Annotated in this window: 45 protein-coding genes and 1 pseudogene (1 of these 46 running past the window's edge); 14 read left to right on the top strand and 32 right to left on the bottom strand. The window is 50.5% G+C overall.

All coding sequences use genetic code 11. The annotated features are described in order from the left end of the window. Positions 1 to 368: the end of an NAD-dependent epimerase gene (locus ACI2JR_RS17275; RefSeq protein WP_152292764.1), read on the top strand. 637 nt of this gene lie to the left of the window's left edge; only the last 368 of its 1,005 coding nucleotides appear in the window; its start codon lies off the left edge, out of view; the stop codon is at positions 366 to 368. A 409-nt stretch (positions 369 to 777) separates the two neighbouring features. Here ACI2JR_RS17275 and ugd read toward each other — a convergent pair whose 3' ends face one another. From ugd to galF, 18 genes are all read right to left on the bottom strand, one after another. After that, positions 778 to 1,944 carry a UDP-glucose 6-dehydrogenase gene (gene ugd, locus ACI2JR_RS17270; RefSeq protein ID WP_032695381.1) on the bottom strand — a complete coding sequence of 389 codons (1,167 nt, stop codon included), beginning with the start codon at positions 1,942 to 1,944 and terminating at the stop codon, positions 778 to 780. A 246-nt stretch (positions 1,945 to 2,190) separates the two neighbouring features. Further along, on the bottom strand, positions 2,191 to 3,597 hold the full coding sequence (gene gndA / locus ACI2JR_RS17265) for an NADP-dependent phosphogluconate dehydrogenase (RefSeq protein ID WP_462479072.1): 1,407 nt from the start codon (positions 3,595 to 3,597) through the stop codon (positions 2,191 to 2,193). A 212-nt stretch (positions 3,598 to 3,809) separates the two neighbouring features. Next, a complete protein-coding gene (gene wcaJ / locus ACI2JR_RS17260; RefSeq protein WP_462479071.1) occupies positions 3,810 to 5,204 on the bottom strand; it encodes an undecaprenyl-phosphate glucose phosphotransferase in 1,395 nt (464 codons plus the stop codon). A gap of 58 nt (positions 5,205 to 5,262) precedes the next feature. Next, a complete protein-coding gene (locus tag ACI2JR_RS17255) occupies positions 5,263 to 6,531 on the bottom strand; it encodes an oligosaccharide flippase family protein (protein WP_462479070.1) in 1,269 nt (422 codons plus the stop codon). 5 nt (positions 6,532 to 6,536) lie between these two features. After that, the gene (locus ACI2JR_RS17250; protein ID WP_462479069.1) at positions 6,537 to 7,439 is read right to left on the bottom strand and encodes a glycosyltransferase family 2 protein; all 903 of its coding nucleotides are present in this window, start codon (positions 7,437 to 7,439) and stop codon (positions 6,537 to 6,539) included. Positions 7,440 to 7,452: 13 nt separating this feature from the next. Further along, positions 7,453 to 8,241 (bottom strand): family 16 glycosylhydrolase, encoded by a 789-nt coding sequence (locus ACI2JR_RS17245; RefSeq protein WP_462479068.1) that lies wholly within the window; start codon positions 8,239 to 8,241, stop codon positions 7,453 to 7,455. A 3-nt stretch (positions 8,242 to 8,244) separates the two neighbouring features. Then, positions 8,245 to 8,940, bottom strand: coding sequence for a WecB/TagA/CpsF family glycosyltransferase (locus tag ACI2JR_RS17240; RefSeq protein ID WP_462479067.1), 696 nt, complete (start codon positions 8,938 to 8,940; stop codon positions 8,245 to 8,247). Then, entirely contained in the window at positions 8,897 to 10,093 is a 1,197-nt protein-coding gene (locus ACI2JR_RS17235; RefSeq protein ID WP_462479066.1) for a glycosyltransferase, read from the bottom strand. Before ACI2JR_RS17235 ends, ACI2JR_RS17240 begins: the two co-directional genes overlap by 44 nt. 4 nt (positions 10,094 to 10,097) lie before the next feature. Then, on the bottom strand, positions 10,098 to 11,102 hold the full coding sequence (locus ACI2JR_RS17230; protein ID WP_462479065.1) for a polysaccharide pyruvyl transferase family protein: 1,005 nt from the start codon (positions 11,100 to 11,102) through the stop codon (positions 10,098 to 10,100). A gap of 7 nt (positions 11,103 to 11,109) precedes the next feature. Continuing rightward, positions 11,110 to 12,147 carry a glycosyltransferase family 2 protein gene (locus ACI2JR_RS17225; protein ID WP_462479064.1) on the bottom strand — a complete coding sequence of 346 codons (1,038 nt, stop codon included), beginning with the start codon at positions 12,145 to 12,147 and terminating at the stop codon, positions 11,110 to 11,112. A gap of 29 nt (positions 12,148 to 12,176) precedes the next feature. Next, complete coding sequence (locus ACI2JR_RS17220) at positions 12,177 to 12,686, bottom strand: serine acetyltransferase (RefSeq protein ID WP_462479063.1); 510 nt, start codon at positions 12,684 to 12,686, stop codon at positions 12,177 to 12,179. A gap of 35 nt (positions 12,687 to 12,721) precedes the next feature. Continuing rightward, a complete protein-coding gene (locus tag ACI2JR_RS17215) occupies positions 12,722 to 13,774 on the bottom strand; it encodes an EpsG family protein (protein WP_462479062.1) in 1,053 nt (350 codons plus the stop codon). Between the two features lie 72 nt (positions 13,775 to 13,846). Then, on the bottom strand, positions 13,847 to 16,015 hold the full coding sequence (locus tag ACI2JR_RS17210; protein WP_462479061.1) for a polysaccharide biosynthesis tyrosine autokinase: 2,169 nt from the start codon (positions 16,013 to 16,015) through the stop codon (positions 13,847 to 13,849). Between the two features lie 18 nt (positions 16,016 to 16,033). Beyond that, on the bottom strand, positions 16,034 to 16,468 hold the full coding sequence (locus ACI2JR_RS17205) for a protein tyrosine phosphatase (RefSeq protein ID WP_462479060.1): 435 nt from the start codon (positions 16,466 to 16,468) through the stop codon (positions 16,034 to 16,036). 2 nt (positions 16,469 to 16,470) lie between these two features. Further along, on the bottom strand, positions 16,471 to 17,607 hold the full coding sequence (locus ACI2JR_RS17200; RefSeq protein WP_462479059.1) for a polysaccharide export protein: 1,137 nt from the start codon (positions 17,605 to 17,607) through the stop codon (positions 16,471 to 16,473). Between the two features lie 153 nt (positions 17,608 to 17,760). Beyond that, positions 17,761 to 19,194 (bottom strand): capsule assembly Wzi family protein, encoded by a 1,434-nt coding sequence (locus ACI2JR_RS17195; RefSeq protein ID WP_462479058.1) that lies wholly within the window; start codon positions 19,192 to 19,194, stop codon positions 17,761 to 17,763. A 964-nt stretch (positions 19,195 to 20,158) separates the two neighbouring features. Next, positions 20,159 to 20,788, bottom strand: a complete 630-nt coding sequence (locus ACI2JR_RS17190; RefSeq protein ID WP_050849636.1) for a phosphatase PAP2 family protein — start codon at positions 20,786 to 20,788, stop codon at positions 20,159 to 20,161. A 470-nt stretch (positions 20,789 to 21,258) separates the two neighbouring features. Next, positions 21,259 to 22,149: a GalU regulator GalF gene (galF, locus tag ACI2JR_RS17185; protein WP_462479057.1), complete on the bottom strand. Its 891-nt coding sequence runs from the start codon at positions 22,147 to 22,149 to the stop codon at positions 21,259 to 21,261. 1,077 nt (positions 22,150 to 23,226) lie between these two features. On the opposite strand from galF, the gene ACI2JR_RS17180 reads away from it, so the two are divergent. Further along, positions 23,227 to 24,813 carry a TerC family protein gene (locus tag ACI2JR_RS17180; protein ID WP_462479079.1) on the top strand — a complete coding sequence of 529 codons (1,587 nt, stop codon included), beginning with the start codon at positions 23,227 to 23,229 and terminating at the stop codon, positions 24,811 to 24,813. Between the two features lie 540 nt (positions 24,814 to 25,353). Beyond that, positions 25,354 to 25,842, top strand: coding sequence for an REP-associated tyrosine transposase (locus ACI2JR_RS17175; protein ID WP_087849480.1), 489 nt, complete (start codon positions 25,354 to 25,356; stop codon positions 25,840 to 25,842). A gap of 378 nt (positions 25,843 to 26,220) precedes the next feature. On the opposite strand, the gene asmA is transcribed toward ACI2JR_RS17175, so the two are convergent. From asmA to alkA, 4 genes are all read right to left on the bottom strand, one after another. Then, the gene (gene asmA, locus ACI2JR_RS17170) at positions 26,221 to 28,068 is read right to left on the bottom strand and encodes an outer membrane assembly protein AsmA (protein ID WP_462479056.1); all 1,848 of its coding nucleotides are present in this window, start codon (positions 28,066 to 28,068) and stop codon (positions 26,221 to 26,223) included. Positions 28,069 to 28,095: 27 nt separating this feature from the next. Further along, positions 28,096 to 28,677: a dCTP deaminase gene (gene dcd, locus ACI2JR_RS17165; RefSeq protein ID WP_045855745.1), complete on the bottom strand. Its 582-nt coding sequence runs from the start codon at positions 28,675 to 28,677 to the stop codon at positions 28,096 to 28,098. A 90-nt stretch (positions 28,678 to 28,767) separates the two neighbouring features. Then, positions 28,768 to 29,409 (bottom strand): uridine kinase, encoded by a 642-nt coding sequence (gene udk / locus ACI2JR_RS17160; RefSeq protein ID WP_004864593.1) that lies wholly within the window; start codon positions 29,407 to 29,409, stop codon positions 28,768 to 28,770. A gap of 115 nt (positions 29,410 to 29,524) precedes the next feature. Continuing rightward, entirely contained in the window at positions 29,525 to 30,373 is an 849-nt protein-coding gene (alkA, locus tag ACI2JR_RS17155; RefSeq protein WP_132725286.1) for a DNA-3-methyladenine glycosylase 2, read from the bottom strand. A 135-nt stretch (positions 30,374 to 30,508) separates the two neighbouring features. Between alkA and yegD the strand changes: the two genes are divergently transcribed. Next, a complete protein-coding gene (gene yegD / locus ACI2JR_RS17150) occupies positions 30,509 to 31,861 on the top strand; it encodes a molecular chaperone (RefSeq protein WP_462479055.1) in 1,353 nt (450 codons plus the stop codon). Positions 31,862 to 31,948: 87 nt separating this feature from the next. Here the strand turns inward: yegD and ACI2JR_RS17145 are convergent, their stop codons facing one another. Both ACI2JR_RS17145 and ACI2JR_RS17140 read right to left on the bottom strand, forming a co-directional pair. Then, positions 31,949 to 33,184, bottom strand: coding sequence for a dicarboxylate/amino acid:cation symporter (locus ACI2JR_RS17145; RefSeq protein ID WP_462479078.1), 1,236 nt, complete (start codon positions 33,182 to 33,184; stop codon positions 31,949 to 31,951). A 457-nt stretch (positions 33,185 to 33,641) separates the two neighbouring features. After that, entirely contained in the window at positions 33,642 to 34,760 is a 1,119-nt protein-coding gene (locus ACI2JR_RS17140; protein ID WP_132725300.1) for a succinylglutamate desuccinylase/aspartoacylase family protein, read from the bottom strand. A 14-nt stretch (positions 34,761 to 34,774) separates the two neighbouring features. Here ACI2JR_RS17140 and ACI2JR_RS17135 point away from each other — a divergent pair, with 14 nt between their 5' ends. Further along, positions 34,775 to 35,230 (top strand): Lrp/AsnC family transcriptional regulator, encoded by a 456-nt coding sequence (locus ACI2JR_RS17135; protein WP_132725303.1) that lies wholly within the window; start codon positions 34,775 to 34,777, stop codon positions 35,228 to 35,230. Here the strand turns inward: ACI2JR_RS17135 and ACI2JR_RS17130 are convergent, their stop codons facing one another. The 4 genes from ACI2JR_RS17130 to ACI2JR_RS17115 all read right to left on the bottom strand — a co-directional run bounded on the left by ACI2JR_RS17130 (position 35,231) and on the right by ACI2JR_RS17115 (position 38,274). Further along, entirely contained in the window at positions 35,231 to 35,956 is a 726-nt protein-coding gene (locus tag ACI2JR_RS17130; protein WP_462479054.1) for an ABC transporter permease, read from the bottom strand. Beyond that, a complete protein-coding gene (locus ACI2JR_RS17125) occupies positions 35,953 to 36,645 on the bottom strand; it encodes an ABC transporter permease (RefSeq protein ID WP_462479053.1) in 693 nt (230 codons plus the stop codon). The genes ACI2JR_RS17130 and ACI2JR_RS17125 overlap by 4 nt, the downstream gene beginning before the upstream one ends. 64 nt (positions 36,646 to 36,709) lie before the next feature. Further along, positions 36,710 to 37,483 (bottom strand): ABC transporter substrate-binding protein, encoded by a 774-nt coding sequence (locus tag ACI2JR_RS17120; protein WP_462479052.1) that lies wholly within the window; start codon positions 37,481 to 37,483, stop codon positions 36,710 to 36,712. 29 nt (positions 37,484 to 37,512) lie between these two features. Then, a complete protein-coding gene (locus ACI2JR_RS17115) occupies positions 37,513 to 38,274 on the bottom strand; it encodes a dimethylarginine dimethylaminohydrolase family protein (protein WP_132725314.1) in 762 nt (253 codons plus the stop codon). A gap of 408 nt (positions 38,275 to 38,682) precedes the next feature. Here ACI2JR_RS17115 and ACI2JR_RS17110 point away from each other — a divergent pair, with 408 nt between their 5' ends. From ACI2JR_RS17110 to ACI2JR_RS17075, 8 genes are all read left to right on the top strand, one after another. Next, complete coding sequence (locus ACI2JR_RS17110) at positions 38,683 to 39,933, top strand: MdtA/MuxA family multidrug efflux RND transporter periplasmic adaptor subunit (RefSeq protein WP_438436013.1); 1,251 nt, start codon at positions 38,683 to 38,685, stop codon at positions 39,931 to 39,933. Beyond that, a complete protein-coding gene (locus tag ACI2JR_RS17105) occupies positions 39,933 to 43,055 on the top strand; it encodes an MdtB/MuxB family multidrug efflux RND transporter permease subunit (RefSeq protein WP_132725320.1) in 3,123 nt (1,040 codons plus the stop codon). Before ACI2JR_RS17110 ends, ACI2JR_RS17105 begins: the two co-directional genes overlap by 1 nt. Continuing rightward, positions 43,056 to 46,133: a multidrug efflux RND transporter permease subunit MdtC gene (mdtC, locus tag ACI2JR_RS17100; RefSeq protein WP_462479051.1), complete on the top strand. Its 3,078-nt coding sequence runs from the start codon at positions 43,056 to 43,058 to the stop codon at positions 46,131 to 46,133. It begins immediately after the preceding gene. Position 46,134: 1 nt separating this feature from the next. Then, positions 46,135 to 47,550 carry an MFS transporter gene (locus ACI2JR_RS17095; RefSeq protein WP_132725326.1) on the top strand — a complete coding sequence of 472 codons (1,416 nt, stop codon included), beginning with the start codon at positions 46,135 to 46,137 and terminating at the stop codon, positions 47,548 to 47,550. Beyond that, positions 47,547 to 49,034 carry a two-component system sensor histidine kinase BaeS gene (gene baeS, locus ACI2JR_RS17090; RefSeq protein ID WP_462479050.1) on the top strand — a complete coding sequence of 496 codons (1,488 nt, stop codon included), beginning with the start codon at positions 47,547 to 47,549 and terminating at the stop codon, positions 49,032 to 49,034. The genes ACI2JR_RS17095 and baeS overlap by 4 nt, the downstream gene beginning before the upstream one ends. Further along, on the top strand, positions 49,031 to 49,753 hold the full coding sequence (baeR, locus tag ACI2JR_RS17085; protein ID WP_132725332.1) for an envelope stress response regulator BaeR: 723 nt from the start codon (positions 49,031 to 49,033) through the stop codon (positions 49,751 to 49,753). Before baeS ends, baeR begins: the two co-directional genes overlap by 4 nt. Before the next feature lie 156 nt (positions 49,754 to 49,909). Continuing rightward, positions 49,910 to 51,271: a tRNA 5-hydroxyuridine modification protein YegQ gene (gene yegQ / locus ACI2JR_RS17080; RefSeq protein ID WP_462479049.1), complete on the top strand. Its 1,362-nt coding sequence runs from the start codon at positions 49,910 to 49,912 to the stop codon at positions 51,269 to 51,271. 553 nt (positions 51,272 to 51,824) lie between these two features. Further along, complete coding sequence (locus tag ACI2JR_RS17075) at positions 51,825 to 54,071, top strand: TonB-dependent receptor domain-containing protein (RefSeq protein ID WP_462479048.1); 2,247 nt, start codon at positions 51,825 to 51,827, stop codon at positions 54,069 to 54,071. 118 nt (positions 54,072 to 54,189) lie between these two features. Here the strand turns inward: ACI2JR_RS17075 and ACI2JR_RS17070 are convergent, their stop codons facing one another. Both ACI2JR_RS17070 and ACI2JR_RS17065 read right to left on the bottom strand, forming a co-directional pair. Then, positions 54,190 to 54,948 carry a carbonic anhydrase gene (locus ACI2JR_RS17070; protein ID WP_462479047.1) on the bottom strand — a complete coding sequence of 253 codons (759 nt, stop codon included), beginning with the start codon at positions 54,946 to 54,948 and terminating at the stop codon, positions 54,190 to 54,192. 235 nt (positions 54,949 to 55,183) lie between these two features. Beyond that, positions 55,184 to 55,579 carry a protease inhibitor I42 family protein gene (locus ACI2JR_RS17065; protein WP_462479046.1) on the bottom strand — a complete coding sequence of 132 codons (396 nt, stop codon included), beginning with the start codon at positions 55,577 to 55,579 and terminating at the stop codon, positions 55,184 to 55,186. Between the two features lie 232 nt (positions 55,580 to 55,811). Here ACI2JR_RS17065 and yegS point away from each other — a divergent pair, with 232 nt between their 5' ends. Beyond that, entirely contained in the window at positions 55,812 to 56,705 is an 894-nt protein-coding gene (gene yegS / locus ACI2JR_RS17060) for a lipid kinase YegS (RefSeq protein ID WP_132725346.1), read from the top strand. A gap of 87 nt (positions 56,706 to 56,792) precedes the next feature. Here the strand turns inward: yegS and hxpB are convergent, their stop codons facing one another. Together hxpB and ACI2JR_RS17050 are read right to left on the bottom strand one after the other, a co-directional pair. After that, positions 56,793 to 57,455, bottom strand: coding sequence for a hexitol phosphatase HxpB (gene hxpB / locus ACI2JR_RS17055; protein ID WP_462479077.1), 663 nt, complete (start codon positions 57,453 to 57,455; stop codon positions 56,793 to 56,795). A gap of 60 nt (positions 57,456 to 57,515) precedes the next feature. Then, positions 57,516 to 57,671, bottom strand: a pseudogene (locus ACI2JR_RS17050) (cytochrome C biogenesis protein CcdA); the annotation flags it as partial.

The raw sequence follows: 57,671 nt of genomic DNA, 5'->3' as shown, positions 1-57,671 counted from the left end.
TGAAGCGCGACTTCACCTACATCGATGACATCGTGGAAGCGATTATTCGCGTGCAGGATGTCATTCCGCAGCCGGACCCGGAGTGGAGCGTAGAGAATGGCTCGCCGGCCACCAGCTCGGCGCCCTACCGCGTTTATAATATCGGCAACAGTTCGCCGGTCGAGCTGATGGATTACATCACCGCTCTCGAAGAGGCTCTGGGAATGATCGCTGAGAAAAACATGATGCCGATCCAGCCGGGAGATGTGCTGGAAACCAGCGCAGACACGAAACCGCTGTATGATCTGGTTGGCTTTAAACCGCAGACGTCGGTCAAGGATGGCGTGAAGAACTTCGTGGATTGGTACAAGGCGTATTACAACGCCTGAGTGGTTACCTGATTCCTCCTGAACCGCAATCGCAGGGTTGCGGTTTTATCGCTCCCCCGCTTTACAGAAGATTTGATGGAGCAACCGCTTTGATCGGAACTCCTGCTTGTCCAGCGCCCCTATGAGAACAAAAACAAAAAAAGCCCGCATAGCAGGCTTTTTCCCTTCCGGCGCTTATCTCCGGCATCTACATCGCAGTGACGGTAGCTCTTCACAAGGTGTGATTTAACATATCCGACCACCTTCAGCCAGGCAATGAGTTTAACGTAAAATTACAAACTGCATCACACTACCGAGGTCGTTGTTAAGGAAAGCGAGCAAAACTCAATTAACGGGGAGCTTATAATCGCGGGGACAAGGATAGCATGAGACCAGCGGCAGTACCGCTGGCGCTCAGCATCAGAAATGACTAATCGTTACCAAACAGATCGCGGGTATAAACCTTATCCGCAACATCAGCCAGCTCTTCCGCCATACGGTTAGAAATGATGACATCTGCTTCTTGCTTAAAGGCATCCAGATCGCGAACGACGCGGGAATTAAAGAACTCATCCTCTTGCATCACCGGTTCGTAAATAATAACCGGGATACCTTTGGCTTTAATGCGCTTCATAATCCCTTGAATCGAAGAGGCGCGGAAGTTATCTGAGCCGCTCTTCATAATCAGGCGATAAACCCCAACCACTTTCGGTTTACGCGCAAGGATAGAGTCAGCAATAAAGTCTTTGCGGGTACGGTTAGCATCCACAATAGCGCCAATGATATTGTTTGGCACCGATTCGTAGTTCGCCAGCAACTGTTTAGTATCTTTCGGCAAGCAGTATCCACCGTAACCGAATGACGGGTTGTTATAGTGATTGCCGATCCGCGGATCCAGGCACACACCTTCAATAATCTGCTTGCTGTTGAGACCCTGGCTCTCTGCATAGCTATCCAGCTCATTAAAATAAGCGACACGCAGAGCAAGGTAGGTATTAGCAAACAGCTTGATTGCCTCCGCTTCGGTCGAATCGGTAAACAGCGTCGGGATATCCTGCTTGATAGCACCTTCTTTCAGCAGATTGGCAAAACGCTCTGCCCGCTCCGAACGTTCACCGATGACGATACGAGAAGGATGCAGGTTGTCATACAGCGCACGGCCTTCGCGCAGAAACTCCGGAGAGAAGATGACATTGTCGATACCCAGACGCTCTTTGATATCACGGGTGAAGCCGACCGGAATGGTCGATTTGATAATCATGACGGCGTTGGGGTTAATCTCAGTGACATCACGAATAACGGCTTCAACCGTTGAGGTATTGAAGTAGTTGGTTTTCGGATCGTAGTCAGTCGGTGTGGCGATAATGACATAGTCAGCATTGCGATATGCATCTTGCTTGTCAGTTGTCGCACGAAAATTCAACGGTTTTTCGGCCAGGTATTCCTGAATCTCTTTATCGACAATCGGCGACATCTTTTGGTTCAGCATATCAACTTTAGATTGTACGATATCCAGCGCGACCACTTCGTGGTTCTGCGCAATCAGGATGCCATTCGATAAACCAACATAACCGGTACCGGAAATAGTAATTTTCATTCGATCACACTTTAATCAGTTAACTGGACGGCGGCATAGTAGCCACCCTGTAATCAACACTTCTGGCGGTTTTACTCTCTGTCCTGGTACATGTCAAGAAACAGACATGGGGTGGTAGAGAACAAGCAGCAGAGCTCTAATATGCGGGCAAACATTCTTAACAGAATGTATTCGAATTGAGAGAGATTTATAGAAAAATCCCGGTTATCTAATAACCGGGATTTAATTGCCTTTGACCAGAAAAGGTTATTCCATCCACTCAGTATGGAATACGCCTTCTTTATCAGTACGCTTATAGGTATGAGCACCGAAATAGTCACGTTGAGCCTGGATCAGATTAGCCGGCAGGACTGCGGAGCGATAGCTGTCGTAGTAGGCAATAGCAGCAGAGAATGTCGGAACCGGGATGCCGTTCTGAACAGCATAAGCCACTACATCACGCAGCTCCTGCTGATATTCATCAGCAATCTGCTTAAAGTACGGCGCCAGCAACAGGTTAGCGATGCCAGCATTCTGCTCGTAAGCGTCTGTGATCTTCTGCAGGAACTGAGCACGAATAATGCAACCGGCACGGAAGATTTTGGCAATCTCACCGTAGTTCAGATCCCAGTTGTATTCATCCGATGCGGCACGTAGCTGAGAAAAACCCTGAGCATAAGAAACGATTTTGCCCAGATACAGAGCGCGACGAACTTTCTCTACAAACTCCGCTTTGTCACCAGCCGGTTGAGCTATGGGCCCCGTCAGGACTTTAGAAGCTGCAACACGCTGGTCCTTCAGTGAAGAAATGTAACGCGCAAAGACAGATTCAGTAATCAGGGATAGCGGCTCGCCCAGGTCGAGTGAGCTCTGGCTGGTCCATTTACCTGTACCTTTGTTGGCAGCCTCATCAAGAATCACATCAACAAGGTATTTTCCTTCCTCGTCTTTTTTAGTGAAGATGTCTTTGGTGATATCAATCAGGTAGCTGCTGAGTTCGCCTTCGTTCCACTCGGTAAAGGTTGTAGCCAGTTCTTCATTAGACAGAGCAAGGCCACCTTTCAGCAAAGCGTATGCTTCCGCAATAAGCTGCATGTCGCCGTACTCAATGCCGTTATGAACCATCTTCACATAGTGACCAGCACCGTCAGCACCAATATAGGCGACACAAGGTTCGCCATCTTCTGCGCGAGCAGCGATCTGCTCAAGGATCGGTGCTACCAGTTCATAAGCCTCCTTCTGTCCGCCAGGCATAATAGATGGGCCCTTCAGCGCGCCCTCTTCCCCACCCGAAACACCGGTACCGATGAAGTTAAACCCTTCAGCGGACAATTCGCGGTTACGACGGATAGTATCCTGGAAGAAAGTGTTACCACCATCAATGATAATATCGCCTTTATCCAGATATGGTTTAAGAGAATCGATCGCGCTATCAGTACCAGCGCCCGCTTTCACCATTAACAGGATGCGGCGTGGAGTTTCGAGGGATTCAACAAACTCTTTGACGGTATAATGTGGGACCAGTTTCTTGCCCGGATTCTCGGCAATCACTTCTTCAGTCTTTTCACGGGAGCGATTGAAAACAGAGACGGTATAACCACGGCTTTCGATGTTGAGCGCAAGGTTGCGCCCCATCACTGCCATACCGACAACCCCGATCTGTTGCTTGGACATTACATACTCCTGTCTGGTGTGGTCACTGCGACACGTTCGCAGTTTAAATGTGATGATTATTTTAGCTTAAATTAAACAAAGGACATAGTGATAAAAAACTTTTTTATCACTATGTTGGGAATGCCAGAAAATATAAGATTGCATAATTATTCTAAGCGACACACAAATTAAACTATAGACACTACATTTTTCATTAGATTATGAACATATATTTAATACGCTGTTTTACTGACAAACCCTTTAAACACCGTCAATGTTATAATATATAAATCAAACCAAATACTCCATTCTCTAATATAATCAAGGTCATACTCTACTCTCTTTTGCATTTTTTCCAGAGTATCAGTTTCCCCCCGCCAACCATTTATCTGGGCCCAACCAGTGATCCCAGGTTTTACTTTATGGCGCAGCATATATCCTTCAATGAGATCTCTATATTGTTCGTTATGAGCAACAGCATGTGGCCTCGGGCCTACAATAGACATTTCACCCGAAAGCACATTAAAAAACTGGGGTAACTCGTCCAAAGAGGTACGTCTCAAAAACCGCCCAACTCTTGTGACACGGATATCATTTTGTTTAGCTTGGGTAACGACACCACCATTTTCCATGACCTTCATTGAACGAAATTTCCAAACCTTAATAGGTTTGCCATCCATACCATATCTAGTTTGCCTAAAGATAACAGGCCCTGAAGAGGTTAGTTTCACAGCAAACGAAATAATGATGAGAACTGGTGATATTAAGATTAATATAAGAATTGACAAAATGATATCTTCTAATCTTTTAAAAACCATATTAATACCGTTTAAAGGTGTATCAAATAAGGGGACGACAGGAACCCCATTGACTTCCTCAGTACGAGACTGAAGAATATTAAACGTAAATATATCTGGAATCAACATAACAGAGCAAGTAGTATTAGTTAATTGCCTAACCAATAACTTTATTTTCTTTTCATCACTCATATTCATTGCTATGTAAATACGGTCGAGTTTACCGTTTTTTGCATCAGCAATTAGTTGTTCAAAATCCCCTACATATCTTATACCCGCAGTGTGAATAACATTGTCATTATAAATCCCTTCAACTTTAAAACCAAGCCAGGGCTCATCATTGAAGCTTTTCAACAGTTCGATACCTGCTTCCATAGAACCAGCTATTGCGACACGGCGGGTATTATATCCAAAACGTCTCAGTTTTCCGAAGCAGTACCTGATTAAAATTCGACAAAGCACAACCCCAAATGAGACAACAACATACCAACACATATAAATATCAAAATTAATTTGAAGGTGTGTTGAAAGAGAAATAAAACCAACAGCAATAATTAAGCTCAAACTCCAGTTCTGCAAAACAAGCTTAAGTTCAGAAATTAATCTTACGCCACGCCAGGACCTATAAAAATCCGTAACCCCGCCAATCATCTGGAATACAAAAAGAACAATCAATGCGTTCAAAAATAGATTACTTGATATATCAATGCCAGCAACATAATATACAAAACATAAACCAAAAACGATTACTGATACATCAAAAAAACGTTGTACGATGGAGATCAAAGATGCATTGGTTTTTGAGTGAGTTCTTCGTTTGAGTATTTTCATAGTAATCTTTAACTTTTAGTTGAAATATAATTCATTGCAAGCATTATTAGGACATTATTTAACTAACCTTCAATGATGTCCTAAACAGGATATTTTTATGCACTTTAAACACAATTCCATGCTTAAAGAAATAATTTAGAACTGTGAGAGAGAACAGCTCAGTAGCTAACGTAGCCCAAGCAGCTCCCTGCATCCCATAATACTTAACAGAATAATAATTAAAACATGCACTTAAAAATAAAACAACGATAGTTTTTTTAGCTAAATATGAATAACCAGAATATTTGGCAATAAAACGAGAAGAAATAACACCTAAAGATGAAACCATTGTTGAGATAGACAGAATTATTAAGGGCTCAAAAGAAGTAGAGTATTTTTCTCCATACAAAAGTTGAAGCAAATACCCACCGATTAAATAAATAAAAATTATTATAAAAATGGATATAACTAAAATCACTCGCCCCAAGTTACCTGTTTTTCTTATTGCTTCTAAATCTTTATTTTCCGAAAAAATCTGGGGAAAACTAGAAGTAATAATCGCGAGTAAAACAAACGACCATGAACTAGCTAATGAGACTGCTATGGAAAAAATACCTACATAAGATTTCCCATAAAAATAGTCAAGAAACCAGATAGATAGACGTGTATATATAGCAACAGATACAGCTGAGATGACAAATGTCATCCCTGTTAACAAGAGGTATCGAGAATATTTAAAGACTTTTCTTCTGTTGATATTGACACCATCGTTTTCCATACGATTAAACATTATGCTACGTAAAATAAAAGGTATCAGAGTAGTCAATACAATAGGAATTGATAATGTTTCAGCAGGTAATTTAAAATAGGCAATAACCCATCGAATTATTAGACTTATAACTAACCCGACAACATTTATCATTGCATTTTTTTTTGACTCCAAACGAACATTATAGTAAATACTATAAACATCTAGGGATGAAAACAAACAAGCAAAGAATGAGGCTATAATGAAATAATTAATAGTATGGCTATTGATATCAAAATTTAAGACGACAATAGGGATAGAAACAAGACTATAAATAAAAATTCTAATAGGAACTGTAGTCTTTAGTAGCTGTACGCCAGATTTCTTATTTTTGCTTAAGCGCTTAAAAATAATAACATCACTGCCGAGTTGGGCTATCACTAAAGTAATTTGAAACAATGATGATACGTAAGCTATTTCCCCATAAATATATGGCCCAACATACTTAGCAACAAATGATGTAACAAAAAAAAGGCCAAAAATTGAGACGATTTTTTCAGACACCATCCATATGGAGTTAAATAATATTTTCTTATTCAACTAAATCACCTCAATTTTATTTTATTTAAAACCTTGAATTTTATTGCACGAAAACCGGTGAAAGGAAGGTTAAGCATGGCATATAATACAGCTTTAAAATTATTATTGTCCATTCGACATCTAGACGGAAGAATATATGCTCTATAAGCGCATCGTTCCCTGAAACGCATAATACTCTTCATTTCCTTTAACCAAAACAATGAATATGCTTCAGACTCTTTTTTCCCATTTAGAGCACGAGCGCTCATATTATTAAATTTATTATAGATAGTTAAGACTTCATCTATAAAGTGGAATTTAATCCCTAAGTAATCACAATGGATACAAAAATCATAATCTTGGTGTCTAATAAACTTCTCATTAAACATAACCTTATCAAGTATTGCTCTATGGGCCACGATTGTGCTTGTCTGTATAAACCCATTTAAGGAGAAAAGATATTCCGCAATACTGATATTCGGCTCATGATCAACTCCATAACTAGGTCGAACAGCCATAATATTCCCTGTTTCAATATCTCTTATTTTCAATTTGCTATAAAAAACTTTTTTCTCGTTTTCTATATCAACTTTTTTAATCACTTGATGATAAGATGATAGTTTAATAGGAAGCCATTCATCATCCGCATCTAAAAATGCTATATATTCGCCATTTGCAAGTGTGATACCTAAATTACGAGCAGCAGCTCCATTTTTATTTTCAATATGCCTAACAATAGTAAATGGAACTTTTCCAGATAGGGAATCAATTATTATTTTCTCTGTGTTAGAAAAATCATCCGAGGCATCATCTACAAATATAACTTCAAATGAAGTGAAAGTTTGTTTTTTTAACGAATCTAATGTCAAATTTATTGTTTTACTATTGTTATGCATAGGGACAATAACTGAAAAAAAAGGATTTTCCATTTAAACAGCCTTATTAAAAAGTGGGGGCGACAATAACATTAGATACGGTCATGTTTTTATCAATTCTGAACTTTGAATCATATCCAGAATATCTACTAACTGCAGTAGAAAGTTTAAGAGTGCCAGCATATATATTGTCACCAAACCCGGACACCCTTAAAATAGGCTCATTATCAAAATAAAAAATCATATTATCAGTTTGCCATTTCACTCCATACAAATGAAATTCATTACTTAAGTTAGATTTTGTTTTGAATATAAACCCATAAGAAAGAGGTTTTCCATCAATCCATTTATGAATAGTAATATTTATAATATTTGGTGAATGGATTTCAGCAATATCAATTTCATATCCATTATTCGACTTGAACCAAAAAGCATTATTTATCCCTTTAGATGCTGATTTAATCCTCGCTTGGTAATATCCATAATGAATATCTTTATAATAATCCAAATATGCGGTTGAATATTTTGATTTGTTAGGGCAGTTATTCTTCGAAGTAACAAAAACAACATTGCCATTTTGAGAGGAAATATTATCCTTTAGCCTACAGGATAAAATATTACTATGGAAATCTTCCTTTGCGATCCAAGTTTTAGACAAATTTGCATCCATCTTATCATTACTATTTTGTAACTGTTTTTTTCCAACCCCCCCCTCTAAATTATGAGGAAAAATAGAATAATCCCAATCATCGAAATAATTTGAATTAGAAATTTTTTTTATAAGTTGAATATTTTCTGTACAAAAAGCATTGTAACTGAATAAGGATATAAAGAAAAATAACACTTTATATTTCATATACTATCCCCTAATCAAATCATAAATAAAGAAAATAGGGAAGCATATACCAGCCTTAATATATCTTAGTCTAGTATGTTTTTCTTTAACCATTCGATATACAAATCTCAAATTAAATCGATTTATCCATGTAGGATAATATGCATTGCCTGACATTGACAATTGATGAAAAAAACCTCCACATGTAAAAGCCAACTTACCAAAACCTTGGGATTTCAGCTCTAGTAAGAATTTCTCCTGTAACCCACATCCCATTCCAGCAATAACAATATCGACATTTTGTTTCATAATACCATTAGCAACACCAATTAACTCCTCTTCATTCTTAAAATACCCATGTCTATGTCCAATAATAAATATACCAGGATAAGAACCTTCAATTACCTTTTTAGCTTTATCTATAGATAATTCATCAGAGCCAATAATATAAATACTCTTATGATTCTTTACGGCATATTGGAATACCACAGGAGCTAAGGATGTCATATCAAAACTAAATCTTTCCAGTTTTTCACGATAGAAGAAGTTTATAAATTTAACTAAAACTCCACCATCACAAAACACACCAGTGAAGCCATCAAGTAAATTGGTTTTTCTAAGTTGTAAATACGAAACTGGATTTAAAAAAGTAAAAATCCCTCCCTCTTTGAAAATATCAATCCTGGAGGTCTTTATTATTTTCTTTATGTATATTTTCATTTATAGATATCTCACAATATTGCTTAAACTGGTATTCCTTATCATTATGTGAATTCCATTCGCTAGTAGCAGCTAGCAACTCTTCTGAAAATGTGCCTGTCGAAAAAACACTATTCATAATTAATTTGAATTTAGCAACTCCATCTATCTCATATAGATCGGGGAAAGTGCACATATCGTAAGCAGAGTTGCTGGTGAACATTTCTTCGGGAATGGAATAATGTGTCCCACAAAAAGGAATCCCCAAGCTCCTGGTTTCCGCAATAACAATAGGAAAACCTTCAAACTTACTACTTAGCACTAGAAGCTTGCATTGAGCCAGAAACTTATATGGATTTACCTGGAAATCAATTATACTTACTTTTTCCTCTAATTTTAGTTCTTTAATTTTTTGTCTTAAATATCCTTCGTTCTCACCTTCCCCCATTATCAACAAATGGACTTTATTTTCTACCGGATTATCTTTCAAATATTGAGAATATGCATACAATAAAGAACCTTGGTTTTTTTGATCACTTAACCTACCAATATTAATAGCATAGCTTACATCATCGTAAAAATTAAATTCCGTAACCTCTTCTCTGCTTTTCATATGGATAGCATGCGAATCAACAAAATTATTCACAACAAAAATACTTTTCCCATCTACATCGAAATTATTAATTAAATCTGTTTTCACTTGCTCTGATACAGCTATTATAGTTGTTTTATCAGAGTTATAGATGGACGATATTGCCTTTGCCCACAATTTTTTTATAGTCGGGTTTGCAATTTTTAAATATTGAATAGATAAAACATTGTGAACTGTACAGACGTGTTTAACACCCTTAAAATTAGATAAATAAGATAAAATATTACTTTTTTCTAAAAATGTGAATATTACATCATATTTGCCACAGTTTATTTTTGTAATCAGTCGTGTATAGATCTTAATATGTGTAAAGAGTTTAGAGGCCATACTGGCCCCTACCTCCTTATTACTACCATAAGTTACACGTAGATTATCCAACCAGGGACTGCTCGTAGCCTCACGGTAAAGCACATAAATATCAACTTTATGACCACATTTAATTAAATAATTATAGTAGTCAATTAATATCCGTTCCGCACCACCAGTTCTAACTCTATCAATCACTAGTAAGTAATACTTCATAATATTAAATTTCTCTCAGAATATTCCTAAGATTATTAATTTGTTCATCTTGATATGTAGATAAATTAGTAATACCTACAACCTCATTTTTTACATTACTTAAATTCACATTATCAAAAAGAGCGACTCTTTTGCTATGCGAGTAAATTCTGCATTTCCCACCAAATGAAAGAGTTGGAATACATGAATGAACCCTATCAGAATATACTTCCTTAGCATTAGCTAATAAGATCAGATAATCTAAAGGAGTATCTGAAACAAAAATATCTTGTGCTAATAAACTTTTTACATAAGACAAAGGGTAAGGTTTATTATTAGTCACAACAACTTTATTAAACTTACCAGACAGTTCTTGAATCATATGATCATTTTTTGGGTGATCAAAATTCAATACAACGTAATCTTCGCTTGCAATATTTTTGGGTACTGTAACTTTATTAACAAAGAATGCATTATCAATACCATTATGTGATACTTCAACAATATCTTTGTAGTGCTCATATGCTACATGGTCACGGAAAATAATTCCCTTTGGCTCTAGTTTCTTAATATATTCTTTAACAAATGATACTTCATAATCTGTATAATAATTACCGCTAGCACCCAAAAATATTAACTCGGTACCTTTATTTTTTAATGTTTCTAATTCAGCACCAAAAATTTTAAAAAATGGAACTGTCAGTACACAACCAGGAATAATCAGGGCATCTAGTTTGACATAATCCATTAAAGTTATAGTTTTTTTAGTTGGGATTGCAGTGTATAATTTGTCATGTATCTTATGTGCATGATTTTTCATTACACCATTCCAGACTGCACGTACAAGTCGAGATTCTCTTAGTCCCATTCCAGCTTGCATTGCATTCACAAAAGACTGAAATTGGCTAACTTTAACTAACTGATAGCCATCTGGTAAAGCCCCCTCGATAGTTGCTTGCGCACCAAAATCAATAAACGCGTTACCGATATTATTAAAATACACAGATGTAAAAAGCCCGATATTTTTCATAGATTCCTCAGTTTATAAATTTTTTCTTTTTTGAAAAGATGTTTGTTAATAAAAAAAGCCTAGGAATTATATTCATATTTCTAAGCAGGAAAATAACAGCAATAAATTTACCTCGAATACCGCCTAATTTAATAAATGATATTGACACAGCAAGCATTTTAAAAGAAATAAATTCGTCAAAAACAGCCATATCGCTTGGTCCTAACGAACTATTCTGATTTATTTTATCAAAAAAAGCTCTCAACTCCTTATGGAACCTATCCAACGAGAAATATTTAAATGAATCAAATTCACCCCAGTTATATTTTAGCGAATCTATCGAAAATTCAAAAGAAAAGTCATTTTTAATATTCTTTGCAGAAAGAGCAATCAGTCGGTTATGCTGTTCATTCTGTTTAGTTCGACTGATACTATTCGGATTAAAGCGATAATAAAGTAGCTCATCGTCAATAGTAAAGCATTTATATCCAGCTTTAAAGAGTCGTAGCCATAAATCGTAATCCTCAATATGCAATACCTCTTCTGAATCCCGATATTTGAAATGCTGCATAATATCTTTTTTTACCATGACACCTGGGTGCATGATCATGTTTCTTAGATACTGCAAATATCTCATTGAATTTGAACTAGCTGCGACACTACCTTTGTTTTTTGTAAAAAATGTTCCAGAATCATTGAGGATGTAAGCTTTAATATTTACTATATCTATCGATTCATCATTTTCTAAAACGTCAATCTGCCTCTTCAATCTATTTGGCATACTTATATCATCGGCGTCCATTCTTGCAATATATTTCCCTTTTGCATTATCTATCCCTTTGTTTAAGGTTTTTATAATGCCTAAGTTAATAGTATTTTTCAAATAGACAATTCTATTGTCGCTAAAAGATTTAATAATATCTTCCGTTGAATCTGTACTCCCATCATTTATTATGACCAATTCAATATTTTCTAGACTCTGATTCAAAATACTTGATATCGATTCTCGTAAAAACATATCAGCATTAAATGCTGGTAGAATAACCGAAACTAAAGGGGTAGACATTTAAAACTCCATAAACTTATCATTTAGAATTATGATATAATATCACCATTTTCATTTTTAATTATCGGTTTATGGCCAATAATGATACTATCGTCTGGTACGTCTTTCATTAAAATAACACCTGCCCCCAGCTTCACGTTATTACCAATGGCAATATCATCACCCAGAATACATGAATTTGCACCCATAGATACATTGTCTCCAATGCGTACTACCCCGGCCCCTAAAGACCTATTAGCACCACATGTACAACACTGCCTGATATGAAAGTTCTTACCGATACTACAACGTGAGCTAATAACAACAGAATACGCATGCCAGATAACAAAGCCATTTCCAATTTTAGCTTTATAGCTTATTTCCACACCAAAAATAAGCTCATTGAATATTTTATGCATTAATAAAAAAAATAATGTAAAGGGATAGACTATAATATTACTATTAGCATGGTATGTAGCTAAACGAAAAAATAAAACTGCCAGTTTGGATTTAAGCCCTGGGTTTAATTTAAATTCTTTTATTATTTCAATAATACTCATCTAATACTAACCCCACCTTTCACTAGGAATAATTTTTAGAATGCCCAAACTGTGTATGGGACTATCCCGCCGAAATCCTTAATAATTGAATTAGTAAAGTAAACAAATCCATACATTATGACTGAAAATTTGAATATAATCCTAAGCAATTGAGTCTCTGTATAGTACCAAAGATAGGTATAATATATAATATTGAAAATCAAGAAACAGCTTGCCACCCGTATAAATAAAGGATTTATAGCTCCCATAACATTTAAGATAAATATACCTAACACATAGGAAAAAAGATATTCTCGCGGTGTATTTTTAGAAGAAATAAATATACAAAGTATACAAAAAAGAGTGTGCAATGTAATAGTAATAGTTGAACTATCAACTGCAGCCTCTCCTCTTAGGTGCATTGTATAGCGCTCACTCAAGAAAGAAATACTATGAGCGAAATTAATCACTGGACCTTTAAGAATAAAAAGACAGTAGCTCAACAAGACGGGTATAAGTAATAATTTCTTTTTCTTCAATGCTTCTGACCAGTTGAGTTTGAAGATAAGAAGAAAAAGAAGTATAAATAATGTATTATGGAATAGAAATGCCGTTGTAGCTATAGTAATAAAGAGTAAACTTGTTTTTGTTTTAACATAAGGATAAAGACCTAAAATAATACCCAGGCCAAAAAACTGTCTCATTATATTAAAATTATAAAAATAATAATAAAAAATGTAAAAGAAAAAGAGAGTCAATATAGGTCGATTACTTTCTTTTCGAATGAAGTTCACAAACCCCAAAAATGCAAATATAAAAATCGCTCTAAAAAAGAGTGTTGGTTCTTTAGTAAAAAACTCTTTATAAAATGCTATAAGATAATTAAATCCATCTTCGAATTTTGTACAATAATTCCAAGTTGCAGGATTAAAACTAATTTGTTTAAAATTACATGTATATATTCCAATATCTGTACCTACGCTATCCCCTCTAAGAAAACCGACTAGAAATAATATAACCACTGAGATAAAGAAAGTGACTGTATCATATTTCCTTTTAAGAAATATGCTTAAAAGCAAAAATAGCAATATCAGGAAATAAATAAACATATACTCACCGGTATTTATTAGTAATAATACCATTTAAATCTGGAAAAGAGGGGCTCCCCCTCTTTTTCGATTTTATTTATCGGAGGAGCTTTCATAGCTATAACCATAGTGGTTATAACCGTAGCCATAATAGCTACTGGATTTTTTTACAACTCCATTCAAAATACATCCTTTTACCTTTACACCACTTTGTTCGAATCGTCTTATACTTATTTCAATCTCTTTAGTTGTATTTTTTTCAAAACGAGCAACCAACAAAGTAGTGCCGGAGTAATTACCTATTATAGCTGCATCCGTGACTGCTAAAATTGGAGGAGTGTCAATTATGACCAAATCGTAATTCTCGCCTCCCCATTTAAGGAGTTCACCAAATCTTGGATGCATTAATAATTCAGCAGGATTAGGGGGTACTGTACCTCGAGTTATATAATCAAACCCACCACCATTCATTCTCTTGATTGCATCGGTAATATTAATACCTCCCGATAATATATCCGACAAACCATTCTCATTCGTAGAATTAAATAACTTATGAACATACCCTTTCCGCATATCCGTATCAATAAAAAGAACTTTTTTACCTGTTTGTGCTATAACAGCTGCTAAGTTAGTACTTACGAATGTTTTACCCGCATTAGGGCTAGCACCTGAAATCATTAAAATATTATTTCGTGCTTCCATCATTGCAAAATGCAAACTAGTTCGTAAGCCTCTAATTGTCTCTATTGCTATATCTGCAGGGTTTTCAATTGCAAGAAATGACTTATGTTCTAGTTTATCCGCTCTTATTCGTAGACCTTTCTTCTGATTATAATTTGACAGAGTATCAGATACAGGAATACTAGCATACACATTAATACCCACTTCCTCTAGCTGTTCAGGAGATTCGATACCACGACGTAGAAGCATTCTAAGAAGCACTATGCTAATTGAGGCCATTACACCTAAAATAAAGCCAACAATAACTATTATTGTTTTTTTAGGTTTTACAGGCTTGGGATGTGTAATCGCATCATCAATAATGCGAACATTCCCTATAGCACTAGATTTGGCAATACTTAGCTCTTGCTGCCTATTTAGTAACTGCATAAAAACTGCCCGTCCTGACTCGACATCTCGGCTTAATCGCAACACCTCCTGTTGCGTACCGGGCATATCAGATACTTTTTTATTAAGTTTATTTTTCTCGTCCTGTAACGTCTTCCGTTTTTCCATTAATGCTTTATATGTTGGATGTTCACGGGTGTATAGTTGAGATATTTCTGACTCACGAAAAGTCAACTCATTAAGTTGATTTTCGACATTAACGATTTGGTCTAATACCGATTTTGCTTCCAAAGTTAGATCAACCGAGTCTTTCGTCCGCCGATAATCGTTTAACTTATCCTCAGCGATGTCAAGGTCACTTCTTACTTTTGGAAGTTGTTTATTCAAAAATTCTAAACTTTTCTCATCCTGAGCAGCCTGTCTATCTATATTTTGCATTAAATAATTAGTTGTAATATTATTTAATATCTTAGTGATAAGTTCTGGGTCTTCTCCAACTAATGATAAGGAAAGAATCCCCGTATCCTTACCTTGTTCTTCTATTGTGAAATTTTTCTGAAGAAGACTTATAGCTCTAAGTCTACTCATGTAAGTAATTTTGAACCGAGAACCCTCAACCGCATTTATTTCATTAACTTCTAATAATAAACTTTTATTTTTTAATTGTTCGCCTACTTTACCCGAAATTTCATACCCATTTCCGGTTACAACGTAATGTTCTTTATCCTTGACCGTTAAATAAATACTAGCTATGTCATCATCTGTTCCAAATAAAGAAAATCTTGAAACAGATATAGAACCAGATTTCTCACCAAGTAATCTTGCCCATCCCTCTCCAAATATAGGAAAATATTCCGGTGTAACTAACGCCTGTAAGTTAAGATCCTCTACTGATTTACCTAAAATCATCCGTGATTGCAATAACGCCATCTCTGGTGCAGATTGTGGCTGCACATTAGGTAGTACTTGACTTAGACTACTAAGAATTGCATTCCCTTGTTTTTGCTCTACTTGCACTAGGGCATCAGATTGGTAAATAGGGGTTGCAAATAAAGCATATACTAGTGCTATCAAGACGAAAATTGAAGTTACCGAAATAATTAACTTACGGTGATCGATTAACTCACCAATTAATCGGCCTAAATCAATTTCAGCTGACTCTGTTTTATCGATTTTATTTTTAATTGAAGACATTAATTTTTTTCCCGTATCTTAGTCACTAAGTTTATCAGCCCAATATCGTCCAGACTTTTCAATTAACTGATAGACTGACTCAAAAGCCTCATTACTTTTCCTATACGGATCTGGTATATCTCGCTGATTTAACCAATGACCATAAAGCATAGTTTTCCCACGAAGCTCAGGTGCAATAGAAGTTATTTTATTAAGGTGTTCCTTTTCCATTACTAATATTAGTTCGTATTCCCTTCCCAACTTAGCTGTAAATTGACGGCCACTATGTCCTTCAAGAGATAAACCATGCTTGCTAGCTACCTCGATAGCACTAGCGTCTGCAGGATAATTAACCAATGCTGAAGTCCCTGCAGAATCAATTCTTCTTCCAGGAAGAAGTTTGCGCAACACCCTTTCTCCTATAGGTGAACGACATATATTTCCGGTGCACACAATGAGAATTGAATCAAACATAATTATGGCCACGTTCTGATGTAACGAACAGTTTCTGTCATATCATGGACCCCAGCGATTGTCGGTACTAATTGCGACATCACTCGGTTCCAGCGAACAAGAGGAGCTGTTGTTACATAAACTATATCATAAGGTTGCAACTGGAATTCCGTGCCTAACACCATTGCTGACGCATCTTGTGCATTAAGCTGATATATATTTGCAATCTTACCCTGCTTATCTCCTTTCAACTGACGGACAACAAAAATCCCTGTTGCATCACTCATTGACTGGGATATGCCATCGGCATTTCCCAATGCTTCGGCAAGCGTCATTCCACTACGGTCCATCTTCATTGTGCTCTGTTTACCAACTTCTCCCATAACGAACACTTTTAGATCGTCATTTCGTGGAACAAACAGAATATCGCCAGGATAAAGTAGATGATTCTGGGTTAAATCCCCTTTCTGCATTAATGCATACAACGAGACTTTTGTGTCTTTTCCATTATGTGTCAAAACAACATTACGCCAGTCTGCATCTGCGGCTAAACCACCAGCCGCATTTACAGCATCCATAACTGTCAGAGGTATATTGGTAATGGGTTGCTGCCCAGACTTAGCAACCTCTCCTGTCACATATGCCTTTTGAGAACGGAAAGCAGCAATACTTACATCAACCTGCGGGCTTTCAATATAGGTAGTCAAGCGACTAGTGATCTCCTGTCGTACCTGACTCAGAGTCTTACCTGCCACCTGGACCTTGCCAATATAAGGATAGAAGATGGTTCCGTCAGAGTTGACCCAGTTACCTGTATCGCTGGCACTACGGTACTGACCAGCAGGGGTGGTCAGTTCAGGGTGATCCCATACAGTCACCATTAACACATCCCCGACCCCAATACGGTACTCATAATTTTTAAGTAAATTATCCAACTGGGGGTTAGGCTGAGCAATAATGCTTTCTGGACGCAATTGATCGATCAGCCCAGGTGTCATCGGATAAACATTAACTAGTTTATCCAGATCATAATCGCTATCCGGTAGTTCAACCACATTCTTCCGTAGGCTATTTAACCCCTGACCAGGAATAATTGTACAGCCCGATAAAAACCCTATTGCCAATGCTAACGCCGAAAATCTAACAATTTTTTTCTTCATAATGTCACATCATCAGTAAACCAAAATTTGCAAATTTCTGAGTAGCTGTTGATTTTCCAGCACGTCCTTGTGTGGTCAGGTACAGAGATCGATACGATTTGCTTCCTGCAACGTTACCTCAATCTCTTTACCAATCAATCTGCCGCATTCAGCCTATAAACTAAACGGGATCTCAATCCCTGCGCTTGCACCAACATCATCGCTATCGCTGTGATCAGCGTCGGTATACCACAGTGAGGTATTCAGGCGCACTGTCTTATAGACATCCCCACTCCACCCTAATTGTACTCCCTTCAAGGTATCTGAATGTGGGAATGCCTTATTAATTGATTGATTATCAGGGTTTACTTTGGCGTAGACTAAACGCGTGCTCCAACGTTGATTATCTTCCGTCACCAGTTCAACTTTACCGGCAAACAACTGACCATCACCACCCATAGCATCCCCCAACGGGTAGCCCTGCTGATAATAGCCATCTTTGTAAATGTGGTGAGTATAGATATAATTGGTACGGCTCATATTTGAACGGGTATCATGCGCTTCCATGTACCAGTTGATTGCATCTTTGCCCCAACCATGATGGCCTTCAACCCCGCCAAGGAGAGTATTGGCAGAAGGTAATCCCCCTGCTTCATCTTCACCGATCATCTGACCATAGAAGCTTACTGGCCAACCCAAAGTCGGTTCTAGCTTAAACTTAAAGTCAAAGCCAGCCAGCTGGTTACCCGGCTCATTCGTCGTACCGGTGTTATCCTGCCCGGTGAAACCATCCCAGAAACTGCTAAATGACCGCGGGCGCCCCTCCCCTCCCCACTGCATAATGCGTGAGGCACCCAGTTCCAGGGACTGGAATGGGGAGAAGGTCAAACGACCACCAATGATTTTGGCGTGTGGCACCGCCGTATACTGATTCATCTGGCTGGCGGAGATCTGATACTGCCAGGGACCAATCCAGCGTAGCCACCAGGTCTCCGGCGCTGCCTGTTCGGCACGCTGCATCAGAAAACCGGTCATCGGTCTGGCAGCATCACCGCGAATTAAGCTGCCTTCATAGCCCGGGCCCCACCACTGCGGCATCTGGCCGAACGACAGCCACTGGTTCCAGAATTTCACCGCGCCGTAGGCACCATTGGCATTGAAACGCGAACCATTGCTGATACGCTCATCACCTTCAACGTTACCCTGCAAATGAACATCCCACCATTCACCGCTGTTGTTAAAGGCCAGAGAGAGCGAGCTATCCGCGGGCTGGCTTTGCCCAAACCCCTGCGGCGTTCCTGGTTTATCGGTCGAGGTGTAGCCGCTAACGCGGAAATCGGCTTTTAAAGATGAAAGTCGCTGATTAATACGCGCCAGCACCACTTGCTCAGAAGAATAGGAAGGTTTAGCTTTTTTCAGCGCACGTATGATCTCTTCCTGACTCAGCGGCCAGGTAGAAAGACTGAGATGGATAACCCCCCGGTCGGAAAGCCAGGAGAGATCGTTGCGCAGTTCATTATCATTCAGTACCAGACCAGCGGCATAAACCTGAGCGCTAACCGATGTCAACAGCCCTAAAGCAAGTGCAATACGCGCGATTTTCATCATTGTACAAGATCCATTTTTAGCCCCTTTTCCGCAAGCTGGCGAGTCGATGGGGAATATGAGTATAGAGAGCGCACGCTGACGCCAGTCGTAGTATGTTTGTTCGACAGCGATGATGCAATAACCATCATCTTTTAACGTATGAAGTGACTCAATATTTGAGCACTCTCTTCAGAACCGTCTTTCATCGCGCCAGTGAACTCACGCGCTACTGGCCTGCCCGTTTTGTCCTCAAGCACCTCTAGCTGCCACAATTTGTCAGTTGCACCCAGCACCATTGAGCCTTTGAGATTAGCGATTATATACGGCTCTTACAGTTAAGCATCTCTGGCAACAAGTTTTAGGAGTTTCGAACGCAATGAGAAGGGTCTACAGAATTGAGAATGGCGGTTTCAGATACGCTACCGCCCTTGGCTTAACAGCTACCAATGCACTGTACTTCTTTTTATTCGACTGACTCATGCTGCCGTATTATTAATCACAACTAAGAATTTCAGCAGCATCAAGTTTACGAGATTCTGCCAGCAATTGGGAGCATAAATGACAATTATTCACACATGTAAAACATGTCATCCTCACTCATCCGACAAGCACAGCTACCGTCAATAAGATTATTTAATAATATCGTGACTGACTATCACGCCAATATTCCAGAAAACAAGAGACTCCACACAACACATTGATTATTATTGATTTTATTATCTCCCGCGCATCTTCTTAATCAATATTCTTCCTGGAGGTCAACTACAAAAATTAATAGACTTTAGCATTTTTTTATACTTGACAAACATAACGAAGAAACGGTGAAAAAGATCGCTACGCTATTTAGGAATCTTCTCAGCAACGGGGCATCACCATAAACTGTATTAACAATGGACTATCAGCTATTTATTTCACTCATATGAAAATACGCTTATCCATCACAAATCCATTTATTTACCAGGCCTAATTCTGCACTATCAGAAACTTAGTAAAAATGCTTATGCAGATCCGCACGGGTGAACGGCTTTTCCAGTGGTCCGATCTTTACCGCTATCTCCCCCAGTAGCGACTGGGTGGGAGCTTTAGTACCGATATTCAGCAAAACAACCGGTATGACAATTAAACTGAGTAACCCACCCCAGGAGAGGCGGGCGTCCGCAACACGCGACGCGCGAATTTGCAGCAACAGAAACAGCGCGCTGCCACAAGCGCCAAGCAGTAACCCGGCGATCACTTCTGAGGTTGAATGCGCATGAATCACCAGCCGGGAATAGCCAACCAGTCCCGCCAATGAATAACCCGCCAGGATAGCGGCCCGACGGAGAGAAAGTGTCCCGCGAGCGCAGAGCAGCCACAGGAAAATGGGCCAGAAGGCCGAAGATAATGCGGAGTGCCCGCTAAAACCGGTAAAATCTAACTCACGGATACCAAAGCCCCAGCCCATAAAGGCCAGCTTGGATGCACAGACGATGGCGCCGGTAATGCCAAACAGCAAGCCCCACTGCCAGGCAAGCTGCCGGGAAGGCGTGCGCAGACATAAAACGATAAACAATGCTGCCGCGCTGGGTAACAGCACGGTACTATCGCCAAAAAAAGAGACTAGCTGCCAGTTCATTTATTTTTCATCCTTTGACGATATCTCCAGTCCGCAATGTCTTTTCCACGACGCCGGTATGGGCATACACATCCGTTAACTTCACATTTTTATGCATGCATCACTGTTGTTTAATGCGTAAGTATGATCTCAGTCAAGTTTTATTTTTTTATGACCGCCTGTGGCACGCATATTTTTTAAGAAAATTCTTACTAAGTGGTTATTAGCAAAGCTGAAATTCAGCTACTCCGACCATTTCATCATGGTGCTGCGGGCAGAACAACCGGATGTCTCTGAAGTGATATTCCCTTCCTCGCCAACCTTACCCTTAAAAAACAACTAACCCGTTGATATAAAATGATTAATATATATCTTAAATATGCTCATTTTACCCACTGGCTTGCCTACAGAAGCATGACACATCTCGGTTTCATGCCTCATACTTCTGTAAACCCTACATTTTCACACTTCTGTTATACGCCGCTGAGTATTTACGCCAGCAGTTTCTTAATGCTTTCGCGGAATTTGCTGCCTTCTTTATGGTTACGCAGCCCGTAGTTTACAAAGGCCTGCATATAACCCATTTTTTTACCACAATCGTAGCTATCCCCGGTCATCAGCATCGCGTCGACGGGCTGCTTCTTCGCCAGCTCGGCGATAGCATCCGTTAACTGGATACGGCCCCATGCGCCCGGTTGCGTGCGCTCCAGCTCAGCCCATATATCGCCGGACAGGACATAGCGCCCGACGGCCATCAGATCGGAGTCCAGCGTCTGCGGCTCATCCGGCTTCTCGATAAATTCGACAATGCGCGCAACCTGCCCTTCGACATCCAGCGGCTCTTTTGTCTGAATGACCGAATACTCAGACAGATCCCCTGCCATTCTTTTCGCCAGTATCTGGCTGCGCCCTGTCTCATTGAAACGCGCCACCATCGCGGCGAGGTTATAACGCAGCGGATCGGCGCTGGCGTTATCTAATATGATATCCGGCAGGACAACGACAAAGGGGTTATCACCCACGACCGGGCGCGCGCAAAGAATCGAGTGTCCCAGTCCCAGCGGCTGGGCCTGACGTACGTTCATGATCGTCACCCCCGGCGGACAGATAGACTGCACCTCTGCCAGCAGCTGACGTTTGACGCGTTGCTCAAGCAGCGCTTCCAGCTCGTAGGAAGTATCGAAGTGGTTTTCCACGGCATTCTTGGAAGAATGGGTAACCAGCACAATTTCCTTGATCCCGGCGGCAACAATCTCGTCAACAATGTACTGAACCATTGGCTTATCGACGATTGGCAGCATCTCTTTTGGAATCGCCTTGGTGGCCGGCAACATATGCATACCCAATCCTGCTACCGGAATAACTGCTTTCAAACTTGCCATTCTCTTATCCACCCATATAGTGATAAATCTTTCAATGCCAGCCAGATTACAACGCCTACTTGCATCAATCTGTGATATTACAGCGTTGCGATCGATCCGACTTCCCGTCAAATTCTGAAATTACATGTTCAATGAGAGAATACACGCAAAGTATAGGAATCGACAGGTCGCTTTAGGAAAATTCTCATGCCATCAACGCCCCGCGATGACAGGCAAACGGAGCAAAGCGCCTGAGACGGTTTATGCTTATCAAGCATAAGATATGCCTATGAATTCTCACGCCCGGCAGGGCTTAATCCGCCTGTTCAGCCATGATTGAGGCAGAGTAACCCATCGAATAAACATGTGAAGATAGTGGAATAAGTGGTTTAAACCCGGGAATGCAGCAAGAATACACATAAAGTGCATTAGCCATTGATATGACTGACAGAAACATCGTAGATGACATATTGAGCCCTCCGTCGCTCCTTTCCCTTCCATCCTCGCCAGCCAACCGGCGCCACTTATCTCATCTCATTTAAGTCTGCTGATATCCTCTGATTAAAGAAAATATTTTGCAAGCCCCGACATTCAGTAGTATGAAAACCTGCCTCGCTGTTGATTACTGAAAATAATCTTTTTATTAGCAACCGACGGCCGAGGTCGTCTGGTCGCCTGGCTGATGCATCAGTAAAACACAACAAATAGATGAGATACCATACAATATTTGTCTTGTGCAAAACGGGATATTTTATATCCGGCCGTTATGAATCATTCGCTTTATAAATAAGTTTATGCGCATAAAAAATAATCCGGCGCGTTTATATTTTATGCGATTGAATATCGCCAACGTTATCTTCGCGACTGGGTACAGAACGAGAATAGATACGCGCGCCATTCAATCTGCGTCATGGCGGCAAGTCATAACCCCCGGAACAGATGCCAGTCGGTGGCCCGGACCAACAAATCTGTCGTAAGAGGGAGTGGCCTGCGCCCATACCGACGCAAGGCGCGGGATAACGTGGATATTGCAATTTATCCGTAGCTTATCCATGATCGATGGATGGCACTCTAATGTTGTATAGGTTTTAACAAATGATGGAATGGATTGCCGACCCCTCTATTTGGGCCGGTCTCATAACGTTGGTGGTTATAGAGCTGGTCCTCGGTATTGATAACCTGGTTTTTATTGCCATTCTCGCCGAAAAGCTCCCACCGGCACAGCGCGACCGCGCGCGCGTCGTCGGCCTGCTGCTGGCGATGTTGATGCGCCTGCTGCTGCTGGCATCGATTTCCTGGTTAGTCACCCTGACAAAACCGCTGTTCACCTTCCATGACCTCAGCTTCAGCGCCCGCGACCTGATCATGCTGTTCGGCGGACTGTTTCTGCTGTTTAAAGCCACGGTCGAGCTTAATGAACGCCTCGAAGGCAAAGACAGCGATAATCCGGTTCAGCGTAAAGGAGCGCAGTTCTGGGGCGTTGTGGCGCAGATTGTCGTGCTGGATGCCATCTTCTCGCTCGACTCAGTGATTACCGCGGTCGGCATGGTGGATCATCTGGCAGTGATGATGGCGGCGGTGGTTATCGCCATGAGTCTGATGCTGCTTGCCAGCAAGGCGTTAACCCGCTTTGTTAACAGTCACCCGACGATCGTTATCTTATGTCTCAGCTTCCTGTTAATGATCGGCTTTAGCCTGATTGCCGAAGGGTTCGGCTTCCCGATCCCGAAAGGTTATCTGTACGCGGCGATTGGCTTCTCCGTGATCATTGAGTCGCTAAACCAGCTGGCGCTGTTCAACCGCAGGCGCTTCCTCTCCGCTAATCTCACTCTGCGGCAACGAACAACCGAAGCGGTGATGAGTCTGCTCAGCGGCCATAAGGAGAATACCGAGCTGAATACGGACACCGCTGCGCTGATCGTCAATCAGGAGGACGCGCCGCTGTTCAATCCGCAGGAACGCCGGATGATTGAGCGGGTGCTGAACCTCAACCAACGTACCGTCAGCAGCATTATGACGTCGCGTCACGATATTGAGCATATCGATCTCAGCGCGCCGGAAGATGAAATTCGCGCGCTGCTGGAGAAAAACCAGCATACCCGCCTGGTGGTGACCGGTGGGCAAGATGATGAAGTTTTGCTTGGCGTCGTCCACGTTATCGACCTTCTGCAACAGTCACTGCGCCATGAACCGCTTGATTTGCATGTTCTGCTACGTCAGCCGCTGGTATTCCCGGAAACGCTGCCCCTGCTGCCGGCGCTGGAGCAGTTTCGCCATGCCCGGACCCATTTTGCCTTCGTGGTGGATGAATTTGGTTCCGTTGAAGGGCTGGTGACGTTGAGCGATGTAATGGAAACCATTGCCGGCAACTTACCAAACGAAGCGGAAGAGATCGATGCCCGCCACGATATCACCAAAAATCCTGACGGCAGCTGGACGGCAAATGGGCATATGCCGCTGGAAGATTTGGTGCAGTACATTCCCCTGCCGCTGGACGAGAAACGCGAATATCACACGATTGCCGGCCTGCTGATGGAGAATCTACAGCATGTGCCTGCAGCCGGGGAAGAGGTGAAAATTGGCGACTATATTCTGCGGACGCTGCAGGTAGAAAGCCATCGGGTGCAGAAAGTGCAGATTATCCCGCCGCCGCCGCAGGATGACGAATTGAGTGACGCAGTGTAATTGCCCGCAGCCGCCGGATATTCCCCGGTCGCGCTGCGCTTACCGGGGCTACGATGCGTATGCGATCGCGTAGCCCGGATAAGGCGCTTGCGCCGCTATCCGGGAAAGCCCCTGGTGATCCCGCATTCAACATCTGGCCCGCCTCCCCCGGTCGCGCTGCGCTTGCCGGGGCTACAGGGCGAGTGCAATCGCGTAGCCCGGATAAGGGGCTTGCGCCGCTATCCTGGAAAGCCCCTGGTGATAACCGTTAAACCCGCATTCAGCATCTGGCCTGCTTCCCCCGGTCGCGCTGCGCTTACCGGGGCTACGAAGCGTATGCGATCGCGTAGCCCGGATAAGGCGCTTGCGCCGCTATCCGGGAAAGCCCCTGGTGATAACCGTTAAACCCGCATTCAGCATCTGGCCTGCTTTCCCCGGTCGCGCTGCGCTTACCGGCATTTTGCGAGCCATTTTCCAATCCTTTCCACTGTTCATGGCCTACGCGCTTATCCCAATTTATTCTCCCGCTGCAGAGACCACATCTCACATAAGGGGCCTTCTTTGGTCGCCTATCGCCGCAACTATATTCATGGTGCAACCTGGTTTTTTACCGTCAATTTACGCAACAGGAAAAGCGCGCTTCTGACTCAGCAGGTCGCGGCCTTACGTCACGCGATTATGACCGTTAAACGGCAAAAACCTTTTTATATCGACGCCTGGGTTGTACTTCCGGAGCACCTGCATTGCATCTGGACCTTGCCGGACAACGACTGTGATTTTTCGGCACGCTGGCGGGACATAAAAGGAGGATTTTCCAGAACATTAAGACAGAATAACGTCTGGCAGCCTCGTTTCTGGGAACATACGATTCGCAATCAGCAGGATTATCGCCGTCACGTCGATTACATCTACATGAATCCGTTCAAACATGGCTGGGTAAAACAGATACAGGACTGGCCATTTTCAACCTTTCATCGGGATGTCCGGCGCGGGCTATATCCCGCTAACTGGAGCGGAGAGGTGGATGATTTCACCTGCGGCGAACGTTGATGACCTCCCCCGGTCGCGCTGCGCTTACAGGGGCTACAAAGCGTATGCGATCGCGTAGCCCGGATAAGGCGGTACGCCGCTATCCGGGACCGCTTCCCCCGGTCGCGCTGCGCTTACAGGGGCTACAAAGCGTATGCGATCGCGTAGCCCGGATAAGGCGGTACGCCGCTATCCGGGACAGCTTCCCCCGGTCGCGCTGCGCTTACCGCGGCTACGGAGCGAATGCAATCGCGTAACCCGGATAAGGCGGTACGCCGCTATCCGGGACAGCTTCCCCCGGTCGCGCTGCGCTTACCGCGGCTACAAAGCGTATGCGATCGCGTAGCCCGGATAAGGCGATACGCCGCTATCCGGGAGTCCAGCAGCAGGTCAAAGCGGTTAATGCTTATCGAGGAGCTTCTTCACGTCTTTGCCATCCTGGGTATTTTTATTGCGATCCATCCAATCGTTAAGTCGCTGTTTTGCTTCATCCTGCAGCTGTTTGCGCAGGATCTGATCGACCTGCAGGCTATAGCTCAGCTCGTTCCACTTGCCGTAGATACGCAGCGGAATGGCGGTTTGTTTGAGTCTATCGATGAGCTTGTTTTCGCCTCGCCAGCCGCCCAGGACGCGCACGTTAAAGCGCATATCGCACTCTTCTTTCAGCAGGTTCAGGTCGCCCTGCCCGGTCAGCGCCATCATCTTAGACTGTCCCTGCAGGCTCTTTAAGGTCACCTGGCCGTGAGTCAGCTGCAATTCGCTGCTCATCGAGTCCAGCTGAGTGGCGTTATCGTAGTTTTCCTGAGCCTGCACATTGGTGCTGCGCTGCACGGCCTGCTGCACCAGCTGCTGGAAGTTGAGCCCTTCGGTGCGGGTATCAGCCATTTGAATCTGCGCCTCACCCTGCCAGCGGCGACGGAAATCATCGGCATCGATTCTTTCGCCGGCGAAATCTCCGCTTAATGAGAGCTTGCCGGTCAGGTTGAGCGAGTAATTAAACGCTTTCAGCAGAGAACTAATCTCAACGTTGTCCAGCTTCGGCTGGAAAGAGGCCTGCGCCGTTTTGCCCCGGGCATCCAACGAGCCGGGCAGCGATAACGTTCCGCCGTCGAGGTTGCCCTGCAGCTGGTTCACCGTCAACAGCCCCTGCTGATTGCTGATATCGCTCTTCACCCCGCTAAAGTTCATCCCGCGCCACTGCAACCGATCGGCGGTCAGCGACAGGTGGGCGTTAAAGCTGCGCAGGCTCGCGTAATCTTCCTGAATGTCGCTATTGGCAATCACCGGCCGCAGCTGTCTTGGCTGACTTTGCCCCTGTTGATTGACCGAGGCGTCGGTTGCCGGCGTGGCCTGAGCCAGCAGGCTATCCAGATTGAGCATGTTGGCATGAAGATTAAGCTGCCAGTCCGCCTGTTCGCCTAACACCACGCTGGCATTCCCGGCAATGTTGCTGCCGTTCGCCGTCAGATTGAGATTATCGAAGCTGATTTTTTTCTCATCCTCCAGCCAGCTCGCCTGCATGCTGCCCTGGCCGCTGACGCCCTCCGCCGGCAGTTCAGCCCCGCTCAGCTGCCAGTTGAGTTGAGAGATATCTGCTTTCAAAGAGTGGGGATAGTCGCCGCCCTGAACCTCAGCGGATAAAGAAAGGGCTAAATCACGCTGGTCACGATTGACCCGCCCGGAAAAGTCGAGGGTGGCGTGATGATTTTCATCCTGGCCCATCTGCAGATGAATATCGCGAACCGTCACCTGTTCGCCGTTTTCATGCTGGAAAAAGAGGACGCTGTCGGCAATCTGCAACTGCCGGACATCATATGACCAACCGCGGTCTTCCGGGACCTGCGGCAGCGTATTGTCGTGAGGCACCACCGGCGCATCCTGGTCACGCACGGCTTCGGTCTGCGGCGTCAGCTGAATCACTGCGCCTTTGAGCATCACCTGCTTGACCTGCAGCTGATGGGAAATGAGCGGCATGAGCGCGACATCCAGACGCATATTGTCAGCGCGCACCACCGGTTCGGCGGCCCCCGGCGCCGTTAGCGTCATGCGGCCTGAGAGGATGCTCAGCTGCGGCCAGACGTGCCAGCGCAGTGGGCCATCGAGTTCGAGCTGATAACCGCTACGCTCCGCCACCTTGTGCACCATATAGGCGCGAAAATCGTTGGGATTGACCAGCAATACCAACGCGGTTAGCCCGGCGACAACTACCGCCAGTAAGATCATCAGCGTCGTCAGAATTCGTCTCATGGCACCCTCAGCACACCGCGTACGTTATCAATCCTTGTCGATCCGGCTCGCCACCGCGCCCTGCTGGTCGCGATATTTGGCGTCTTCACGGCGGTTATAAGGCCGTGCCGCCGGGCCTGATAGCGGTTCAAAACTCAATGCGCCGATCGGCATCCCCGGACGCAGCGCCAGCGGCAGCTTACCGGAATTATAGAACTCCAGGACGATGCAGCCAGACCAGCCGGGATCGATCCGGTGCGCGGTCACGTGCACCATCAGCCCCAGCCGCGCCAGAGAGGAGCGCCCGTCGAGCCAGCCAACGAGATCGGCAGGCAGCGTCACCGATTCAAAGGTGACCGCCAGCGCCAGTTCGCCCGGATGCAGGTAGAACGCTTCGCCTTCCGGCAGCACAATTTCTTCGCTCATCACGCGATCCAGCGCCGCGGTGACTTCCGCCTTCGGCCCGCTCAGATCGATAAAGGGGGCGGTGTGGCCGCGAAACGTGCGGAATTTATTCCCCAGTCGAACATCGACGGTGGCACCATTAATACGCTCAACGGGTGGACGCGGGCTGATGGATAGCCGCCCCTCATCCAACCAGGCTTCTATATCTCGGTCGCACAGACGCATGAGCTTTCTCCTTTAAGGCATGGCGCCCCTACACCTTCCGGGGCAAAGGGCAATTTGGGTTCTCTTTGCACGTTACACAATTCGGTAGTGTTATTCAAAGAACTGACTGATTTTTGCCTTCAGAATATCAATCGCGATGCGGTTCTTACCGCCGCGAGGCACAATAATGTCGGCATACTGTTTGGAGGGGTCAATAAACTGCAGGAACATCGGGCGAACCGTTTTCTGATACTGCGCCATCACTGAGTCCATCGAGCGCCCGCGTTCATTAACATCGCGCTTAATGCGGCGCATCAGGCAGATATCCAGCGGCGTATCCACGAAGATAGAGAAGCTCAGCTCATTGCGCAGGCGAACATCGGTCAGCAATAAAATCCCTTCAAGGATAATCACTTTCTTCGGTTCAATGTGGATGGTTTCCGGCATGCGCGTGTGTTCAACGTAGCTGTAAACCGGCAATTCAATCGGCTGGCCGCTTTTCAGCATCTGCAGATGCTGGAACAGTAAACTGTGGTCCATCGAGCTGGGATGGTCATAGTTCGTTTTAACACGCTCTTCCATCGACAAATGACTTTGATCTTTGTAGTAGCTGTCTTCCGGAATAACGCCAATATGTTCATCGCCAACCTGTTCACGTAATTCGCGATACAGCGTGCTGGCGATAAGACTTTTTCCCGAAGCCGATGCGCCGGCGATGCCTATAATGACGCACTGATGAGACGTATCAGTCATAAATTTTTGCGACCTGATTAACCTGGATGTATATGGAAGGGTGACGTTTGACCGTCAAACGCCGCAATTATAGGGATTTCAGCGCGGCGATACCAGTGATATGCACCCTCAAAGGCTATTCCGCCGTCGGCGTCCATCCCTCGGTATACCAGATGTGCAGCAATGCGTAAGAGCGCAGCGGCTGCCAGCGCCTGGCGTAATGGGCGATACGCGCCGGCGTCATTCCGCTGAAGCGCTGCTTAATCAGATAATCATCCGCGAGGAAAATATCCTGCGCCTGCCAGCCGCGCAGGGCAAAATAGCTCGCGGTCCAGCGGCCAATCCCCGGCAGCGTCTGCAGCTGCTTCATCCCGGCGTCGATATCGTCCGGCGCCGCCAGCGGTAAAGCGCCGCTGAGTGCCGCCTGCGCCAGGTGGATAAGCGCCTCGGCGCGCCGCAGCGACATACCGCACGCCTTCAGCGCTGCCGGGTCAGCCAGCGCCAGCCTGTCCGGGGTCGGGAACAGAGAATACCCCGGCACCGCCGCCAGCGGCTCGCCGAAAGCCGCCACGACCTTTGCCGTCAGCTTCGCCGCCATCGCCACGCTGACCAACTGCCCCAGCACCGCCCGGACCGCTTGTTCAAAAGCATCAAGCGAGCCCGGCAGACGCAATCCCGGCCGCGCCTGCGCTAGCGGCCCGAGAACCTGCGCCACCTGCCGCGGGTCGCAGGACAAATCAAACAGCCGCGCGACCCGTCTCAGACACTCATCGGCGACCGGCAGCAGGCCGTCGGATAACGACACCCGTAATCCTTGCGCCGCATCATCCGCCGTGACCGTAATCAGCCCACGGTGGCCGGCCAGCGCAAAGCTGCGGCTGTAGGTATCTTCGCTGAACGTTTCGATGCCCGAAACCGCACGCGCACGCAGAAAAGCAAATATCCACTCCCGATCGAAGGGCGGAAGCCAGGGTAACAGCGTCATCGTTTCTCCTTATTAATTGCCTCAATGATAGACGTTCTGCGTCCGCCGTACCTTGCTTTTAAATTCCAGTTGTCGCCGCGACGGCAATCCGCTAAAGTCGCCCCCCTTCTCACTGGCATGGGGATTTTTCAGGTCATGTTTATTGGTTTTGACTACGGAACCGCCAACTGTTCGGTTGCCGTAATGCGGGATAATCGTCCGCAGCTGTTAACGTTGGAAAACGGCAGCAAGCTGCTGCCATCAATGTTGTCGGCACCCACCCGCGAAGCGGTCAGCGAATGGCTCTACCGCCATCATGACGTGCCGACCAACGGCGACGAAAACCAGGCGCTGCTGCGTCGCGCGATTAACTTCAACCGCGAGGAAGACATCGATGTGCTCGGCAACAGCGTCCAGTTTGGCCTCGCCTCGTTGCATCAGTACGTCGACGACCCGGAAGAAGTGTACTTCGTTAAATCCCCCAAATCGTTCCTCGGCGCCAGCGGCCTGAAGCCGCAGCAGGTCGCGCTGTTTGAGGATCTGGTCTGCGCCATGATGCTGCACATTAAACAACAGGTGCAAACCCAGCTCACGGAGACCATCGACCAGGCGGTGATTGGCCGGCCGATTAACTTCCAGGGACTGGGCGGCGATGAGGCTAACGCCCAGGCGCAAGGGATCCTCGAGCGCGCGGCAAAACGCGCCGGTTTTCGCGACGTGGTCTTTCAGTTTGAGCCGGTGGCCGCCGGGCTGGATTTCGAAGCGACCCTCAGCGAAGAAAAACGCGTGCTGGTCGTCGATATCGGCGGCGGGACCACCGACTGTTCTCTGCTGCTGATGGGGCCGCAGTGGCGCGAGCAAGCCGACCGTCAGCAAAGTTTGCTCGGCCACAGCGGCTGCCGCGTTGGCGGTAACGACCTTGATATCGCCCTGGCCTTTAAATGCCTGATGCCGCTGCTGGGAATGGGCGGCGAAACCGAAAAAGGGATCGCCTTACCGGTTCTGCCGTGGTGGAACGCGGTCGCGATCAACGATGTTCCGGCGCAAACGGATTTCTACAGCAGCGCCAACGGGCGGCTGCTCAATGATTTGCTGCGCGATGCCCGCGAGAGCGAAAAAGTCGCGCTGCTGCTGAAGGTCTGGCGCCAGCGTCTGGGCTATCGCCTGGTACGCAGCGCGGAAGAGAGTAAAATCGCCCTCTCCGCACAGGAAAGCGTCACCGCCGGGCTGCCGTTTATCAGCAGCGAGCTGGCCACCGCCATCAGCCAGCAGGGGCTGGAAACGGCGCTAAACCAGCCGCTGGCGCGCATCATGGAGCAGGTCCAGCTGGCGCTGGACAACAGCCGTGAAACGCCGGATGTGATCTACCTCACCGGCGGCAGCGCGCGCTCGCCGCTGATTAAGAAAGCGCTGGCGGCCCACCTGCCGGGGATTCCGATTGCCGGCGGCGATGATTTTGGCTCGGTCACCGCTGGCCTGGCCCGCTGGGCGCAGGTGGTGTTCGCGTAATGACGACGGGGCTGCCACTGCCCCGTGATTCTACTCCGCTCAGAAATAGCCGCACCCGACTTCCTGTATCGGCGGTGCGGTTCTTTTTCATATTGCCTCTTGCGTGCTGGCCATGGGTTCAGCTTCTGGCGCCTCTTCCTGCAGTAAGCCTTCATTCTTCGACAGCATCGCGGTGGCGATCCCGTTGCCCAGCACGTTAATCGCCGAGCGGCCCATATCGAGGAAATGGTCGATGCCCATCAGCAGCAGGATCCCGGCGACCGGAATATTGAAGCCCGGGATGGTGGCGGCCAGCACCACCAGCGCGGAACGCGGCACCCCGGCAATCCCTTTCGACGCCAGCATCAGGGTTAACATCATGACGGTGATTTCGCTGAAGCTCAGGTGGATGTTATAGGCCTGAGCGATAAACAGCGCCGCAAAGGAGCAGTAAACCATCGAGCCCACCAGGTTAAAGGAGTAGCCGATCGGCAGCACGAACGAAACAATGCTCCGCGAGCAGCCAAAGCTGACCAGGCGCTCCAGCGTCTTCGGGTAGGCGGCCTCCGAGCTGCTGGTGGTAAAGGCGACCAGCACCGGATCTTTCAGCATGTTGAGCAGGCGGAAGACCTCTTTTTTCAGCACCATGAAACCTACGGCCAGCAGCACTACGCTGGTCAGCAGCACGGCGAGGTAGTAGCCGCCGATAAAAGAAGCGTAGTTCAGCAAAATCCCCAGCCCCTGAGAGGCGATAACCGAAGAGATGGCGGCGAAAATGGCCAGCGGAGCCACGTACATCACATACCCCGTCACCTTCAGCATAATGTGCGAGACGACGTTCAGCGCAGCCACCAGCGGCGCAGTGAATTTTTCCCCCAGCGATGCGCCGGCAATACCGAAGAACATGGAGAACACCACGATTTGCAGAATCTCGTTATTGGCCATCGCCTCGGCAATGCTGGTCGGGATCGTATGCGATAAAAACCCTTTTAAACTCATCCCGCTGACCGCCAGGCCGGTATCAATGGATCCTTGCGGAATCGCCAGATTTAAGCCCGCCCCCGGATGCTGAAGGGTCACAATCACCAGCCCCACCAGAATGGAGAGCACGGAAGAGGTGATAAACCACACCATCGCCTTACCGCCGACCCGACCGATCGTCGCGGTTTCACCGAGCCGCATAATCCCTACCGTTAACGTACTGAACACTAGCGGCGCGATCACCATCTTAATCAGCCGTAAGAACATATCGGTAAAGAGCGTAATATTGTCAGACCAGGCGGCAATCGCCGCTGACGAGGCATAAGCATGGATTGCCGCGCCGGAGAGGATCCCCAGCAGCATGAAAATAACGATGAACAGCGTGAGTTTGTTTGCACTTGCCACAACAATGAACCCCTGATTTATTTAACGTATTGATCGCAATGCACATATATTCTTTTTATTGGCGTGCATTAAGAGCCTATCCCATAGGGCTATGTTACTTGCCATTTTGAAGCGGGGCAGTGCTCGAAACCCTCACGTACTACGTGTACGCTTCGGTTTCTCCGCGCTGTCCGTGTTCAAACTGTCTGCGACAATAACGTCGACTGGATAGGCTCTAAATATTCACCGCATAAATTGAATAAAAGCCGCAGGGGTTACAACTCTTTTTTAGTTTCTTACCGCAGCTGTTGATACAACAGTTGATATACATCAAGCCATGCCCGGTCGTGGTAGATGGTGCCATCCGCTACCACGCCTGACGACGTCCCGCCGGGGATGCTGGCAAGCGGTGAGCCCTTTACCCTCGCCACCTTTCTCACATCGCCAGACCGCCGCCTCCGGCAAACTCGCGCTCGCCGGCAATTTTCATCACCTCGGCCCCGCAGGTCACGAACGGCGCCCGGCGGCTGGCATAAATCAGCCCCCCGGCCTGCGGGCGGACCGACTGGACCATATCGGTCAACGGATCGACAATTTCGGCGACCACATCATCGGCGCTCACCCACTCCCCCGGCCGTTTCAGCAGCAATAAGATCCCGCTCGCCGGGGCAGTGACAATTTCTCCGCCGGCAAACGGCAGCATTACCGTCTGCTGTTGCGGCACCGCAGGGACCTCCCCCGCCACCACGCCGCGAAATTGCAGGTACCGGTACAGACGCCCGGCGTCCTCCCGGGCCAGCGCAGGGTTCACATCCTGCTGGCCGCGCAGTTCCACGGTCACCGCCATGCAGCCGGGGCGCTGCTGCTGCCAGGCGGGATAGCGCCGGGCCAGACGGTGCCACGGCAGCCCGCAGGCCTCGTCAAACGAGTTGCCGCCGCTCTCCTGCGACAGCAGTACCGTACCAATCCCCAAAAAGGCGGCCACAACGCCGGCTTCCGCCTGCCACGCCGGGTCGGCGTAGAGATGCAATATCGCCTGGTCATCGCAGTGCAGATCCAGCACCACATCAGCATCGCAGGCGAGAGACAAGAGATGGTGACGTAACGCCTGGACTTCGCTGCCCAGCGGTTCGGCGGCTAACGCGTCGCGCATGGCCCGGCGCACGGCGTGGCGATGGTCGCCGCCCGCCAGCGCTACGTCGGCGGCTAAATAGGGCTGCGCGAGCCGGGCCAGATCGGGGAAGTCGCGGTTGAAGTTGCGACCGCTCGCCAGATCGAAGCGGCCGATCCCGCCGTTCAGCAACACCTGGGCCAGCCCTGGCGGGTTCGCCACCGGGACGAGAATGATTTCCCCGCGCAGCTCCGCGCGCCGTTCCGCCTGGCTGAGTAATCTTTTAAGATAATGCAGTACCAACATGCCCGGAATTTCATCAGCGTGCAGCCCGGCCTGCAGATAGACTTTCTCCCCGCTGCCGGGTTCGCCAAAGTGAAAATGGGTTAATTGCCGCTGCCCACTCAGGGCATGTTGGGGTAAGGTATAGTGTTTAATTTTCATTGGACGTCCTATCTGTGGAAAAGAAAGCCCGGCTTGACCGTATCGATCACAAGATCCTTGAAATCCTGCGCCGGGATGGCCGCATTTCTTATCAAAAGCTCTCGGAGCAGGTAAACCTCACCGCCCGTCCTTGCTTGGAACGCGTACGTGGCCTTGAGCGCGACGGCATCATTCGCGGCTACAGCGCCATTATTGAACTTCCCGATCCGCAGCATGCTTTTGTGGTGCAGGCGCAGATTGCCCTCGCCGATCACGGCCGCTCGCAGCCGGTGTTTGAGCAGGAGATGCGGCAAACGCCTGAGGTGCTGGACTGCTGGCTGGTCAGCGGCAGCTTTGACTTTCTGGTGCGGATCGGCTGTCGCAGCATGGCGCACTACTGCCAGCTGGCGGATAGCTGGCTGACCAGCAAAAAGTTTCGCGTCGATAAAATCGTGACCCTGACGGAGCTCCAGTCGATCAAACGCTCCTGATCAGCCGCGGCGAATAAAGGCCAGCCAGCGCCGTTCCGCGCGTGAAAAGGCGAAAATGAGCATAAAGGTACAGAGTAAATACAGCGCGGCGGCCATCAGGAACGGGATAAACGGCGAATAGGTGATGGCATAAAAGGCCCGCCCCACGCCGGTGATGTCGAGCAGGGTCACGGTACTGGCAAGCGAGGTGGCGTGGAGTAAAAACACCATCTCATTATTCAGCGCCGGGATCCCGCGCCGCAGCGTGGCGGGCAGCACCAGACGGCGAATAATTTGCCCTTTGCTCATCCCATAGGCTTCGCCCGCTACCCATTCATTGCGTGGAAAGGTCGCCATCATCCCCGCCAGCAGTTCGGCAACGTAAGCGGCGGTATTGAGCACCAGCGCCAGGGTGGCGCAGAAGGTGGCATCGCGAAATAACAGCCAGAACGGGCGATCGTTTTGCCAGCCCAGCTGGACAATATCGAACTGCGACAGCCCGTAGTAAATCAGCATCAGTTGCAGATAGAGCGGCGTACTGCGAAAAAAGTAAGTGAAGCCGCGGAGCGGCCATGCCAGCACGCGCGGGCCGTAGACCTGGCCTATCGCCATCAGCACCGCCAGCACCATCCCGGGAACGATAGACAGCAGGAACAGTTTCGCCGTCATCGCCAGCCCGCTCGCCTCGCCGTTGCCGTCGCTCCACAGATAGCCCGGCACCGCATCGATAAAGGTCTGGAGATTCATAACGTCGCCCCCGCCGCGGATGAACGCAGCGCATAGCGCTTCGCCAGGCGGCTAAACAGCCAGCTGGACAGCGCGGTAATCACCATATAAATCAGCGACACGAGGAAATAGAACAAAAAGGGTTTTTGCGTGGCGCGCCCGGCCTGCTCCGCCAGCCACACCATATCTTCCAGGCCGAGGATCGAGACCAGCGCCGACGCCTTCATCAGCCCCAGCCAGTTATTGTTGATGCCTGGAATGGCAAAGCTCAGCATCTGCGGCAGCATAATCCGTCGGAATACCGACCAGGGCCGCATGCCGTACGCTTCCGCCGCTTCGGTTTGCCCGCGATCGACGGTCAGGAAGGCGCCGCGAAAAGTTTCGCTGTAATAGGCGCCAAACACGAAGCCAATCGCCAGCACGCCGGAAATAAAGGTATTAAAACGCACCGGGCCAACGCCCACCAGACCCAGCAGGGCATTGACCAGCATTTCGCCGCCGAAAAACAGCAGCAGCATAATGACCAGCTCCGGGATGCCGCGTACCAGCGTGGTGTAGCCGGTGGAAACCCAGCGTAGCCAGCGCGGCCCGAACAGCTTCATCAGCGCATTGACCAACCCCAGCAACAGCGCCACCAGCAGCGAGACCAGCATCACGCACAGCGAGAGCCCTGCGCCGCGTAACAGTAACGGTAAATAGTCTGCAACCATGTTCTGCCTTCCACCCGTGGCGTAAAGGGGCGCAGATCGGCGATCGCGCCCTCCCCTTCACGGCTTAATTGCCATAGATATCGAAGCTAAAGTACTTTTTCTCAATCGCAGCGTAAGTCCCGTCGGCACGGATCGCCTTAATCGCTTCGTTGAGGGCGTCGCGCAGGGCCGGATTGTCTTTATTAACCGCAATGCCAACGTCAGACGAGATGCTGCCGTCGCTAATGACCGGGCCGGCAAAGGCAAACTTCTGCCCGCGCGGAGTGTCGATAAAGCTGGTGGACGCCTGAATATTATCCTGCAAGGAGGCGTCGATGCGCCCGGAGAGCAGATCCAGATAGACGTTGTCCTGGTTGGCATACCCCACCACCTTCACACCGTGATTGGCCCAGTGGGTCCTGGCGTAGGCTTCATGGGTCGAGCCGGTTTGTACCCCGACGGTTTTGCCCTTGAGGCTCGCGGCGTCCGGCAACAGCGGGCTGCCTTTACGCGCCACCAGCTGCGCCGCGCTGCGGTAGTAGCGGTCGGTGAAATCCACTTCCTTCTTACGCTCATCGGTAATATTCAGCGAAGCGATAATCGCATCGAATTTGCGCGCATTCAGCGCGGCGATCATGCTCTCAAACGGCTGCTTGACGAAGACGCATTTCGCTTTCAGGTGCGTGCACAGCGCGTTGGCGATATCGATATCAAAGCCGGTAATCTCACCGCTGGGCGCAAGGACGTCAAATGGCGGATAGCCGCCGTCAACGCCGAAGCTGATGGTGTCAAACTGCTGAGCGGCCAGCGGCGCGCTGAGCGCCATCCAGGCCAGTAAGGCGACAATACGTGTTTTCATAGCTGTTACCCCTGATGTCAACGGCGCGGTTAAAAACGCAGGGAAAGGCAGGTCAGGCCGCCATCCATTTTCTTAAATTCGCTGGTATCGAGCTGGACGACGGGCATGCCCAGCTTGCTGATTTCGCCCAGAGTATAGGGGTAACCCTGCGGCGTGATTAAGGTATCGTTGATCCATAACGTGTTACCGGCATACGACTCCTCTTCCGGGATCACAATGGTCCGGAAACTGCCAAAGGCAGGATGGTTCACATAGCCCTCCGTCAGCAGCAGCGTATTGCGTCCGACATAGTTGACGATGGATTTCAGATGCAGCCCCGCGCTCACTTCAATGGCGGTAACCTGATAGCCATAGGGTTCGACGGCGGCAGCAAATTCGCGGATCCCCTGCTCGTCGGTGCGTGCCGTCTGGCCGACAAAAAACTGCTTATCCACCAGCAGAACATCGCCGCCGTCCATGTGACCGCGATCGCTCATGCGCACCAGCGAACGAAAACCGGCCAGCACCGGCGCAATGGTCTCCACTTCGCCCTGGCGACTCGGCGCCCCCGGGTGAGTCATGACCGCCAGCTCAGGCATCACCACGGCGGTATCTTCAACAAAATGAGCATCCGGGTAATCCGTCGCCGCCGGCAACACGGTCACTTTCAGGCCCAGCTGCAGCAAGGTTTCCACATAGGCCAGGAACTGGCGCGTGGTGCCTGCAATATCCGGCGCCCCGAGCCGGGCGGTGGTTTGACCGGCGCCGCAGGTGGCGGCCGGCAGACGGGCGATAGCTTGGGTAAAATGCATAGAGAACCCTCTGGTGACAAGTGGCGGTCGTTGTTCCTGAAGCGCAGGTAAAGCAACGTGTTTTCTTGATTATCAAACAGATGCTATTTCCAGTCTGGCTGAATAGCCGCTGAAGGTTGTCAATTTACGCTGTATATTGTGGCGAGAACGACTCATTCTGCTGTGAGGAAGAGAGGGTGTCAGCGCCGTCACGGGGGGCTGAAACGCATAAAAATGCGCCCTCTGCCATACCGGGAAGTGCCGCGGAAATTTTCTCAACCGGGATGTGCAAGCCTAACGTGCTCACTGAAAAGCCTTTTATCCGGACATATCTCAATAGTCTTTTCATAATTCCTCCATTTTTGCGGGGCGTTTGGTCACTAAACTAGTATCATTCGGCGAAACGTTTCAGGATGAGATAGCAAATTAATGAAAGGCAGTAATACACTTCGTTGGGGAACCGCACTGGCGGTCATCATCGTTGCCGGCGCCGCATACTGGTACTGGCAGGGTCGTGAAGCCGCGAGCGATACGCCTTCCGCGGCGAACGGGCAGCATCAGCAGGCCTCCGGCGGCGGTCGTCACGGCCGTTTCGGCGCCGCCCTGGCGCCGGTTCAGGCGGCGACGGCCACCAGCGAGTCGGTGCCGCGCTATCTCAGTGGTCTTGGTACCGTCACCGCAGCCAATACGGTGACCGTGCGCAGCCGGGTGGATGGTCAACTGCTGGCTATCCATTTCCAGGAAGGTCAGCAGGTCAAAGCGGGCGATCTGCTCGCCGAGATCGATCCCAGCCAGTTTAAGGTGGCGCTGGCGCAGGCCCAGGGCCAGTTAGCGAAAGACAAAGCCACGCTCGCCAACGCCCGCCGCGACCTCGCCCGCTATCAGCAGCTGGTCAAAACGAACCTGGTTTCCCGCCAGGAGCTGGACACCCAGCAGTCTCTGGTCAGCGAAACGGAAGGCACCATTAAAGCCGATGAAGCCGCCGTCGCCAGCGCGCAGCTGCAGCTGAACTGGAGCCGCATTACCGCGCCGATTGACGGGCGAGTCGGCTTAAAACAGGTGGATATCGGCAATCAGATCTCCAGCGGCGATACCACCGGCATCGTGGTATTAACCCAAACCCATCCGATTGATTTAGTCTTCACTCTGCCGGAAAACGATATCGCCACCGTCGTCCAGGCGCAGAAAGCCGGGAAAACGCTGCAGGTTGAGGCGTGGGACCGGACCAACAAACAGAAAATCAGCGAAGGGACCCTGCTGAGCCTCGATAACCAGATAGACGCCACGACCGGGACCATCAAACTGAAAGCGCGCTTCACTAACCAGGACGATGCGCTGTTCCCGAATCAGTTCGTCAATGCCCGCATGCTGGTGGATACCCAGCAGAATGCCGTGGTCATTCCGACCGCCGCGCTGCAAATGGGCAACGAAGGTCATTTCGTCTGGGTACTCAACAGCGATAACAAAGTCAGCAAACATACCGTCACCCCGGGGATTCAGGACAGCCTGAAAGTGGTGATTAGCGCCGGGTTGTCGGCCGGCGATCGGGTGGTCACCGACGGTATCGATCGTCTGACCGAAGGGGCAAAAGTGGAAGTGGTGGACCCGCACAGCGCGCCAGCCGCCGCTGCGGAGAAGGCCACCAGTCGTGAATACGGGAAAAAAGGAGCGCGCTCCTGATGCAAGTATTACCCCCGAGCAGCACGGGCGGCCCCTCCCGACTGTTTATTATGCGCCCGGTCGCCACCACCCTGCTGATGATGGCGATTATGCTGGCCGGGATCATCGGCTATCGCTTCCTGCCGGTTTCCGCCCTGCCGGAGGTCGATTACCCGACGATTCAGGTGGTGACCCTCTACCCTGGCGCCAGCCCGGACGTGGTCACCTCGGCGATTACCGCCCCGCTGGAACGCCAGTTCGGTCAGATGTCCGGGCTGAAACAGATGTCGTCGCAAAGCTCCGGCGGCGCGTCGGTGGTGACCCTGCAGTTCCAGCTGACGCTGCCGCTGGACGTGGCCGAGCAGGAAGTGCAGGCGGCGATCAACGCCGCCACTAACCTGCTGCCCTCCGACCTGCCGAACCCGCCGGTTTACAGCAAAGTGAACCCGGCGGATCCGCCGATCATGACCCTCGCGGTCACCTCTTCCGCCATTCCGATGACCCAGGTGGAAGATATGGTGGAAACCCGCGTGGCGCAGAAGATCTCCCAGGTTTCCGGCGTCGGTCTGGTGACCCTCGCCGGCGGCCAGCGCCCGGCGGTGCGGGTGAAGCTCAATGCCCAGGCGATTGCCGCCCTCGGGCTGACCAGCGAAACGATTCGTACCGCCATCACCAGCGCTAACGTCAACTCGGCGAAAGGCAGCCTTGACGGCCCTTCCCGCGCCGTAACCCTTTCCGCCAACGACCAGATGCAGTCGGCGGAAGATTATCGCCGCCTGATTATCGCCTGGCAGAACGGTGCGCCGATCCGTCTTGGCGATGTGGCCACCATTGAGCAGGGGGCGGAAAACAGCTGGCTCGGCGCATGGGCCAATAACCAGCAGGCGATCGTGATGAACGTCCAGCGCCAGCCGGGCGCAAACATCATCGCCACCGCCGACAGCGTGCGCCAGATGCTGCCGCAGCTGACGGAGAGCCTGCCGAAATCGGTCAAGGTGCAGGTGCTCTCTGACCGGACCACCAATATCCGCGCCTCGGTCAGCGATACCCAGTTTGAGCTGATGCTGGCGATTGCGCTGGTGGTGATGATCATCTATCTGTTCCTGCGCAACGTGCCGGCGACCATTATCCCCGGCGTCGCCGTACCGCTTTCGCTGGTGGGCACTTTCGCGGTGATGGTATTCCTCGACTTCTCGATTAACAACCTGACGCTAATGGCGCTCACCATCGCCACCGGCTTCGTGGTCGATGACGCCATCGTGGTTATCGAAAACATTTCGCGCTATATCGAAAAAGGCGAAAAACCGCTCGCCGCCGCGCTCAAAGGCGCCGGTGAGATTGGCTTTACCATTATCTCATTAACCTTCTCGCTGATTGCGGTGCTGATCCCATTGCTGTTTATGGGCGATATCGTCGGCCGGCTGTTCCGCGAATTTGCAATTACCCTGGCGGTGGCGATCCTGATTTCCGCCGTGGTGTCGCTGACCCTGACGCCGATGATGTGCGCCCGCATGCTCAGCCATGAATCGCTGCGTAAACAAAACCGCTTTTCCCAGGCCAGCGAGCGCTTCTTCGAGCGGGTGATCGCCGCTTACGGGCGGATGCTCAGCCGGGTGCTGAACCACCCGTGGCTGACTCTGAGCGTCGCCTTAGGCACGCTGGCGCTGTCAATTATGCTGTGGGTGTTTATCCCCAAAGGCTTCTTCCCGATCCAGGACAACGGCATTATTCAGGGCACGCTCCAGGCGCCGCAGTCGACCTCTTTCGTCAATATGGCGCAGCGCCAGCAGCAGGTTTCCGCGGCGATCCTCAAAGACCCGGCGGTGGAAAGCCTGACCTCGTTCGTCGGGGTTGACGGCACCAACCCGGCGCTGAACAGCGCCCGGCTGCAGATCAACCTCAAACCGCTGGATGAACGCGACGACCGGGTACAAACCGTTATCGCCCGCCTGCAAAAGTCGGTGGACGGTATTCCCGGCATCGAACTCTATTTACAGCCGACGCAGGACCTGACCATCGATACCACCGTCAGCCGCACCCAGTACCAGTTCACCCTGCAGGCGAACTCGCTGGATGCCCTCAGTAACTGGGTACCGCAGCTGTTGACCCGGCTTCAGGCATTACCGCAGCTCTCAGACGTGAGCAGCGACTGGCAGGACCGGGGGCTGGCGGCGTATATCAACGTCGATCGCGACAGCGCCAGCCGCCTTGGCATCAGCATGGCGGATGTCGATAACGCGTTGTACAACGCCTTTGGTCAACGGCTGATCTCGACTATTTACACTCAGGCCAACCAGTATCGCGTGGTGCTGGAGCATGACACCCGCGCCACGCCGGGGCTGGCCGCGCTGGACAATATTCGTCTCACCAGCAGCGATGGCGGCATTGTGCCGCTGAAATCCATCGCCAGCGTCGAGCAGCGTTTCACACCGCTATCGATTAACCATCTCGATCAGTTCCCGGTCACCACCATCTCGTTTAACGTGCCGGCTAGCTATTCGCTGGGCGATGCGGTAGCGGCGATTCAGGCCGCCGAACAGGCGCTGGATTTACCGACCGATATCCGCACCCAGTTCCAGGGCAGCACCCTCGCCTTCCAGTCGGCGCTCGGCAATACCGTCTGGCTGGTGATCGCGGCGGTGGTGGCGATGTATATCGTGCTTGGCATCCTGTATGAAAGCTTCATTCACCCGATCACCATTCTCTCGACCTTACCGACCGCCGGCGTCGGGGCGCTGCTGGCCCTGTGGCTGGCAGGCAGCGAGCTGGATGTCATCGCCATCATCGGGATTATCCTGCTGATTGGTATCGTCAAGAAAAACGCCATCATGATGATCGACTTTGCCCTCGCCGCCGAACGCGAACAGGGCATGCCGCCGCGTGAAGCGATTTATCAGGCCTGTCTGCTGCGTTTTCGCCCGATTCTGATGACCACCCTCGCCGCCCTGCTCGGCGCGCTGCCGCTGATGCTGAGTACCGGCGTCGGCGCCGAGCTGCGCCGTCCGCTGGGGATCGGTATGGTGGGCGGTCTGATGTTAAGCCAGGTGCTGACGCTGTTTACCACCCCGGTTATCTATCTGCTCTTCGACCGCCTGTCGCTGTACATCCGAAGCCGCTTCCCGCGGCACGAGGAGGAGGCGTAAATGAAGTTTTTCGCCCTCTTCATTTACCGCCCGGTGGCGACGATTTTACTGTCGCTCGCCATCACCCTGTGCGGCATTCTCGGTTTCCGCCTGCTGCCGGTGGCCCCGCTGCCGCAGGTGGATTTTCCGGTGATTATGATCAGCGCCTCGTTGCCCGGCGCCTCGCCGGAAACCATGGCTTCATCGGTGGCTACGCCGCTTGAGCGTTCGCTGGGGCGTATTGCCGGCGTCTCTGAAATGACCTCCTCCAGTTCGCTTGGCAGCACGCGCATTATTATGCAGTTCGATTTCGACCGCGATATCAACGGCGCCGCCCGCGATGTGCAGGCGGCGATCAACGCGGCGCAAAGCCTGCTGCCGAGCGGCATGCCGGGCCGGCCAACCTACCGTAAGGCCAACCCGTCCGACTCGCCGATCATGATCCTCACCCTCACCTCGGACACCTATTCCCAGGGCGAGCTGTATGATTTCGCTTCTACCCAGCTGGCGCAAACTATCGCCCAGATCGACGGCGTCGGGGACGTGGACGTCGGCGGCAGCTCGCTGCCCGCGGTGCGGGTCGACCTCAACCCGCAGGCGCTGTTTAACCAGGGCGTCTCGCTGGACGCCGTACGGACGGCGATCGATAACGCCAACGTGCGCAGGCCGCAGGGGGCGCTGGAAGACCCAGGCAAGCGCTGGCAGGTACAAACCAACGACGAGTTAAAAACCGCCGCCGAATATCAGCCGCTGATCATTCACTACAACAACGGCGCGGCGGTGCGCCTTGGCGACGTGGCGAACGTCAGCGATTCGGTACAGGATGTGCGCAACGCCGGGATGACCAACGCCAGGCCGGCGATTCTGCTGATGATCCGCAAACTGCCGGAAGCCAATATCATCCAGACGGTCGACAGCATTCGCGCCCGCCTGCCGGAGCTGCAGAAGACGATTCCGGCCTCTATCGACCTGCAAATCGCCCAGGACCGTTCGCCGACGATCCGCGCCTCGCTGGAAGAGGTGGAACAAACGCTGGCGATCGCCGTGGCGCTGGTGATCCTCGTGGTGTTCCTGTTCCTGCGCTCCGGCCGAGCCACGCTGATTCCCGCGGTTGCCGTGCCGGTGTCGCTTATCGGTACCTTTGCGGCGATGTATTTGTGCGACTTTAGCCTCAACAACCTGTCGCTGATGGCGCTGACGATCGCTACCGGTTTCGTGGTGGATGACGCTATCGTGGTGCTGGAAAATATCTCCCGCCACCTTGAGGCCGGGATGAAACCGCTGCAGGCGGCGCTCCAGGGCAGCCGCGAAGTCGGTTTTACCGTCCTGTCGATGAGCCTGTCGCTGGTGGCGGTGTTTTTACCGCTGCTGCTGATGGGCGGGCTGCCGGGGCGCCTGCTGCGTGAATTCGCCGTCACCTTATCGGTGGCCATCGGCATCTCGCTGGCGGTTTCGCTCACCCTGACGCCGATGATGTGCGGCTGGCTGCTCAAGAGCGGCAAACCGCATGCGCCGACCCGCAACCGCGGCTTTGGCCGCCTGCTGGTGACGATTCAGGGCGGCTATGGCAAGTCGCTGAAGTGGGTGCTCAAACATAGCCGCATCACCGGCCTGGTGCTGCTGGCGACCATGGCGCTGAGCGTCTGGCTCTATATCACCATCCCGAAGACCTTCTTCCCGGAGCAGGATACCGGCGTGCTGATGGGCGGCATTCAGGCTGACCAGAGCATCTCCTTCCAGGCGATGCGCGGCAAACTGCAGGATTTTATGCAAATCATCCGCGAAGATCCGGCGGTGGATAATGTCACCGGCTTTACCGGCGGCTCACGGGTGAACAGCGGGATGATGTTTATCACCCTCAAGTCCCGCGACCAGCGGCATGAAACGGCGCAGCAGATCATCGACAGGCTGCGTAAAAAGCTGGCGAAAGAGCCGGGCGCCAATCTGTTCCTGATGGCGGTGCAGGATATTCGCGTCGGCGGTCGCCAGGCCAACGCCAGCTATCAGTACACCCTGCTATCAGACGATCTTTCGGCGCTGCGCGAATGGGAACCGAAGATTCGTAAAGCGCTGGCCGCGCTGCCGGAGCTGGCTGACGTCAACTCAGACCAGCAGGATAACGGTGCGGAAATGGATCTTATCTACGATCGCGATACCATGTCGCGCCTCGGGATCAGCATCCAGGATGCGAACAACCTGCTGAATAACGCCTTCGGCCAGCGGCAGATCTCGACGATTTATCAGCCGCTGAACCAGTATAAGGTGGTGATGGAGGTCGACCCGGTTTATACCCAGGACGTCAGCGCGCTGGATAAGATGTTTGTTATCAACAGCGAAGGCAAACCGATCCCGCTCGCCTATTTCGCCAAATGGCAGCCGGCCAACGCGCCGCTGTCGGTCAACCATCAGGGGCTTTCGGCGGCGTCGACGATCTCCTTTAACCTGCCGACCGGTAAATCGCTGTCGGAAGCCAGCGATGCGATCGACCGCGCGATGACCCAGCTCGGCGTGCCGTCCAGCGTCCGGGGCTCGTTTGCCGGAACCGCTCAGGTCTTCCAGCAGACCATGAATTCGCAGGTGATTCTGATTATCGCCGCTATTGCGACGGTCTATATCGTGCTCGGGATCCTGTACGAAAGCTACGTCCATCCGCTGACCATTCTCTCCACCCTTCCCTCGGCAGGGGTCGGTGCGCTGCTGGCGCTGGAACTCTTCGGTGCCCCGTTTAGCCTCATCGCGCTCATCGGAATCATGCTATTAATTGGCATAGTGAAGAAAAACGCCATCATGATGGTCGACTTTGCCCTTGAGGCGCAGCGTAACGGCAACCTCCCGCCGGAAGAGGCGATCTTCCAGGCCTGCCTGCTGCGTTTCCGGCCGATTATGATGACCACCCTCGCGGCGCTGTTTGGCGCGCTGCCGCTGGTGTTATCCGGCGGCGACGGCTCGGAACTGCGTCAGCCGCTGGGCATCACCATCGTCGGCGGACTGGTGATGAGTCAGCTGTTGACGCTCTACACCACGCCGGTGGTCTATCTGTTCTTCGACCGTCTGCGGTTGCGTTTTTCGCGAAAACTCAACCAACCGGTAAGCGAATAAAATGACAGAACTGCCCTCCAGCGTCCGCTGGCAATTATGGATAGTGGCTTTCGGCTTCTTTATGCAGTCGCTGGATACCACCATCGTCAATACCGCCCTCCCCTCGATGGCCAAAAGCCTCGGGGAGAGTCCTCTGCATATGCATATGGTGATCGTCTCCTATGTGCTGACGGTTGCGATCATGCTGCCCGCCAGCGGCTGGCTGGCGGATCGGGTGGGGGTGCGCAATATCTTTTTTAGCGCCATCATCCTGTTTACCCTCGGCTCGCTGTTTTGTGCCCAGGCCAGCACGCTCGATCAGCTGGTCCTCTCCCGGGTGTTACAAGGGGTCGGCGGCGCGATGATGGTGCCGGTCGGCCGTCTGACGGTGATGAAAATCGTCCCGCGCTCGCAGTACATGGCGGCGATGACTTTCGTCACCCTTCCCGGCCAGGTTGGCCCGCTGCTGGGGCCGGCGCTTGGCGGCGTGCTGGTGGAATACGCCTCGTGGCACTGGATCTTTTTGATCAACATTCCGGTGGGGATTGTCGGCGCCATCGCCACACTGTGGCTGATGCCGAACTACACCCTGCAAACCCGGCGCTTCGATATGCTGGGTTTTATCCTGCTGGCGGCGGGGATGGCGACGTTAACCCTCGCGCTCGACGGCAAAAAAGGGCTGGGTATTTCACCCTCGCTGCTTGCGGTTCTGGTCGCGACAGGCGTCGCCTCCATTCTGCTGTATCTGTGGTACGCCCGGGATAATGACAATGCGCTGTTCAGCCTGCACCTGTTCCGCAACCGCACCTTCTCCCTCGGGCTGGGCGGCAGCTTCGCCGGGCGCATCGGCAGCGGCATGCTGCCCTTTATGACCCCGGTCTTCCTGCAGATTGGTCTCGGCTTCACGCCGTTTCACGCCGGCCTGATGATGATCCCGATGGTGCTCGGCAGCATGGGGATGAAGCGCATTGTGGTGCAGGTGGTGAACCGCTTTGGCTACCGCCGGGTACTGATTGTGGCGACGCTCGGCCTGGCGGTGGTCAGTCTGCTGTTTATGGTCGTCGCGCTGGCGGGCTGGTACTGGCTGCTGCCGGTGGTGCTGTTTCTGCAGGGTATGGTCAACTCCAGCCGCTTCTCGTCGATGAATACCCTGACGCTGAAAGATTTGCCGGACGATCTGGCCAGCAGCGGCAACAGCATGCTGTCGATGGTCATGCAGCTGTCGATGAGTATCGGGGTCACTATTGCCGGTATGCTGCTCGGCATGTTCGGCCAGCAGCATATCAGCGCCGATGCCGCCGCCACCCATCAGGTGTTCCTCTATACCTACCTGAGCATGGCGGTGATTATTGCGCTGCCGGCCTTCATTTTTTCCCGCGTTCCGGATGATACCGACAGCAATACCGCGATCGCCCGGCATAAAAGGAGTGAGCCGTGAAGTTTTGGCGTCCCGGTATTACCGGCAAGCTGTTCCTGGCGATTTTCGCCACCTGCATCGTGCTGTTAATCAGCATGCACTGGGCGGTGCGCGTCAGTTTTGAACGCGGGTTTATCGACTATATCAAACGCGGCAACGAACAGCGGCTGACCATGCTCGGCGATGCGCTGAGCGAACAGTACGCCCTGCACGGCAGCTGGACATTCCTGCGTAACAACGACCGCTTTATCTTCCAGCTATTAAAAACCTTCGAACGTGATAACGACGATCGCTCCCCCGCCGGACATAGAACCGCCGGCGGAGGCATGTATAACGGCGGGCCTGGTCCCGATGGCCCTCCGCCGGACGGTCCGCGTGGCCCGGGGCCGGATATGCCGCCGCACGGCTGGCGTACGTTGTTCTGGGTCGTCGACCAGAAAGGACGCGTGCTGGTGGGGCCGCGTGAGCGGGTGCCTGAAGACGGTAGCCGGCGCAATATTGTGGTCAACGGCGTGCAGGTCGGGGCGGTTATCGCTTCGCCCGTCGAGCGGCTGACGCGCAATACCGATATTAATTTCGACCGTCAGCAGAAGCGTACCAGCTGGCTGATTGTCGCCCTCGCGACCCTCCTCGCCGCGCTGGCCACGTTCCCGCTGGCCCGCGGCCTGCTGGCGCCGGTGAAACGGCTGGTGGAAGGGACCCATCGCCTGGCGGCGGGAGACTTCAGTACCCGGGTTACCGCCAGCGGCAGCGATGAGCTAGGCCGCCTGGCACAGGATTTTAACCAGCTTGCCAGCACCCTGGAACGCAACCAGCAGATGCGCCGCGATCTGATGGCCGATATTTCCCATGAGCTGCGTACGCCGCTGGCGGTGCTGCGCGGTGAGCTGGAAGCCATCCAGGACGGCGTACGTCAATTCACCCCGGACTCCATCACCTCGCTGCAGGCGGAGGTGGCGACTCTGACCAAGCTGGTGGACGATCTGCATCAGCTGTCGATGTCCGATGAAGGGGCGCTGGCCTATCAGAAAACTTCGGTGGATATCATCCCGCTGCTGGAAGTGGCGGCGGGCGCCTTCCGCGAGCGCTTCGCCAACCGCGGGTTGACGATCGGCGTTTCGCTACCGGAAAACGCCACTATTTTTGGCGACGCCGATCGCCTGATGCAGCTCTTTAACAATCTGCTGGAAAACAGCCTGCGCTATACCGACAGCGGCGGCCGGCTGCTGATTAGCGCCAGCCACAACGCCCGCCGCTTAATCATCGATTTTGCCGACAGCGGTCCGGGGGTGAGCGACGAGCAGCTGGCACGCCTGTGTGAACGTTTTTACCGCGCCGAAGGCTCGCGCAACCGCGCCAGCGGCGGCTCCGGGCTGGGGCTGGCGATCTGCGTCAACATCGTCGCCGCCCACGGCGGCATCTTACGGGCCGACCATTCGCCTTTTGGCGGGGTTAGCATTAAAGTAGAGTTACCTCTGGAACGTGATACACCGAGAGACGTATGAGTGAATTACCTGTTGATGAAAATACGCCACGCATTCTGGTGGTGGAAGATGAACCCAAGCTGGGTCAGCTGCTGCTCGATTATTTGTCCGCGGCAGGTTATGCGCCAACGCTGATTGATCACGGCGATCGGGTCCTGCCTTACGTCCGGCAAACTCCGCCGCATCTGATTCTGTTGGATCTGATGCTGCCGGGTACCGATGGCCTGACGCTGTGCCGGGAGATCCGTCGTTTCTCCGAGGTACCGGTGGTGATGGTGACAGCGAAGATAGAGGAAATCGACCGGCTGCTCGGGCTGGAGATTGGCGCCGACGATTATATCTGCAAGCCCTACAGCCCACGTGAAGTCGTCGCGCGGGTGAAAACGATCCTCCGCCGCTGTAAGCCGCGCCGCGATCTGCTGGCGCTGGATGCGGAAAGCCCGCTGATCGTCGATGAAGGTCGTTTTCAGGCCTCATGGCGCGATAAGCTGTTGGATCTGACCCCCGCCGAGTTTCGCCTGCTGAAGACCCTCTCGCAGGAGCCGGGTAAGGTTTTTTCGCGCGAACAGCTGCTTAATCATCTCTACGATGATTACCGTGTGGTCACCGACCGGACTATCGATAGCCATATCAAAAACCTGCGGCGCAAGCTGGAGTCGCTGGACGCCGAGCAGTCCTTTATCCGCGCCGTGTACGGCGTCGGCTATCGCTGGGAGGCAGACGCCTGCCGGCTGGCTTAACCCTACTGCGCCTCCAGGCGCAGTAAACTGGCCGAAGGGGAAAGGTTTACTCCCCTTCGCCACAGCGCTACAATGCCCGCCCTTAAAGTGGGGACACTCCCCCAACTCGCCCCATCAGGTGTGGCGAATCTGACCTGTCATCAGAACGAGAACATCATGTTTAAACCGGAACTCCTTTCCCCGGCGGGAACGCTGAAAAATATGCGTTACGCTTTCGCCTATGGCGCAGACGCCGTTTATGCTGGCCAGCCGCGCTATTCTCTGCGCGTGCGCAACAATGAATTCAACCACGAAAACCTGCAGCTGGGCATCAATGAAGCCCATCAGCTGGGGAAAAAGTTCTACGTGGTTGTGAATATCGCGCCGCATAACGCCAAGCTGAAAACCTTCATTCGCGATCTCAAGCCGGTGGTGGATATGGGGCCGGACGCGCTGATTATGTCCGATCCGGGTTTAATTATGCTGGTGCGGGAAAACTTCCCGGAGATGCAGATTCACCTGTCGGTACAGGCCAACGCCGTCAACTGGGCAACGGTCAAATTCTGGCAGCAGATGGGCCTGAGCCGGGTGATTCTCTCCCGCGAACTGTCGCTGGACGAAATTGGCGAAATCCGCAGCCAGGTCCCGGAGATGGAGCTCGAGATTTTCGTCCACGGCGCGCTGTGCATGGCCTATTCCGGCCGCTGCCTGCTGTCGGGCTATATCAACAAACGCGACCCGAACCAGGGGACCTGCACCAACGCCTGCCGCTGGGAATATAACGTCCAGGAAGGCAAAGAAGATGACGTCGGCAATATCGTCCACCAGCATGAGCCGATTCCGCTCAGGACCATCGAACCCACGCTGGGTATCGGCGCGCCGACCGACCGGGTGTTTATGCTCGAAGAAGCCAAACGGCCTGGCGAATACATGACCGCCTTCGAAGATGAGCACGGCACCTACATCATGAACTCCAAAGATCTGCGCGCCATTGCCCACGTCGAGCGGTTGACCCAGATGGGCGTGCATTCCCTGAAAATCGAAGGCCGCACCAAGTCATTCTACTACTGCGCGCGCACCGCCCAGGTTTACCGCAAAGCGATCGATGACGCCGCGGCGGGCAAACCGTTTGACGAAAGCCTGCTGCAAACCCTGGAGGGCCTGGCCCACCGCGGCTATACCGAAGGTTTCCTGCGCCGTCATACCCACGATGACTACCAGAACTACGAGTACGGCTACTCGCTGTCCGAACGCCAGCAGTTTGTCGGCGAGTTCACCGGCGAGCGCAACGGCACCCTGGCCGCGGTCGCGGTGAAAAATAAGTTCTCCCTCGGCGACAGCCTCGAGCTGATGACTCCGCAGGGCAACGTCAACTTCACCCTTGAGCATATGGAAAACGCCAAAGGCGAGGTGATGCCGGTGGCTCCCGGGGATGGTTACACGGTATGGCTGCCGGTGCCGGAAGAGATGGCGCTGGAGTACGCCCTGCTGATGCGCAACTTTGCCGGTCAGAGCACGCGAAACCCACACGGCAATTAGTTTATCAGGGTTATTTTTTCAGGATGCACGGATATTAGAAACGGATCACACACCGCTTCGTTTGGAGCGGGTATCATCCATCCTGCTGAAAAACATAACCCATAAATGCTAGCTGTACCAGGAACCACCTCCTTAGCCTGCGTAATCTCCCTTACGCGGGCTTATTTTTTTATTATTAACCTATCTACGTCCACCTACTGTCCATGCCTGGATACCGGTTTTGCTTTACCGGGCGCCCTCTTTACAGCGGAGACGCATCCGCGATCGTTACCCTGATATTAACCGCCTTTCCCGCTGCTTTTGCTTCCTCCTGCGCGACAAAACCTCCGTTCAGGCGCGGCATGACATGCTTTTTATCCATCATTCATTAGACAGATAATTATAATCACTTCAATTAAATGATAATGATAACCATTTGCATTTATTTAATTAGAGGCATAAACTGCCACTCTTTATTTTTTTAGTGTTTTAAACCGGTAATTAACCAACCACTGGTTTTTCATCACTAACATTGTTTGATTTTCGATATCTTTTTAAAAAATAAGGAAATTTCATGGGAAAACGCGCCTTAATCCTCACCTTATCTACGTCGGTTTTTACCGGTTCGACGCTTGCAGAGGGAAAAAATGACAATGAAGAAATTATGGTTGTGTCATCTACAGAGACCGCTGAAAATACTCTCTCCGGATCTGCGTTAAACCGATTCAGAGGGATTGCGAATGCAGATATTTTTTCCTCTGAAACATATATCCAGTCAAATAATATGAGAAATGAGGCGGGTTCGATTGACCCAGGAATCAGGGGACTGCAGGGAGAAGGCCGTGTTCCTGTGTTTATTGACGGCTCGCTGCAGTCGACCCACACGTCAAGAGGCTATCAGGGAACCAGCGACAGAACGTATATCGACCCTGATTTAATCAGCAATATCACCATCAGCAAAGGGGCCTCACAGAATAACAATGCCTTTTCATCCGGCGCCATCGGTGGGGTAATAAATATAAAAACCCTCTCCACGGAGGATATTATCAATCCCGGCAATAACTACGGCTTACTTCTTAAGCTAAGAACGTTCAACAATAACAAAAAACCTGATATCCCTGATGATTACGCGGAGCAGAGCTATTATCGGCTGACGGATAAGCCCCGCGGGTATGATTTTAGAAATGGCTCCGCCACGCTTGCCTTTGGCTTCAGAGATGATACGGTTGATACCGTGCTGGCCTATAGTAAAAGATCCACCGGGAACTATTTTTCAGGGAAAAATGGCTTTAATAAATTCCACGATCCGCTGGTATTTAAAAATGAAGAGGTCGTCAACACTGACTTTGAAAGCGAGTCATTTATTTATAAGCTTGCGATCAACGCGAATGATGATCATCACTTCAACCTTGCGTACCGCAACCATCGTCAGCAGGCCGGTGAAACGTTGGCGGCCTACTGGTATAAAAATGCCAATGACCGTGATTTCGAGCCCCTGCCCGCGGGCGTGGAATCCATGCCGCAATGGAAACCTGGCAGCGCGATTGTGAATGCCTACAGTGCCGGATATACCTATACCCCCGTTGACAACGGGCTGATTAACTTAAATCTGAACTACTGGATAACCGATACAAACTTAAAGCAATATAACGGCCTGTGGGCATTGGGAACCAATGCGCAACAATATCTCCACGCCTACAGTAACAATAAAAATGGTATAGCCATTGTCAATGAAAGCCAGTTCAACATGCTCACGCTCCGCTACGGGTCGTCAACGCAAAAAGAAAAGCTGGCGCCAAAATCTGACGGTCTGACCCGGTTTACCGCCTACCCCACCTCGCGGCATGGTGAGAGAAGGGAAAATGCCCTTTTCGTCAACGGAATGATTGAGAGTGGTCCGCTCCAGGTCAATCTGGGTATTAATTATCATAATTCCGCAGCCCACGATTTTCAGACCCATCAAAGCGTAAAATATCAGGCTAAAGCAGACCTGAGCTCCGAAATAAGCTATGCGCTGACTCCAGACACAACCGTGTTTGTGAAAGCAGCCAGAAACTACAGAATGCCGAGCCTGTATGAAACCACGGTATCAAATGAGATTTTCAGCTATAACCCGGCGGACCCGATCGCGCCAGAAGTCTCCCTGCAAAAAGAAGTTGGGGTTAAGATCCATCACCCGGCTTTATTATCCGCGGAGGATGCTCTCGACCTCTCCCTCTCCTGGTTTAACAACACGACCAATAACTTTATCTCTCCCGGATTAAAGGATAAAACCGCGGGAATGCCAGCATGGCAGGATAACTTCACGTTTATGAATTATGATCAGCTCGATTTATCCGGAATTGACTTTTCGCTTAAATACAACAGCGAACTGTTCTACTCTGCCATTTCCGCAACGTTGTATAGCAAAACAGCGGTGTGCTCAAACTACTATGCGCAAAAATATAACACCAGCAACTGTAATACCATGGGCTTCGCCTGGGGATTAACGCCCACAAGAATTCCCGCCAAACAAAATATCTCTGTGAATCTGGGGAAAAAATTCCGCAATGAAACCGTCGATGCTGGCATCAGATACAGATATCACTCCGCGAAAACAAACCCTGCAGGATGGCTTGAAGGGACAGCAGCTAACCCGGTTATCGAAATACCTCCCGGGTACCAGATTGATTTGTATGGAGAATATATTTTAAATAAAAATGCGACCTTTTTTGCCGCGGTTAATAATGTCACAGATCGGTATGATATCCAGCCCGGAGCGGTTATCAGCATGCCAGATCCCGGCAGAACAGTGATGCTCGGCGTTGATCTCCGCTTCTGATCGTTCCCCGCCAGAGGCGTTATCCGGCAAGAGGGCGATTTTGCGCCCTCTTGCCTGCCGATGATGCGCTATGAATATTTATCTTCAGGTGGCATGCGCGCCGGCTTTGTTACCCGGCTCATACCTCGAAGAAGTCGACCTCCCCGCCAGCAAGATGATACATGCTGCCAACAATTTTGATTTTCCTTTGTTCTTCCAGCTTTCTCAGCACCGGACTATTTTTTCGAATATTTTCGATTGTCAGCTCGACGTTTTTCCGCGCTACGGCATCAACAAATTCATCATTACTGCCTTGACGTTCACCGCTGTACTCGGTTTTGGCGATGGCCGGTTTAATTTCATCGAGTAAGCCGGTCAGGTTACCTAATTCGGCATTATCGATGGCGCCGCAGCGGGTATGCCCCATCACCAGCACCAGCACCAGCACCAGCACCAGCACCAGCACCAGTTTCGCGCCGGCGACGGCACAGGCAAACTCCATGCTACCTAACATATCGCGGTTGCTGATATTACCCGCTACCCGAGAGTTAAAGGTTTCACCGATCCCCGCATCCAGAATAATTTCTGCCGGCGCGCGCGAGTCGATACAGCTGAGGATCACCGCCGCCGGGAACTGCCCCGCCAGGCTGCTGCGCTTTTGCTGCAGATAATCGTGCTTAAGCGGGCGGTTTTCCCGGAAGCGCAGATTACCCTGTTTAAAATGTTCAATTACCGCATCCGGCGTCATACCGTCGCGTTCCTCTTTGCTCAAAGAGGCGGCAAAAGAGATCGTCGGTACCGATAAGGCCGCCAGCCCGGTGATGGACAGCACGGAAAGCGCTAACGTTTGCTTCAGAATAGTACGACGTGAAGGTTCGGCTTGTTGGTTCTGTTTCATAATATCTCTCTATGGACCGGGTTATTCAAATTACGCAGATAATCCCCTGGTAAAGAACAACCAAACTAAAACCACACGATATATAGAGAAATATTTTTGCCCTTTGTTTCAATAATGACGCTCGTAGGGGCAGGTTGTTAATATGAAGAAGCCTTTTTGAAAAGACAATTAACATAATGCGCACAGTTTAAAAACCGTGCGCGAATAAGATGAGAAGTAATAGCGTAATGCCGAATTACCGCGCAGGGGCATTTGACCTTACGCTGACCCGTACGGTGGTCGCTTTCTCTGTGATATTCAGCCAGGGGCGGCCATAGACGAAGTTAATATTTCCGCTCCCCTGCTGAACACCTTTAAAGGTAAAGGTTCTTTCCACCGGGCAGCCCGTGGCTCGCTTACCGCAGCTGGCGGGCTGGCGGTAATTCTCGGCGACCAGCATGACCTGCGCGGGTAAGGAACGGAGCATCCACTTGTAGCCGGTACCCGGGATATCCTGCAGCGTAACGGTAAACTGTTCCCCGCCGGAAATACTCTTCTCCGTCACCTGCGCGGAGAGCGCCTGCAGGGAGAAAACCAGACAAAATACCGCCATGCCGGAATTCGTTACATAGGTGAATGTGTTACGGGACATCCTCTTTTCCTTACTGTATCAATGGTCAAATTTACCCGCGCAATTCTGACACTCCCGCTCAACGTATCACAGGATGAATAGCGCGCTGGTTGAGCTACCATTGCAGAAAAAGAGGGGCGCGGATATCGATAGCCCGATATCCGCGCCGCCCGGGCCGATAATTTACGAAATGTCCATCCTTCTCTTCATGCGGTACACTTTGTGCATCTTGTGCAATGAGGAAGCCATAATAATGTCAACGTTTCCAGCCAGCTTACTGATTCTTAATGGCAAAGGGGCTAATGAGCCACAGCTGCGCGAAGCGATCGCCCTGTTACGCGATGAGGGCCTCGACATTCATGTCCGCGTGACCTGGGAAAAAGGCGATGCCGCCCGGTTTGTCGATGAAGCCCGCCAGCTTAACGTCGGCACGGTGATTGCCGGCGGCGGCGATGGCACGATTAATGAAGTCGCCACGGCGCTAGTGCACAGCGAAAGCCCGGCGGCGCTTGGCATTCTGCCGCTGGGGACCGCCAACGACTTCGCCACCAGCGTGGGCATCCCGCAGGAGCTGGCCAGCGCCCTGAAGCTGGCGATCGTCGGTCGCGATATGCCGATAGACGTTGTCCGGGTCAACGATAAAACCGGTTTTATTAATATGGCCACCGGCGGTTTCGGCACCCGGATCACCAGCGAAACGCCGGAGAAGCTCAAAGCCGCGCTGGGCGGCGTCTCCTACCTGATTCATGGCCTGATGCGTATGGATACCCTCAAGCCCGACCGCTGTGAAATCCGCGGTGAGAACTTTAGCTGGCAGGGCAACGCGCTGGTGATCGGGATCGGCAACGGTCGTCAGGCCGGCGGCGGCCAGCAGCTGTGCCCGCAGGCCTTAATCAACGACGGCCTGCTGCATCTGCGGGTCTTTACCGGTGAAGAGCTGCTGCCCGCGCTGTTCAGCACCCTGGCGGATCCGGATAACTCCCCGAACCTGGTTGACGGCGTGTCATCGTGGTTTGAAATCACCGCCCCGCACGAGATGACCTTTAACCTCGACGGCGAACCGCTGAGCGGTAAGCAGTTCCGCATGGAAATTCTACCGGCCGCCCTGCGCTGCCGTCTGCCGCCGGACTGCCCGCTGCTGAAATGATGCGGCGAGAACAGGAAGTGAGCGCAGAACGAAGAGATTAAAAGACCGTTTACATCTCCAGGGCTTCTGCGCTCACCGATAAGGTCGTTACCCGAGCGCCAGAACGGGTTCAGAGTGCGTCCGCAGCAGCTCCGGTAACGAGTGATGGTGGGCCACAGCGGCGGCGAAACGTGGATGCCGGCAATCTTCAGCAATCACTATCGTGGGGATCCCCGCCGCCTGAGCGGCGCAAAAGCCATGAAAACTGTCTTCGATCGCCAGACACTCCCCGGGAGACCGCCCCAGCTTACCCAGGGTCGACAGATACACCGCCGGATGAGGTTTCCCCCACGCTTCATCATCGGCGCTGGAGACCACGTCAAAGTATGGCCACAGAGCAAGTTTATTCAGTACCGCGGCAATCACCTGCCGGGAAGATGAGGTCGCCAGCGCGATGCTATAGCCCTGAGCGCGAAAGTAGTCTAATGCCTCATGGACGCCGGCCATCGCCTGCCCTTTGGCGGCAATCAGCGCGGTAATACGCTGCAGAATGCGCTGCTCCAGCTGCTGCGGGGCAATCGCCAGCTGGCAATGCCGACACCACACGCGGGCAATCTCGTCCAGACGTTTACCTTTGGTCAGCGTTTCGCACTCCTCCTCGCTGACCGCAGCCCCCCAGCTGGCCAGCGCCTCCCTTTGCGCCTGTCGCCACAGGCCTTCCGAATCAATAATCACCCCGTCCATGTCAAAAATGACCGCTTTGATACTCATCATCTACTTCTACCTCTAAACAGGGCTGATATGACGCGCATACCAGCCCGCAGTCTTTAATCAGGAAAACTCAACGCTTTTGCCGGCAGGCGCAGGCTTCAGGGTAAAGCCCGGTTGCTCAACGCGAATGAACGGGCAGATAAAGAAGGCCAGCACGTACAGAGCGGTATAGGCCACCACCACGCCGAGGGTGCTGAAGTACGGCAGCAGCACCAC

It is taken from the genome of Klebsiella sp. NPDC088457, from assembly GCF_044900465.1.
Classification (GTDB): Bacteria; Pseudomonadota; Gammaproteobacteria; order Enterobacterales; family Enterobacteriaceae; genus Klebsiella.
This window is presented reverse-complemented; position numbering and strand designations above follow the sequence as displayed.

Coding starts and splice junctions, on each gene's coding strand:
- ACI2JR_RS17130 (WP_462479054.1), bottom strand. CDS start 35,956: ATGAATCTCCAGACCTTTATCGATGCGGTGCCGGGCTATCTGTGGAGC.
- ACI2JR_RS17205 (WP_462479060.1), bottom strand. CDS start 16,468: ATGTTTGATTCAATTCTCATTGTGTGCACCGGAAATATATGTCGTTCA.
- yegS (WP_132725346.1), top strand. CDS start 55,812: ATGTCAACGTTTCCAGCCAGCTTACTGATTCTTAATGGCAAAGGGGCT.
- ACI2JR_RS17070 (WP_462479047.1), bottom strand. CDS start 54,948: ATGAAACAGAACCAACAAGCCGAACCTTCACGTCGTACTATTCTGAAG.
- ACI2JR_RS17215 (WP_462479062.1), bottom strand. CDS start 13,774: ATGTTTATTTATTTCCTGATATTGCTATTTTTGCTTTTAAGCATATTT.
- wcaJ (WP_462479071.1), bottom strand. CDS start 5,204: ATGAAAATACTCAAACGAAGAACTCACTCAAAAACCAATGCATCTTTG.
- gndA (WP_462479072.1), bottom strand. CDS start 3,597: ATGTCCAAGCAACAGATCGGGGTTGTCGGTATGGCAGTGATGGGGCGC.
- ACI2JR_RS17235 (WP_462479066.1), bottom strand. CDS start 10,093: ATGAAGTATTACTTACTAGTGATTGATAGAGTTAGAACTGGTGGTGCG.
- ACI2JR_RS17125 (WP_462479053.1), bottom strand. CDS start 36,645: ATGGTTGCAGACTATTTACCGTTACTGTTACGCGGCGCAGGGCTCTCG.
- ACI2JR_RS17140 (WP_132725300.1), bottom strand. CDS start 34,760: ATGAAAATTAAACACTATACCTTACCCCAACATGCCCTGAGTGGGCAG.
- ugd (WP_032695381.1), bottom strand. CDS start 1,944: ATGAAAATTACTATTTCCGGTACCGGTTATGTTGGTTTATCGAATGGC.
- ACI2JR_RS17225 (WP_462479064.1), bottom strand. CDS start 12,147: ATGTCTACCCCTTTAGTTTCGGTTATTCTACCAGCATTTAATGCTGAT.
- ACI2JR_RS17200 (WP_462479059.1), bottom strand. CDS start 17,607: ATGAAGAAAAAAATTGTTAGATTTTCGGCGTTAGCATTGGCAATAGGG.
- baeR (WP_132725332.1), top strand. CDS start 49,031: ATGAGTGAATTACCTGTTGATGAAAATACGCCACGCATTCTGGTGGTG.
- ACI2JR_RS17120 (WP_462479052.1), bottom strand. CDS start 37,483: ATGAAAACACGTATTGTCGCCTTACTGGCCTGGATGGCGCTCAGCGCG.
- ACI2JR_RS17095 (WP_132725326.1), top strand. CDS start 46,135: ATGACAGAACTGCCCTCCAGCGTCCGCTGGCAATTATGGATAGTGGCT.
- ACI2JR_RS17145 (WP_462479078.1), bottom strand. CDS start 33,184: ATGCTGCTGGGGATCCTCTCCGGCGCGGCAATCCATGCTTATGCCTCG.
- ACI2JR_RS17180 (WP_462479079.1), top strand. CDS start 23,227: ATGGAATGGATTGCCGACCCCTCTATTTGGGCCGGTCTCATAACGTTG.
- ACI2JR_RS17195 (WP_462479058.1), bottom strand. CDS start 19,194: ATGATGAAAATCGCGCGTATTGCACTTGCTTTAGGGCTGTTGACATCG.
- yegQ (WP_462479049.1), top strand. CDS start 49,910: ATGTTTAAACCGGAACTCCTTTCCCCGGCGGGAACGCTGAAAAATATG.
- galF (WP_462479057.1), bottom strand. CDS start 22,149: ATGGCAAGTTTGAAAGCAGTTATTCCGGTAGCAGGATTGGGTATGCAT.
- ACI2JR_RS17230 (WP_462479065.1), bottom strand. CDS start 11,102: ATGAAAAATATCGGGCTTTTTACATCTGTGTATTTTAATAATATCGGT.
- yegD (WP_462479055.1), top strand. CDS start 30,509: ATGTTTATTGGTTTTGACTACGGAACCGCCAACTGTTCGGTTGCCGTA.
- alkA (WP_132725286.1), bottom strand. CDS start 30,373: ATGACGCTGTTACCCTGGCTTCCGCCCTTCGATCGGGAGTGGATATTT.
- ACI2JR_RS17220 (WP_462479063.1), bottom strand. CDS start 12,686: ATGAGTATTATTGAAATAATAAAAGAATTTAAATTAAACCCAGGGCTT.
- ACI2JR_RS17240 (WP_462479067.1), bottom strand. CDS start 8,940: ATGAAAATATACATAAAGAAAATAATAAAGACCTCCAGGATTGATATT.
- hxpB (WP_462479077.1), bottom strand. CDS start 57,455: ATGAGTATCAAAGCGGTCATTTTTGACATGGACGGGGTGATTATTGAT.
- ACI2JR_RS17110 (WP_438436013.1), top strand. CDS start 38,683: ATGAAAGGCAGTAATACACTTCGTTGGGGAACCGCACTGGCGGTCATC.
- ACI2JR_RS17065 (WP_462479046.1), bottom strand. CDS start 55,579: ATGTCCCGTAACACATTCACCTATGTAACGAATTCCGGCATGGCGGTA.
- asmA (WP_462479056.1), bottom strand. CDS start 28,068: ATGAGACGAATTCTGACGACGCTGATGATCTTACTGGCGGTAGTTGTC.
- ACI2JR_RS17075 (WP_462479048.1), top strand. CDS start 51,825: ATGGGAAAACGCGCCTTAATCCTCACCTTATCTACGTCGGTTTTTACC.
- ACI2JR_RS17245 (WP_462479068.1), bottom strand. CDS start 8,241: ATGAAATATAAAGTGTTATTTTTCTTTATATCCTTATTCAGTTACAAT.
- ACI2JR_RS17210 (WP_462479061.1), bottom strand. CDS start 16,015: ATGTCTTCAATTAAAAATAAAATCGATAAAACAGAGTCAGCTGAAATT.
- mdtC (WP_462479051.1), top strand. CDS start 43,056: ATGAAGTTTTTCGCCCTCTTCATTTACCGCCCGGTGGCGACGATTTTA.
- ACI2JR_RS17190 (WP_050849636.1), bottom strand. CDS start 20,788: ATGAACTGGCAGCTAGTCTCTTTTTTTGGCGATAGTACCGTGCTGTTA.
- ACI2JR_RS17105 (WP_132725320.1), top strand. CDS start 39,933: ATGCAAGTATTACCCCCGAGCAGCACGGGCGGCCCCTCCCGACTGTTT.
- dcd (WP_045855745.1), bottom strand. CDS start 28,677: ATGCGTCTGTGCGACCGAGATATAGAAGCCTGGTTGGATGAGGGGCGG.
- ACI2JR_RS17250 (WP_462479069.1), bottom strand. CDS start 7,439: ATGGAAAATCCTTTTTTTTCAGTTATTGTCCCTATGCATAACAATAGT.
- ACI2JR_RS17115 (WP_132725314.1), bottom strand. CDS start 38,274: ATGCATTTTACCCAAGCTATCGCCCGTCTGCCGGCCGCCACCTGCGGC.
- udk (WP_004864593.1), bottom strand. CDS start 29,409: ATGACTGATACGTCTCATCAGTGCGTCATTATAGGCATCGCCGGCGCA.